This window comes from Agrobacterium sp. P15N1-A (genome assembly GCF_044626815.1).
Taxonomy (GTDB): Bacteria; Pseudomonadota; Alphaproteobacteria; order Rhizobiales; family Rhizobiaceae; genus Agrobacterium; species Agrobacterium leguminum.
The window spans coordinates 726503-781044 of record NZ_JBIUPF010000001.1 but is presented as its reverse complement, the minus strand read 5'-3'; the positions used below and the strand labels follow the sequence as shown (position 1 = coordinate 781044).

Sequence of the window (54542 nt, the reverse complement as noted above, 5' to 3'; positions counted from 1 at the left end):
GCAACGGCCATTTTTGCGGTTTTGCCGATCGTCAATTTCATGACGGCGAAGATTAGCCGACGCTTTCAAACGGTTGAAAGGGTTCTGTGAGCGGGATATCGCGGAAAGGCGGATATGGCGCCGTTTCCGGCGCGTCACGGGTCGCAGGGGGCGGCTGTAGGCAAAAATTTTTTCAGAAAAATGACAATAATCCCGAAAAAGTGAAAAGGCCCGCCGGTTCGGACGGGCCTTGCTGCATCTGGCCGGTGGCCGAAGATCAGTCTGCGGCGAGGAATTCCGCGCAATAGCTCGGGCCGTTGATGCCGGGGCGGTCGGAAACCGTGCGCACGGCGGTAATCTTGTAATCGCTGGAAACGACGAGCTGCACCGTGCAGGAGAGCGAGGCGGTGCGGGCGGGCGAGATCTGGCGACCCTTCTTGCCATCCTTGCCTTCTTCGAACCTGGCCGGAATGGTGGCCTTCCTGTAGCCGCCGCGCCAGTTATAGACGGTGGAGCTGCCGGTTTCCGTATCGCTCAGCGGCGGGCCGAATTTCGCGAAGAAAATGCCTGCGGACTGGCCGACCCAGCGGGTCTCAACGGGGCTCTTCTGGGTAAAAGAGGGAGTGGAGCCGCCCGTGGAAGTGGTGCAGGCCGAGAGCGCAATGGCAAACGCTGCAAGCGTTACGCTGCGAGATAGCATGGTGAAATGTCCTTTGTGCCGTGTCCGGCTTCCCGCCGGTCATTCCGTTCCCCTAGCAGATTTGGAGACGGCGGGCAGGGGAGGTGTGCGGCTCGATGAAAATTTCCTGCCACAATTGCTTTTTTGTAACGTTTTGAGGCCTTCCAGCCGGTGCCACAGGCTCCTGGCAGGGTTGTTTCAACAGATGGGAAAAACTTGTCACAAAAAATGCAATAAGCCGCTTGTCGAATGCCGGAGGCTGGTCTATAGAAGCGCCGCTGGTCACGGAGTGTAGCGCAGTCTGGTAGCGCACCACGTTCGGGACGTGGGGGTCGGAGGTTCGAATCCTCTCACTCCGACCAGCTTGAAGCCCAATAGATACAGCGGCTTGCAACTCATCCCGAAAATTCCAAGATCGAAATCTCGCACCAAAATCGGACGTGTGAAAACCCGTTTCGGCTGGACTGCATTCGCCGCTCGCATCTGAAAATCAGGGCGCAGGTGCGAATAACTGCGTTCAAATTGCCGTTCTTCAACCGGTATGCGCTTTGGGAGGGGGCTTTCCACATCCGCTCACGGATGCGAATCGTCGCCATCAACGCTTCGGCGGACTCTTCTTGTCGCCACCCGGCGTCCCAACAAAAGAGGCCCGTCGCTCCGCCAAGCGCCAGGCCTCAATGTCGCGGCCTGTTTCAGGGGACGCGCGACAGGAATCGTCTTAGAAGCCTCAATTCTTCTTCACAATCCAAGAAGTTATCCATCACCGTCATGGGCCCTGAATTTCAGGGGCATCGTCGCGATCAACTTATCGCGATCAAAAAAGAGGCCCGCTGCTTTTTCAAACAACGAGCCTCTATTGGGCCGCTTGGCGGAGCGACCGCATGCAAATTCGCCTTTCGTGCATGAACGTCGAATGAACAAACAGCTTTTTATGCCGCCGAGAAACAACCCGTAAAAATCAGGAGAGCGGCATGGATCGGAAAGCCATCTCAGCCGTTATCTAACCATACAACAATGGAGGATAGCATGCTGAAGGGTATCGCATTGTGGGCTATGGGCGTTCCGATCTTCGTGATCATTCTGCTTTATATGTTCGTGTTTTAAGCCATCCGCAGTCTCTGACACGGAAAAGGCTCTGAAACGAAAAAGGCGACCGCTTTAACGGTCGCCTTTTGTTTGTCTGAGTGGGTGCCTGTCAGCCCAGATCGCCGATCAGCCGCGCGGCCGTTGCGCCGTCCGTGCGGCGGATGTCGATCTCATCGCGGTGCTTGGCGAGGAGCTCGCTGGCCAGCAGCTTTTCCGCAAGATCGGCGGGCAGCGAGAGAATGACCCGGTCGCCCTTTTCTTCCGTCGCACCGACGCTGCGCTTGCCGGCGATCATGCCGCCCGCAACCGTGTTGTTGGTGTCGGGGTCGATCAGAATGAAGGAACCGGTCGAGCGGTTCTGTTCATAGGGATCGAAGATCGCCGTCTCGTCGAAGGAAAGCCGCACCTTGCCGATGGCGTTCATCGGCAGCGAGGTTTCATGCGCCTGCCATTCGCCTTCCTTCAGGTTCAGCTGGCTGACAGGCTGCACGCTGACGCGCTGGCGGCGGCTGCCGCTTTTCAGCCAGTAGCGTTTGCCTGCCTCGATGCCGCCCGGCTGCAGCGCCACGATCTGGGCGTCGAAGGCAAGGCCCGTCTGCGGCTGCGCCTCGATGGAGACGATCATGTCGCCGCGCGACACATCCACCTGACGGTCGAGGACGAGCGTGACCGCATCGCCCGCCACGGCGGCGTTGCGCACCAGATCGAAGGTGACGATCTGCTTGACATTCGCGACCATGCCGGAAGGCAGGACGACGACGCTGTCGCCCGGCTTTACCGAACCGCCGGCAACCGTGCCCTGATAACCGCGGAAGCTTTCACCGGGGCGCGAGACGCGCTGCACCGGCAGGCGGAAGCCGCCGGATTGCGCGGAGCGCACCGTGGCAAGCTCCAGCGTCTCCACCAGCGTCGGGCCTTCATACCAGGGCATGGAGGCCTTGCCGGAGAGAACGACGTTTTCACCCTTCAGCGCCGACATCGGAATGGCGGTGATCTGCTTGATGCCGAGATTGGACGCGAAATCGCGGAACTCATGGGCGATCAGTTCGAAACCGGCCTTGTCGTAATGCGTCAGGTCGATCTTGTTCACCGCCAGCACGAATTGCCGGATGCCCATCAGCGCTGCGATGGTGGCGTGGCGGCGGGTCTGTTCCAGAATGCCGGTGCGCGCATCGACGAGCAGCACGGCGAGATCGGCGGTGGAAGCGCCGGTCGCCATGTTGCGGGTATATTGCTCATGGCCGGGCGTGTCGGCCACGATGAAGGCGCGACGGTCGGTGGCGAAATAGCGATAGGCGACATCGATGGTGATGCCCTGTTCGCGCTCCGCCTGAAGACCGTCGAGCAGCAACGCGAAATCGGGCAAGCCGAGATCGTTCTGCTTGCCGCTGTCGCGGTGCAGTGTTGCGGCCTGGTCTTCCTTGACGGCCTTGGTGTCCCAGAGAAGACGGCCGATCAGGGTCGACTTGCCGTCATCGACGCTGCCGCAGGTGATGAGACGTAAGGGGCGCGTATCGCGCGCCGCCTTCGAATGCTCTGCGAAGGGCAGGATGGTTGCGGAAGAGGAGGGGGTGTTGGCGGCGGCAGTGCTCATCAGAAATACCCCTCGCGCTTCTTCTTCTCCATTGAGCCGGACTGGTCGCGGTCAATGGCACGGCCCTGCCGTTCGGAAACGGTGGCGATTTCGAGTTCCGCGATGACTTCCTGAAGCGTCGCCGCCTCGGAACGGATCGCCCCGGTCAGGGGGAAGCAGCCGAGTGTCCGGAAGCGGATCGAGCCGTGCTTGATCTCTTCGCCGGGCAGCAGTTCCAGCCGCTCGTCTTCGGCAAGGATCATCATGCCGTCGCGCTCCACATAGGGGCGCTCGGCGGCGTAATAGAGCGGCACCAGCGGAATGTTTTCCGCCTCGATGTAACGCCAGATATCCACTTCCGTCCAGTTGGAGAGCGGGAAGGCGCGCACGCTTTCGCCCTTGCGGACCATGCCGTTATAGATGTTCCACAGTTCCGGGCGCTGGTTGCGCGGGTCCCATTTATGGTCGGGCGTGCGGAAGGAATAGATGCGCTCCTTGGCGCGGCTCGCCTCCTCATCGCGGCGTGCGCCGCCGAAGGCCGCGTCGAACTGGCCGGCATCGAGCGCCTGGCGCAGCGCTTCGGTCTTCATGATGTCGGTGTAAAGCGCCGAACCGTGGGTGAAGGGCGTTACGTTTTCGCTCGCACCGCGCGGGTTGGTGTAGGAAATCAGGTCGAGATCGTATTCCTTGACGATATTGTCGCGGAATTCGATCATTTCCTTGAACTTCCAGCCGGTATTGACGTGCAGCAGCGGGAAGGGAATGCGGCCGGGGAAAAAGGCCTTACGCGCCAGATGCAGCAGCACGGACGAATCCTTGCCGATGGAATAGAGCATCACGGGCTTGTCGAATTCGGCGGCTACTTCGCGGAAGATGTGAATGGCTTCGTTTTCAAGCGCCTTCAGATGGGGATCGAGCGGCGGCTTGGATGCGACAGTATTCTTGCTGTCCGTCTCGTGGACTGCGTTGGACATTGTGAACTCCGGGAATGTACTGAATGATTATCGTTGCGGGATGGCGGAAACGGCGGATGTCTGCTCCGCACCGGCGACGTGAAGACCGCATTCGCGCTTCTCGTCGTTTTCCCACCACCATCGTCCGGCGCGCTCAGGCTCGCCGGGCTTGATGGCGCGCGTACACGGCTCACAGCCGATGGAGGGGTAACCGCGCTGATGCAACGGATTGACGGGAATGTTCTCCTCGGCGACATGCGCCCGGATGAGGTCGATATCCCAGTCAGCCAGGGGATTGATCTTGATGAGATTGCGCTCCGCATCAAATTCGGCGAAAGGCGTCGTGGCGCGATTGCCCGACTGGCCGCGTCTGAGGCCGGTGATCCAGAAGGCGGCGCCTTCCAGCGCCTTGCCGAGCGGGATCAGCTTTCTGACATGACAGCAGGCGTGACGGGCTTCGACGCTTTCGTAAAAACCGTTCAGGCCGTATTTTTCGGCATAGGCGTCGATATCGTCCTGTTCCGGCCGGAAGCGGCGGATGTCGATGCCGAAACGCTCTTCAGTTTCATCGATGAGATCGACGGTTTCCTTGAACAGCCGGCCGGTTTCGAGCGTCACGACGTCGATCGGCAGGCGATGCGTGCCGATGGCGGCCGTAATGACCTGATCCTCGATGCCGAGGCTGGTGGTGAAGACCGCCCGCCCGCCGAGGCCGGCGATAAACGAAAGCCGACCCGCCAGATCGAGCCCGGCAAGCGTGGCATCGAGGGAAGCGGCATCGGCAGAGGCATTTGCTGAATTGATCGTCATTGTCACGTCCGGGATTTCCATGGCCGATTATTGTTGAAATCCTTATCCGCGAACAGAAATGACAGTCTTTGTGCGCTGCACTTGAGAGCAAAAATGCCTCACGCGCGCAGGGTATGAGCAAAAGATACCCGTTCACCTTCTTCGCAGCTTGGATTTGAATTGTGACAACTTCTGCGCTAAGCCGGAATTGCCGGGTTTCCGGGCTTGTGGTCTACTGGTTTTACGATGATTTCGCAGAAGGCAAAATATGCGCTGAGGGCGCTCCTTTCGCTGGCCAAGGCCGACGGGGCCTGTCCTGTGCAGATTTCCGACATCGCCCGCGAACAGGCCATTCCGAAAAAGTTTCTGGAGCAGATCCTTCTCGAAATGAAGAAGGAACGTCTCGTCGAAAGCCGGCGTGGCAAGCAGGGCGGTTATCTTCTGGCGCGCCCGGCCGCAGACATCACCTTCGGCGAGGTGCTGCGCCTCATCGACGGGCCGCTTGCCCCCTTGCCCTGCCTGTCGCAGACCGCCTATCGCCGCTGCGAGGATTGCGACGGTGAAAAGCAGTGCGAAATCCGCCACGTCTTTGCCCGCGTGGCCGATGCGACGCGCAACATCCTTTTCAACACCACCATCGCCGATGCGGTGGCGGGTGTCGAAGTGCCCGAGCTTTTGACGGCCTGACACTCGTCTTTTTTCACGTTTCGCTGTCGAGAATTTGCAATGACGGATGAGGAGATTGTAATGATCCCCCTGCCTCGTTCCTTCCAAACGAAAAAATCGTCTAAAACCCCATAATATTTTTCGCCGTCAGCGCAAAAAATCGTCAAAAATGTGAAACGGTTTTGCATTCAGCAAAGTTTTACACGACGCTTGTTGCGCCTTTCGCTTATGCTGCGCTGTATTTGTTGCCCGGGAAAACGCTCTCGGGAAACACTTTTTCGATCGTATTCGGCCTCATTGACCAACTCTACTCAACCGGTAGAGTTAAGCCATCGCAATCAGGAGGGAATACCGATGTCCAAGCTTCTGTCCGGTTTGAGCGTTGTTGCGCTTAGCCTCTCACTGGCACTTGGCGGCGCTGGCTCGGCCGCCGCGCAGACCAAGCTGCTCAACGTGTCCTACGATCCGACCCGTGAACTCTACAAGGACTTCAACGAAGCCTTCGCCAAGAAGTGGAAGGCCGATACCGGTGAGGATGTCACCATCCAGCAGTCGCATGGCGGCTCCGGCAAGCAGGCGCGCTCGGTCATCGACGGTCTGGAAGCGGATGTGGTGACGCTGGCGCTGCAGAGCGATATCGACGCCATCGTTCAAAATTCCGGCAAGATCAACAAGGACTGGCGCACCCGCCTGCCGCATAATTCCTCGCCCTACACTTCCACCATCGTTTTCCTGGTCCGCAAGGGTAACCCCAAGGGCATCCATAACTGGGGCGATCTGGTGAAGGGCGACGTGCAGATCGTCACGCCGAACCCGAAGACCTCGGGCGGTGCGCGCTGGAACTATCTGGCGGCCTGGGCCTGGGCAAACGAAGAATTCAAGGGCGATCAGGACAAGATCAAGGCCTATGTGGGCGAGCTCTACAAGCGCGCCCCGGTTCTCGACACCGGCGCCCGCGGCTCCACGGTGACCTTCGCCCAGCGCCAGATCGGCGACGTGCTGCTCGCCTGGGAAAACGAAGCCTATCTCGCCGGCCAGGAATTCGGCGCTGACGCCTTCGATATCGTCGTGCCGCCGATCTCGATCCTTGCCGAACCGCCGGTCGCCGTTGTCGATGCCAATGTCGACGCCAAGGGCACCCGCAAGGCGGCGGAAGCCTATCTGCAGTATCTCTATTCCGACGAGGGCCAGAATATTGCGGCGAAGCACTTCTACCGTCCGTCCAACCCGGCTGTCGTCTCCAAGGATCTGCTCAAGCAGCTGCCCGACATCAAGCTCGTCACCATTGACGACCCGCAGTTTGGCGGTTGGGCAAAGGCGCAGCCTGAACATTTTGGTGACGGCGGCATCTTCGACCAGATTTACAAGCCCGCAAAGTAAGCGGATGATGGGCTGAAAAGAGATCGCCCGCGTCCGTACGGACAACAGAAAACAAAAACCCGATCGACCGGACACCGTGCCGGTCGATACTTTATAATAAACGCCGGGGAACACCGGCTCCCAGAGAGCATTTCCAGGAAAGCGGACCCCGGTTTCCTGTCCGGAAATGCGCCAAACTAAAGATTATCCGGAGCCTTGATGAGCAATAATACTTCCGGAAACAGGTGGAAATGGCGGCAGTCGAGCGTCATACCGGGCTTCGGCCTGACGCTTGGTTACACAGTGACCTATCTGTTTCTCATCATTCTTATTCCGCTTGGCGGCCTTGTCTGGTCCACGGCGAAACTGGGTTTTTCAGATTTCATTGCGATTGCCACGGATAGCCGCACGCTGAATGCGCTGCGTGTCAGTTTCGGAACGGCATTTCTTGCCGCGCTGGTCAACGCGGTCTTCGGCGTCATCGTTGCCTGGGTGCTGACGCGTTACCGTTTTCCCGGCCGCCGCTTCATCGATGCCATCGTCGATCTGCCTTTCGCCCTGCCGACGGCAGTGGCCGGTATCGCGCTTACCACGCTTTACGCCAATCGCGGCTGGGTCGGTTCGCTGTTCGAACCCTTCGGCATCAAGATCGCGTTCACGCCGACCGGCATTGTCATCGCGCTGATCTTCATCGGCCTGCCATTCGTGGTGCGCACCGTGCAGCCGGTCATGGAAGAAATCGACCGGCAGGTGGAGGAGGTGGCCGCCACGCTTGGCGCCAACCGTTTCCAGACCATCACCCGCGTTCTGCTGCCGAGCCTCACACCCGCGATCCTCACGGGTTTCGCGCTCGCCTTCGCACGCGGCGTCGGCGAATATGGCTCGGTCATCTTCATCGCCGGCAATATTCCCTACGTCTCGGAAATCGCGCCGCTCCTCATCGTCATCCGGCTGGAAGAATTCAATTATGCGGCCGCGACCGGCATCGCCACCATCATGCTGATCATCTCGTTTGCCATGCTGTTCCTCATCAATCTCATTCAGGCCTGGAGCCGCAAGAGGTACGGTTATGTCTGAGACCGCTTCCCGCACGTCCCCCCGGCCGTTCCGCGACCCCGCCAGCGAGAGCTTTCCCGCCCGGCTGGCGTTGATCGCGATTGCCTTCGTCTTCCTCGCCGCCTTTCTGGTTCTGCCGTTGGTCTCGGTCTTCTTCGAAGCCTTCCGCAAGGGTGCGGAAAGCTTCTGGGAGGCGATTGTCGAGCCGGATGCACTCTCCGCCATTCGCCTGACGCTGCTTGTCGCCGCCATTTCCGTGCCGCTCAACCTGGTCTTCGGGGTGATGGCCGCCTGGGCGATTGCGAAATTCGAGTTCAAGGGCAAGGCATTCCTGATCACGCTGATAGACCTGCCGTTCTCGATCTCGCCGGTCATTTCCGGCCTCGTCTATGTCATCCTGTTCTCATCCCACAGCGTGCTGGGGCCATGGCTGAAGAGCTACGGCATCGAGATCCTCTTCGCCGTGCCGGGCATCGTGCTCGCCACCATCTTCGTCACCTTTCCCTTCGTCGCGCGCGAACTCATCCCGCTGATGCAGGATCAGGGCAATGGCGACGAGGAGGCGGCGATTTCGCTCGGCGCTTCCGGCTGGCAGACCTTCTGGTATGTCACGTTGCCGAATATCAAATGGGGCCTGCTTTACGGGGTGCTGCTCTGCAACGCCCGCGCCATGGGCGAGTTCGGCGCCGTCTCGGTGGTCTCGGGCCATATTCGTGGCGAAACCAACACCATGCCGCTGCATGTCGAGATACTCTATAATGAGTACAATATGGGCGCGGCCTTTGCGGTGGCGACGCTGCTCGCCGGTCTGGCGCTCGTGACGCTCATTCTCAAAACCATTCTCGAAATACGCTTTGGCGCGGGCAACGCAGCCGGCAAGCATTGAAAGGCATCTTCATGGAAGTGAAAGTTTCCGGCATCACCAAGCAGTTCGACCGCTTTCCGGCGCTGAACGACGTGTCGCTCGACATTCGTTCCGGCGAGCTGATCGCGCTGCTCGGTCCTTCCGGTTCCGGCAAGACGACGCTGCTGCGTCTCATCGCCGGTCTCGAGCAGCCGACGACCGGCCAGATTTTCTTCGGCAACGAGGATGCCTCGCATCGCACGGTGCAGGAGCGCAATGTCGGTTTCGTGTTCCAGCATTACGCCCTGTTCCGCCATATGACGGTGGCCGACAATATCGCCTTCGGCCTCAAGGTCCGGCCCTCCGCCAAGCGTCCGCCGAAGGCCGAAATCCGCAGGCGGGTCTCCGAACTTCTCGACATGGTGCACCTCTCCGGTCTTGAGAAGCGTTACCCCTCGCAGCTTTCCGGCGGCCAGCGCCAGCGCGTGGCGCTTGCCCGCGCTGTCGCCATCGAGCCGAAGGTCCTGCTCCTCGATGAACCCTTCGGCGCGCTCGACGCCAAGGTGCGCAAGGAGCTGCGCCGCTGGCTGCGCGAATTCCATGACCGCACCGGCCACACCACCGTCTTCGTGACCCACGATCAGGAAGAGGCGCTGGAACTGGCAGACCGCGTCGTCGTCATGAGCCAGGGCAAGATCGAACAGGTCGGCACGGCGGACGATGTCTACGACACGCCCAACTCCCCGTTCGTTTTCTCCTTCATCGGCGAATCCTCCAGCCTGCCGGTGACGATCCGCGACGGCCACGTGTTGTTTCAGGGCGAAAGCATCGGCATCGACGAGAGCGGCTCTGGCGAGGGCGAGCTTTTCTTCCGCCCGGAAGATGTGGTGCTGACGCAAGAGAAGGACGCGCTTTACGGCAAGGTCACCACCTGTCGCCGCCTCGCGGGCACCCGCATCGCCGAAATCGACATCGCCAATAACGGCCATGAACCCTATCACCTCGAAATCGAAGTGCCGCTCAACGCCGCCGTGGCCGTGGGCGCGGAACTGCGCTTCCGGCCGACGCGGTGGAAGGTGTTCGGGAAGAAATAAAGAAGAGGTGACCGCAGTCGACGGTCAATGATTTGTCGCTTTCTAACGCGCGTCACATTTAATCTGATTCCACAGTACACCACAGTTGAAATCATCGACGGTGCTGGGTGTCGTTACCCCCCTCTGTCCTGCCGGACATCTCCCCCTCAAGGGGGGAGATCGTTCTGTGGCGACGTCTCGCACCTCTCGATGGTCGAGAATGAAGTGGCGAGAATGCCTCTTGTCAATCTCCCCCCTTGAGGGGGAGATGTCCGGCAGGACAGAGGGGGGTAACGACACCCGCCACACTCGATGGTGTACTGTGATCTGATTCCTGCGACGCGCTTTAGATCTTTGTTTTTAAGCATGTCTTTGTCCCAAAACCGCTGCACCGTTTTGGGAGGCATGCTTTAGTTCTCCGTCACACCGGCCTCGAGCCGGTATCCAGCCAGCCCACGTCCTTGGGCTGAAAGGAGTTCTTCTCGTCGCGGGAGAGCCGCACCGGCATTCAAGGCACAGATTTCCCCAATCGTCGAAGCAATACGCAAAAACGGAAAAGGGCCGCCAAAGCGACCCTTCCATGAGTTTGGTCCTGTACAGACCCGGGACTGTTTCTCAACGTTCCGAAGGCAGGAGATTTACAACGAGGGCTGCCCCGTCGAAAACACACCCTTTCCATTGCCTGCACCAGAGACCGAAATCTCACTAGACATTGGATCACCTCCTTCCGATACGTTGAACATAACTAGAAGGTAGTACGATTCGTCAGTAATGCAAGAGGGATTACTTCTGGGGGACGCCCGGCACCTATGCCGCATCTGCGGCCTTTACGTCGAATTCGAAGTGGATGCTGTCATAGGGAAACTCGATGCCAGCCTCGTTCCGGTCGATAACGCCCGCATGGAGGAGCGACGTCACGTCGCGATGAACGGCCTGTACGTCCCGTCCGACCCGGCGGGCAACCTCCCGGATAGAAAGCGGTCCCTGTCCGGCCAGAGCCTTGACGATGGCAAGGCGAAGCGGCGCGAGAATGCGGTGCAGGTCCTCATAGCTTGAAAATTCGACGGATGGTTTCGCCTCCACCGGCTTTCCGGACATGGCCAGATTACCGGCGGCAACAAAGCGGCTCTTGATATCCTTGATCGTGCTGAGACGGATGGTGAGTGCGGTCATGACAAAAATCCTTTCCATATCCGCCTGAAAAGCATCGAACAGGGCTTCGAGCGTCGTGAAGGCGATGGTGTCTTCACGCCCGTCCATATGACGATGATCGCCTTTGCCGCGCTCATTGTCATAACGCAGAACACATTCTCCTTTTGATCACCAGCGCCAGCCGATATTTGAACGGGTGGAGACTGCCGGGAACAGGCTCAGGCAGATGCCACAGGACAACCTCGAAGAAGGCCGTCTCGTCGATCACTTTGCGCGTCTTTTCGAGCAGAATGGCCTTCATGTTGTTATTTGTGACAACACTTTCGTGTGTTGTCAATGAAAACAACGATGCCGCTCAGAGCGTCACGACACCCGCATCACGATCTTGCCGATATGATTGCTGCTTTCCATCAGCCGGTGCGCTTCCACGACCTCGTCCAGCGTAAAGACCCGGTTGATGACAGGTGCCAGCTGACCGCTTTCGATGAGCGGCCAGACCTCTGCGACGAGGTCGTCGCGGATGGCGCGTTTTTCGTCGGCCGTGCGGGGGCGCATGGTGGAGCCGGTGACGGTGAGGCGCTTGACCATGATGGGGGTAAGGTTGACCTTCTCGGCGACCGCGCCGCCCAGAAAGGCGATGATGGACAGGCAGCCGTCCTTGGCGAGTGCGGCAAGGTTCTTTTCGAAATAGGCCGCACCGATCATATCGAGAACCACATCGACGCCCTTGCCGCCGGTTTCGGATTTAACGACTTCGGCGAAATCCTCCTCGCGATAATTGATCGCCCGTCTGACGCCGAGCTTCACGCAGGCTTCGCATTTTTCCGCCGAGCCTGCCGTGGCATAGACTTCCGCGCCAAAGGCTTTGGCAAGCTGGATGGCCGTCGTGCCGATGCCGCTGGTACCGCCGTGGATGAGGACGCTTTCCCCTTCGGTGAGGCCGGCCATCTGGAAGAGATTGGCCCAGACGGTGAAGAAGGTTTCCGGCAAAGCGGCCGCTTTGACCGCATCGTAACCCTTTGGGAAGGGAAGGGCTTGCCCGGCCGGCACGGTGCAATATTGCGCATAACCGCCGCCATTGGCGAGCGCGCAGACCTTGTCACCCAGCTTGAATTCGGTAACGCCTTCACCCAGCGCAACCACCTCGCCGGCGATTTCAAGGCCGAGGATCGGGCTCGCATCCTTCGGCGGCGGATAGATGCCCTGCCGCTGCGCCACATCCGGCCGGTTGACGCCCGCCGCCTCGACCTTCACGAGAACCTCGCCTTTCGCGGGCTTCGGCAAAGGCGCTTGCGAAAGCCGCATCACCTCCGGGCCGCCATGGGAGGGAAGGTCGATGAAGCGCATTGTTTCGGGCAGGATCTTGGTGTCGGGCATGGCCAGGGGCAACTCCTCACGTGTCGGCGTCGCCTGAAGATGTAGGTCAGATGCACCGCTTAGGGAAGGAGGCCGTTTGTCACGAGTGTCAATTTGTCTCGCCGAAGACCCGGACGACGAGACCGCCTTCGTTTTCCTTCGCAGCCGCCTTCACACCCGCAATCTCGCTGCCGATCCGCTCCGGATTGGCGATGATAAGACCTTTCGGCAAAGTGAGGACGCCGATGGAGCAGCGCAGCAGCGCGAAGTCCCGCTCATTGCCGTGGCGGTCCTGGCCTTTCATGCAGCCGGCGGCGCGGTCCTCGTCCGAATAGAGTTCGGCGACATCGTCGTGAAAATCGCTGAGCAGCCGCTCGAGGATTTCCGTCAGCTCCTCCACCGTCCAGTCACGCACGCCGATGAAGAAATCGTCGCCGCCGATATGGCCGAGGAAACAATCGCCGGCGAAGAAGTAACGGCGCATCAGCGCCGAAAACAGGGTGATGGCGTGATCGCCGGCGTTGAAGCCGTATTTGTCGTTGAAGGGTTTGAAATTGTCGAAGTCGCAATAGCAGAAGAAGCGCGCCTCGTCGCCGTCGCTGCAACGGTCGGCAATGAAGCCGCCAATCGCGCGGTTGCCGGGCAGCGCCGTCAGCGGGTTCTGGTCCTGCGCCATCTTCAGCTGTTTTTCGTTGATGACCTTGATGAGCGAAGCGGCGGAAACGATGCCGGCATAACGCATGTTTTCGGTGAGAATGATGCAGGCGCTGCCGCCCATGCTGGCGAACATGTTCATCAATTGGTCGGCATCCGCATCGAGACCGACAATCGGCGCGGGATCGACGAAATGGGAAATGGTACGCTCGTAGATCTTGTTCTTGAGCAGGTCGCGGCCGAAGGGCCGGTAGATATATTCCTTGAGGTGATATTCGTTGATGACGCCGCGCGGTTCGCCATTGGCGTTGAGAACCGGGAAAAACGCCTGCTGCGGATTTCTGCGGAACAGTTCGAAGACGCTGTCGACGCTGTCATGCTCGAAGACGGTGGGAAGGCGCTCTATTTCGCGGCGGATGAGAATCTCATCCAGCGTCTGGCTGCTGCGCCGCGCCACGCCGATGCGGTTGATGTGGGGAAAGCTCTCCGGCAGCTCGCTGGTGAAGACCGTGGGCCTCGCGATCAGCCAGCCCTGCACCAGATCGACGCCGAATTCGCGGCAGGTCAGAAACTCCGCTTCCGTTTCGATGCCTTCCGCAATGACCCGCACACCGAGAACATGGGCGATGTTGACGATGTTGCGCACGAGGTGCTGCTTGCGCGGCAATTGGTCGACGCCGGTGATGAAATGCCGGTCGATCTTCAGGTAATCCAGCGGGAAATCACACAGCAGCTTCATCTCGCCATGGCCGGCGCCGAAATCGTCTATTGCCAGCTTGAAGCCTTCCTTGCGCATGCGGGCGATCAGCGCCGTGAATTCGGGTACGCTGGTATTGTCGAAACGTTCGGAAAGCTCAAAGCAGATGGAGGAGGCGGGAATGCCCGCCCGCGCCAGATGACCGACAAGCTTGTCGAGAATGGCGTCGCCATGCGGGATCAGCCGCACATCGAGATTGAGGAACAGGGTGGCGGAGGAAAAATCTGGCAGGGTGGAAAATTTCGCCAGCGCCCGGCTTGCCAGCATCTGCTCGAAGGCCTTCAACTCACCATCCGCGGCAGCCTGGTCGAGAAGCGCCAGCGGATTGGAAAAACCAAGCCGGTCATGGCCGCGCATCAGCGATTCATAACCGAATATCGTGCCTGTCGTCGCCTCGACAATCGGCTGAAATGCCGTTTCGAGCACCAGTTTCGCCATGGGAAACATGTGCCCGGAGGCAAAACGCCTTATGACATCGTTCTCCAGCGTGACGGCCTGCATTTCTATTCTCCGCTATTGCCGGTCCCCTTGGTGGCGCGCCGTGTGGAATGCGCCATCGGGAACCCGTCTCTTTTGCGGCGAACAATCGCAGATTACAGGTCAACAAAAGCTTTCACGACTGTGAAGCTTTGATGAACGTTTTGTTACAACCCTTTCCATATGGAAGGTTGTTACGCCGGGCCTTATGCCCGGCGGATGTGCCCGGTGTGCGCGGCATAAAGTTCCGCAACGTTCATGCGTTCCCGGTCCGCTTCGACAGGCTGCGTGGACTTTGCGCCGACGCCATGTTCGGCGGAGGCCGCCCATAGTCTCAGCGCTGCCCTGACGACCTCGCTGCCGGATGCGTAAGCGCCGCAATTCACGGCCTCGCGCATTCTTGCTGCCTGTTCCGGGGAAATCGATACTGTCACCATTGGCATGATATCACTCCCTTCTTTAAACGCTGCGAGCGGTTCTTCGATGTCCGGTTTGCGGATCGGATGCCGTCGTGGTCTATGGCGGGCGTTTTTATCGTCTTTCGTCTGGCGCCGCTTCCAGCGAAATTTGTATCATCTGCGATATTAGCACGAAACGCGTTCCATTCCCAATTCGCAGTAAATCACGGTTTAGTTTTTCCGGCGTGAGCCGAACGGCGGCATGGGGTTCGCCACACTGGCCGATGAGCGGGAAACTACCACGCGCCGGCGGTGGAAAATATGATCCATCGCAAATCAGCGACATAAAATGGCGCGTTTTTTATTGATTGATCGATCAATCAAGAATAATTTGCCATCCGTCAAGGAGACCCCCATGCCCAAGATTGGAATGGAGCCTTTGCGTCGCAAGGCGCTGGTGGATGCGGCGCTTCGCACCATAGGCCACCATGGTTCGCTGAATGTAACGATGTCGGATATCGCTCGGGAAGCGGGTGTGTCGGCGGCGCTCGCGCATCATTATTTCGGCAGCAAGCAACAGCTTCTGCTGGAAACCATTCGCAGCCTGCTGCGCGATCTCAGGCGCGATGCCGTGGCGGCGCTGACCCGCGCTTCCGGTCCGCGCGAAAGGCTGAGCGCCATCGTGCATGTCTCCTTCCAGAGCGACCAGTTCACGCCCGAAACGGTGGCGGCATGGCTCGCCTTTTATGTCGAAGCGCAGCGCTCAGAAGAAACCCGCCGCCTGCTGGTGCTTTATTCCCGTCGTCTCAGGTCCAACCTCATGGCGAGCCTCAACCGGCTCTGCCCGCCGGACGATGCCGCGCGCATCGCGGAAGGGGCGGCGGCGCTCATCGACGGGCTTTATATTCGCCACAGCCTGCGCTCGGCGCCGCTCGGCATTGCCTCCGCACCGGCGCTTGTCGAGGATTATTTCGACATGCAGCTCAAATCATTTCCCGATGGACAGCGCCAAAAGCCGTCCATCCGCGTTCTTTAAGGAGACTTCGACATGACCATCGCGACGCCGCTCAGGGCGCAGCCGAAAGCCTCGCATTTCATCGACGGCGACTATGTCGAAGACACGGCCGGCACGCAGTTCGAGAGTATCTTTCCGGCCACCGGCGAGGTGATCGCGAGGCTGCATGCGGCAACGCCTGCCATCGTTGAGCGCGCCATCGCATCGGCCAAACGGGCGCAGAAGGAATGGGCGGCGATGAGCCCGATGGCCCGCGGCCGCATCCTCAAACGCGCCGCCGATATCATGCGCGAGCACAACGATGCGCTGTCCACGCTGGAGACGCTGGATACCGGCAAGCCCATTCAGGAAACCATCGTCGCAGACCCGACGTCCGGCGCGGATGCCTTCGAATTTTTCGGCGGTATCGCCCCTTCGGCGCTGAACGGCGATTACATCCCCCTCGGCGGCGATTTCGCTTATACCAAGCGCGTGCCGCTCGGCGTCTGCGTCGGCATCGGCGCGTGGAACTATCCGCAGCAGATCGCCTGCTGGAAAGCGGCGCCCGCGCTGGTCGCCGGCAACGCCATGGTTTTCAAGCCCTCGGAAAACACCCCGCTCGGCGCCTTGAAGATCGCCGAAATCCTCATTGAAGCCGGCCTGCCAAAGGGCCTGTTCAACGTCATTCAGGGTGATCGCGATACCGGCCCGCTGCTCGTCAATCACCCGCACGTGGCGAAGGTGTCGCTTACCGGCTCCGTCCCGACCGGCCGCAAGGTGGCTGCCGCCGCTGCCGGACATCTGAAGCATGTGACGATGGAACTGGGCGGCAAGTCGCCGCTGATCGTCTTCGACGACGCCGATATCGAAAGCGCTGTCGGTGGGGCCATGCTCGGCAACTTCTATTCCTCCGGCCAGGTCTGCTCCAACGGCACCCGCGTCTTCGTGCAGAAAAAGGCGAAGGAGCGTTTCCTCGACAATCTGAAGCGCCGCACCGAGGCGATGATCCTCGGCGATCCGCTCGATTACGCCACCCATCTCGGCCCGCTGGTCTCCAGGGCCCAGCAGGAGAAAGTCCTTTCCTATATCGAAAAGGGCAAGGCAGAGGGCGCGACGCTCATCACCGGCGGCGGCATTCCCAACAATGTCTCGGGCGAGGGCGCTTATGTGCAGCCGACCGTCTTCGCCGATGTGACCGACGACATGACCATCGCCCGCGAGGAAATCTTCGGGCCCGTCATGTGCGTGCTGGATTTCGATGATGAGGACGAGGTTCTCGCCCGCGCCAACGCCACCGAATTCGGTCTCGCCGGCGGCGTTTTCACCGCCGATCTCGCCCGCGCCCATCGCGTGGTCGATCAGCTGGAGGCGGGCACGTTGTGGATCAACACCTATAATCTCTGCCCGGTCGAAATCCCCTTCGGCGGCTCCAAGCAATCCGGCTTCGGGCGCGAGAATTCGGCGGCGGCGCTGGAGCATTATAGTGAGCTGAAGACGGTTTATGTGAGCACGGGGAAGGTGGACGCGCCTTATTGATGGGCGGTGCGTGGGGCTTACCCCCCTCTGCCCTGCCGGGCATCTCCCCCTCAAAGGGGGGAGATCGGCAAGCGGCGCCACCGCCACTTCATTCGCTGACGTCGAGATGGGCGCGACCTCGCCGCAGATCGATCTCCCCCTTGAGGGGGAGATGCCCGGCAGGGCAGCGGGGGGTAAGCCCCACCCGCCAGCAATCAATCGGAACCAACGCTCACCGGAGAGAGCAAATCATGCAAGCAGACTACGTCATCGTCGGTTCGGGTTCCGCAGGCTCCGCCATCGCCTATCGCCTGTCGGAAGACGGTCGTTATTCGGTGATCGTCATCGAGGCAGGCGGTTCGGATTTCGGCCCCTTCATCCAGATGCCGGCCGCACTTGCCTGGCCGATGAGCATGAAGCGCTATAATTGGGGTTATCTCTCCGAACCCGAGCCGAACCTCGACAACCGCAGGATTACGGCGCCGCGCGGAAAAGTCATCGGCGGCTCTTCCTCCATCAACGGCCTCGTTTACGTGCGCGGCCATGCCGAGGATTTCAACCGCTGGGAAGAGCTTGGCGCGCACGGCTGGGCCTATGCGGATGTGCTGCCTTACTTCAAGCGCATGGAACACAGCCATGGCGGCGAGGAGGGCTGGCGCGGCACGGATGGGCCGCTGCATGTGCAGCGCGGTCCGGTCAACAATCCGCTGTTCCACGCGTTCATTCAGGCCGGCGCGCAGGCCGGTTTCGAACTGACCGACGATTACAACGGCTCCAAGCAGGAGGGTTTCGGCCTGATGGAGCAGACCATCCATAATGGTCGCCGCTGGTCCGCCGCCAATGCCTATCTGAAACCGGCGCTGAAGCGCGGCAATGTCAGGCTGGTCAACGGTTTCGCCCGCAAGGTCGTCATCGAGAATGGCCGCGCGGTTGGCGTCGAGATCGAGCGCAAGGGCGTCGTGGAAACCATTACGGCCAATCGCGAGGTCATCGTCTCGGCATCCTCCTTCAATTCACCGAAGCTGCTGATGCTCTCAGGTATCGGCCCCGCAGCCCATCTGAAAGACATGGGCATCGAGGTGAAGGCGGATCGTCCGGGCGTGGGCGCAAATCTTCAGGACCATATGGAGTTTTATTTCCAGCAGGTCTCCACCAAGCCGGTCTCGCTCTATTCCTGGCTGCCATGGTTCTGGCAGGGCGTGGCAGGTGCGCAGTGGCTGCTATCGAAAGGCGGGCTTGGCGCTTCCAACCAGTTCGAGGCCTGCGCCTTCCTGCGCTCCGCTCCCGGTCTGAAGCAGCCGGATATCCAGTATCATTTCCTGCCGGTCGCCATTTCCTATGACGGCAAGGCGGCGGCGAAAAGCCACGGCTTTCAGGTGCATGTCGGCTACAACCTGTCGAAATCGCGCGGCAATGTCACATTGCGCTCGGCCGATCCGAAGGACGATCCGGTCATCCGCTTCAACTATATGAGCCACCCGGAAGACTGGGAAAAATTCCGCCATTGCGTGCGCCTGACGCGCGACATCTTCAGCCAGAAAGCCTTTGACGATTTTCGCGGACCGGAAATCCAGCCCGGCGAAAATGTGGAGACGGATGAGGAGATCGATGCCTTTTTGCGGGAGCATCTGGAAAGCGCCTATCACCCCTGCGGCACCTGCCGGATGGGTGACAGGGACGACCCGATGGCCGTCGTCGATCCCGAATGCCGGGTCATCGGCGTGGAGGGTTTGCGGGTGGCGGACAGCTCGATCTTCCCGCATGTGACCTATGGCAATCTCAACGGCCCGTCGATCATGACCGGCGAAAAGGCGGCGGATCATATTCTCGGCAAAACCTCGCTGCCGCGTTCCAATCAGGAACCGTGGGTAAACCCGCGCGCGGCCGTCAGCGACCGGTAAGGATCAATGGTAATCGTCCTCGCGCTGGTGGCGGACGGCGGCAATGGTGACGGTTTGCGGGCCATCAATGCGGAACAGCACGATATAGCCTGATGAGCCGAACGGTATGAGGAGTTCGCGTATCAGGCCGTTTTCCGGGGATGCCTTGCGGCAACTGAAGGGAAAATCGCCGAGAATCTCCAGTCCTGCTCTTATGGCGCGGATTGCTTTCTCAGCCACGTCGATGTCGTGGGCGATCAGAAAATCATAGATGCGATCAAAATCGGCCAAGGCTTCTTCGGTATAGCGAAGCTCATACGTCATTTCCGCTTCGCTGCTTTCGCAGCATCAAGTTTCTTTTGCATCATCGAAAGAACATCGTCGGTGCTATAATAAACGCCGGTGCGCTCCGCTTCTTCGAGTGACGCCAGCCCGCGCGCAATGAACTCTGCCTGTGATTTACGGATCTCCACCTGCCTGCGCACGGACTCTTCAACGAAGGAAGAAAGCGTCTCGCCTTCCTTCAGCACGCTTTCAGCAGCCTCGCGAAAATCCGCCGTTACCCGCAGCGAAGGGATCGTTGCCGTTTTCATGTTGGGTCTCCGTGCGTTGCAATTGCGATGCAGAATGCGCCGATACGATCCACCTGTCAAATGCAAAACCTTGCAATCCCCGCCCGAGAGGCGGATAAACGGGCTTCCCGCCTGATGACGAACATCAAAATCACCGATCTGGACCGCCATGCCCGTCGACTACAAAAAGCTGAAGATGCTCCGCCGTTCCCGTGTCGTTTGGGGTTCGTGGCGGGTGTGGAGGCCGAGGGCGGTTTTCTGGATTGGCGCGATTGCGGTCGGCCTTATCAGCGTCGGGTTTGCATGGCTTTCGGATCGAGCCCAGCACCTTTTCTTTGCGGTAACCTCATCGGGTGAATGGGCGTTTCTGCTGCCGCTCATCATCACGCCGCTCGGGTTTACGCTCTGCGCATGGCTCGCGATCACGGTTTTCCCCAATGCCGGCGGCAGCGGCATCCCGCAGGCGATCGCCGCGCGGCACCTGCGGGAAGATGCGGACCGTTCGCGGCTTTTGTCGCTGAAACTCGCTTTCGGAAAGGTGGTGTTGACCGTCGCCGGCCTGCTCTCCGGCGCCTCCATCGGCCGTGAAGGCCCGACCGTTCAGGTTGGTGCCTCGATCATGCTGCAGGCCGCCCGCTGGGGCGGCATGGCGCAGGCGAAGGGACTTATTCTCGCTGGCTCGGCGGCGGGCATCGCGGCGGCTTTCAACACGCCGCTGGCCGGTATCGTCTTCGCCATCGAGGAGATGAGCAAGACCTATGAATCCCGCGCCAATGGCCTCGTTCTCACCGCCGTCATCCTGTCGGGCCTCGCTTCGCTGGCGCTGGTCGGCAGCTATACCTATTTCGGCACCAGTTCGGTGATGGCGAAAACGGCCATGGACTGGCTGCTGGTTCTGGTCTGCGGCGTTGGCGGCGGCGCGTTCGGCGCGCTGTTCAGCGCCGGTGCCCTGAGGCTCTCGGCACGTATCCGCCGTTTTGCCCAGACCATGCCGCTGAAGCGGATGCTGGCGGTCGCAGCCGCCTGCGGCCTTGCCTCCGCCATCATCGGCATTGCGACTGGCGGCGCGACCTTCGGCACCGGTTACGAACAGGCACGCGCGGCAATCGAGGGCGAGGCCGCGCCGACATTCTTTTTCATCGAAAAACTGGCGGCGACGTTCTTGGCCATGATGTCGGGCATTCCGGGCGGCATTTTCGCGCCGTCGCTGTCGGTGGGCGCGGGTTTCGGCAGCACCATGGCAAGCCTGCTCGGCACCAGCATCGGCCTTGGCGCCATCGTAGGCATGGCGGGTTATTTTGCGGGCGTGGTGCAGGCGCCGATGACGGCCTTTGTCATCATCCTTGAAATGACCGGCAATCATGAAGGCGTCATGCCCATCATGGCCGCATCAATGCTCGGATATCTGACATCGCGGCTTTTCTCCCGCGAGCCGCTATATCATGGCCTGTCGCGGGTCTTCATCGCCCAGAGCATCCGCGCCCGGCGCGCCGCTCAGGCCAGCGAAACGTAACCGCTTATGCGCGGATGCCCGCCACGCCGAAATACCCAAGCCCCGGTATCTTCACGCCGGGCCGGCTGAAATCGATGCCGGCGACAAGACCGAGAAAATTGATCTCGAAACCGCTGCGCGCACCGGCCGAAATGCCGAACAGGCCGCCGAGCGAAACGCTTGCATCCTTCCAGTCATCGGCGATGTGGTAAAACGCGCCGTCCGGCAGATAATCGCGACCCACGGCATCCGGCGGGAGCACGACGCCGAGTTCCGGCACGCTGCGCAGCACATGGGCGACGAAGGTGTTGGAGTTTGGACCGGGATAAATGCGATAGCCGCCCGGCCGGCCATAGGGGTAATCGGCAATCGCCTTTTCGATCTTCGGGATGAGCTTTTCCGCTTCCGCGCCGTGAATGGCCACCACCTGGCGCGGCATGTTGGAATACCAGTAGGCATCCGCCGCATAACCATTGTGGCGGATCGGCGTGCCCCAGCCCACCTTGTCATAACGGTCATAGGTCGCAGCACCCGGCTTTTTCAGCACGACCCAGGCGTGGCTGGCGACGGAGCCCTTGAAACCGCCGGTCATGGCGGAAAAGACGTAAACGGCGGCTTCGCTGTTGCTGGACGCCGCCGGCAGCATGCCGGAGGACGACCATCTTGCGGCGTTCCAGCCGCGCGGATGGTCTTTCATGGCCCACAGCCCGGCCGATGCCAGCGCGGGAAGCAGATAGATAACGGCAATCGCCAGCAGCAGACGTTTTGCAAATTTCACGAACAGCCCCGTGCATCGAAAAATCAATTGCGGTATCAACCATATGAAATCAGAATTTTTTGAGGCTGCGAAAATGAACAATTCCGTTACCGTCGAAGTCACCCGCGGCAACCTCGTGGAAAGCCGCCATCAGGGCCTTGCCGTGGTGGTGGATGGCGATGGCGGCGTGCTGTTTTCGGCTGGCGATATCGAGCGCGGCATCTTCCCGCGTTCCGCCTGCAAGGCCATGCAGGCGCTGCCGCTGGTGGAAAGCGGTGCTGCGGATGCCTATCAGTTCGGCAACCGCGAACTGGCGCTTGCATGCTCCTCCCATTCCGGCGAGGACGCGCATGTGGAGCTCGCCGCTTCGATGCTGGCGAAAGCGGGCAGGGATGTGGATACGCTGGAATGCGGCGCGCACTGGTCTTCCGACCAGAAAACCATCATCCATCAGGCCCGCACGCTGGAAAAGCCGACGGCGCTTCACAATAATTGCTCCGGCAAACATTCCGGTTTCATCTGCGCCTGCTGCCACACCGGCACTGATCCTGAGGGCTATGTCGGTTACGATCATCCGCTGCAGCAGGAAATCCGCGCCACGATGGCAAGCCTGACGGGTGCTGCTCTCGGCCAGGACAATTGTGGCGTGGATGGCTGCTCCATCCCCACCTATGCCGTTCCGCTCAAAGGGCTGGCGCACGGTTTCGCAAAGATGGCGACGGGCAGAGGGGTGGAAGCAGGCCGTGCGAAAGCCTCGCGCCGTCTCGTCGAGGCCTGCATGGCAGAGCCCTTTTACGTGGCGGGCACCGGCCGCGCCTGCACGAAACTGATGCAGATCGCACCGGGACAAATCTTCGCAAAGACCGGCGCTGAAGGCGTCTTCGTCGCCGCCCTGCCGGAAAAGGGCGTTGCCATGGCGGTGAAATGCGAAGACGGCACGACGCGGGCGGCGGAAGCCATGGTCTCGGCACTGCTTGCGCGTTATTTCGATGAAGGCAGCGCCGAGCAGCAGGCTTTGAGCGGCATGGCGAACCGGCAGATGCGCAACTGGAACGGCATCCATGTCGGCGATATCCGCGTCGTCGGGCTTTAAATAACCTTTGACGCGGCCGGTTGCGGGCACGATGATGACGTGCCCTGCGTGTGACGGCCATCCCATGGCCGCCGAGGGGCGGCGTCCGCATGAGGAAGAAACGGGCGCTTCATTGCTTTGGAGGTCGCATATCCATGTTCACACTGTTTTTCTCCCCCGGTTCCTGCTCCCGCGCCAGCCATATCGTGCTTGAGGAATCCGGCCTGCCTTACAAGGCCCACCGCGTCAACTTCGCGGAGGGCGAGCAACGCTCCGAGGCATTTTTAAAGATCAATCCGAAGGGCCGCGTGCCCGCACTGGCCACGGCAAGCGGCGTGCTGACGGAGACGCCCGCCATCCTCGCCTTCATTGCCCAGATGGCGCCGGAAAAGAAGCTCGCGCCGCTCGACGATCCCTTCGAATTCGCGCTGATGCAGTCCTTCAACGCCTTCATTTCCTCCACCGTGCATGTCGCCCACGCGCATGGCCGGCGCGGCAGCCGCTGGGCGAATGAGAATAGTTCGCTTGCGGACATGAAAGCGAAAGTGCCGCAGACCATGGGCGAGTGCTTCGAACTGATCGAGCACGGCATGCTGCACGGCCCATGGGTTCTTGGCACCGCCTATTCCGTTGCCGATCCCTATCTTTTCGTCATGTCCGGCTGGCTGGAAAGCGATGGGGTGGATATTGCCCGCTTCCCGAAAGTGCACGACCACTTCCGCCGCATGAACGACCGCCCGGCAGTGCAGCGGGCGCTGGAGGGAGAGAGGGGCTGAGAGGCTCAGTATTTCCGTCATTCCGGCCCTGAGCCGGAATCCAGCCGACGCGCGTCTGCGCGGCGGGAAGACTCCTCTCAGCCCAAGGACTTGGGCTGGCTGGATGCCGGATCAGGTCCGGCATGACGGAGGGAAAAGCGGCTTAACCGCTCAGGCCGCCTCGGCGGCCCTGCTGTCCCACATGGTTTTGAACGCTGTGCGGGCCTGGCAACGATCCAGCCAGGCTTTCAGCGCCGGATGGGCGTCGAACAGCGGCTTGTGGCCCTGCGCATAACGAACGATTTCCGCCGCGTTGAGATCGGCCACGGTGAAACGGTCGCCGACAAGATAGTCATGGCTGGAAAGATGCTGCTCCAGCACCCGGAAGGGGCGCTTCAGCAGCCGGGCGGCGACATCGATCACGGCCTTGCCGCTATCGCTTTCCGACAGGCCTTCGGCGATGGCGGAGGAAATCTTCAGCGAATTGGTCTCGATTTCGGTGGCGGCGAAGAAGGACCATTGCAGCATCGCCGCATCTTCCTTCAGATCGACGGGGGCGAGCGGCCCGCCATATTTGCGGGCAAGGTAGAGATTGATGGCCATGGATTCGTAGAGCACCATGCCGTCATCCTCGATGCAGGGAATGGTCCCCATCGGGTTGACGGCCAGGAAGGCCGGAGACAGCGTGTTGAGCGGCGCATCCGCAGCCAGCGGATCGGCAAGGCGGCGGGCCTGTATCACGGGCACATGCTTGAATTCTATGCCCAGTTCACCCGCAAGCCACAGCGTGCGCGTGGCACGGGAACGGTAGACACCGTAAATCGTCAACATCGAAGTTACCCCTTGGCCAGTTAGATGCGCGGCACGTTACGGTCTCACCCTCTTAAAGTGAAGTTGCAGATCGCCGGGGCAACTATGATTTTTTCTGATCCGTGAAGAAGTCCGTATCCGGCGACAGGCGATATTCGAAACGGTCGATAAAGCGTTCGAACAGGCGTGCGAATGTCTCCACATCCTCCGCGGGCCATCCATCCATCACATCCTCGATGACGCTCATCTTCGTCCGGCGCATCTCCTGCAAAAGACTGGTGCCGAGCGGCGTGATTTCGACGATGCTCCGGCGGCCGTCTTCCTGGGAAACGCCGCGTTTCAGCAGGCCGCGTCCCACCATATCCGCCACCACCCGGCTGCCGCGTGAGGGGTCGATGCGCATGCCCTCGGCAATCGCACCCACGGTCACATCGCCTTCCGCCCGGCGCAGAATATCGAGAACATCGATATGGGAAAGTTCGAGACCCGGAGCGAGCTTGGCAAGCGCCATGCGGCCGATGATGCGGCGGCCGATCATGATGCGCATGCGCGTCATCGTATTGCCGATCCGCTTGATGTCCTCGGGCAGATCCTCGTTCCAGTTTTCCTCAGTCGCCACGCTTCATCGTCCCTTTCGATGCTGTTTTCCGATCACATTTAGCGGCATTAGCACAGATGTCAAAAACTTGCCATTGACATATATATGCTGATAGCACACAAATTGTCGCAGCAAAACCGCCGGAAGCCAACGAGATTTTTCATGGATATGTCCACCGCCCCCGTGGCGCCGCTTGTGTCGGATCATCGGCGCAGGCTCATCGTCTTTCTGTTTCTGATGCTGGCCATGTTCATGGCGACCCTCGATAACCAGATCGTATCGACAGCACTGCCCACCATCGTCGGCGAGTTCGGCGCGCTGGAGCGCTTCGGCTGGATCGGCTCGGCCTACCTTCTGGCCACCAGCGCGGTCATGCCTGTTTATGGCAAGCTCGGCGATCTGTTCGGCCGCAAATATGTGATGATCGCGGCGGTCGTCATCTTCACGCTCGGTTCGCTCGCCTGTGGGCTGGCATGGTCGATGGATTCGCTGATTGCCGCCCGCGTTCTGCAGGGCCTTGGCGGCGGCGGCATCATGGTGTCGATCTTCTCCGTCAATGCGGATCTGTTCGAACCGCGCGAGCGCGCCCGCTACCAGAGCTACTCCAGCCTCACCATCATGGCGTCAGGCAGCGTCGGCCCGATCCTCGGCGGCACGATGAGCGACCTGTTCGGCTGGCGGTCGATCTTCCTCATCAACCTGCCGCTCGGCATTATCGTCATTGCGGGTCTGGCGTTGATGCTGCCCTACCGTCGTCCGGCGCGCCAGCCGAAGATCGATTATCTCGGCGCGGTCCTCTTGGCGGCCACCATTGCCAGCGTGGTCTTCTGGGCTGACAGCAGCGAATTGTTCGGCTCGCTGATCGCTGGTCCCAGCCTCGGCATCATCGCTTTCGCCGTCATCGCCGCTTTCCTGTGGGTGCAGGTGGAACGCCGCGCACCGGAACCCGTGGTGCCGCTGCGTCTCTTCAAGGACAGCACCTTTCCGCTGTTGATGATCGTCTCGCTGACGAGCGGCGGCATCGGTATCGGCATGGTCAATTATTATGCCCTGTTCCTGCAGACCACGACCGGGCTTTCGCCCTCCCATGCCGGCCTGTTCTTCATCGCCGTCACCGGCGGCATCGTCATGGGCTCGCTTTCGGCGGGGCGGCTGATCTCGATTACCGGCGTCTACAAGCCCTTCTCGGTGGCGGGTCTTTCCATCAACCTCGTCGCCATGCTGCTGTTCACGCAGATGCATGCCGGAACGCCGCTTTGGATGATCGCGGTCCTTATGTTGGCACAAGGCTTTGCTGTCGGCCTCGGCCAGCAGGCACCGATCATCGGCGTGCAGAATTCCGCGCCCAAGGCGGATATCGGTGCAGCCAGCGGCGCGGTGACGCTGACCCGCATGGGTGGTGCGGCCATTGCCATTTCGGTCTATGGCGCCATCGTATCGTCGAGCCTCAAGGGCGTGGCGGTGGATATTCCCGGCGTCGGCAAGATCGAAGAACTGACGCCGAAAATGCTCTCCGAACTCCCCGCCGCCTCACAGGCCGCCGTCGCCTCGCTCTATTCGGATGCGTTTACGCCGCTCTTCTTCGCTGCGGCCGCAACCGCCGCCATCGGCCTTGCGGCGGCGCTGATGCTGAAACCGGTGCGGTTGCCGGCGGCAGTGCAGGCGAAGCCGGCCGAAGGGGCGGGGGAGTAAGAGCTGTCACCTAAGACGGTGCGATGGGATTGACGCACCTTGTTCACGTTGCTCACCATACCCCCATCCCTGTGCTTGTCACAGGGATCCAGCCAGCCCAAGTCCTTGGGCTGAAAAGACTCTTCCCACCGCGCGGACGCGCGTTGGCTGGATTCCTGTGACGAGCACAGGAATGAGGGAAAGGAGGGGCCGTGCAATGCGTCTCACCACCATGGGTCCCGTAAAACAAAAACACCGACACTGGAAATTTAACGCCCGTTCCGCGTTATGCTCGCAGCACTTTACATTCGCGCGGGCGGCCCTATCTCAATGAATATGAAGCCGGAACAGCTCCTGAATTCCACGCCCAAGGGCCTCTATTGCCCGGCGGGCGATTTTTATATCGATCCCGTGCGCCCGGTGGCACGGGCGCTCATCACCCATGGCCATTCCGATCACGCCCGCGCCGGCCATGGCGCGGTACTGGCCACGCGCCAGACGCTGGATATCATGCGCATCCGTTACGGCGAGGATTTCTGCGGCAGCGAACAGGCGGTCGCTTTAGGCGAGAGGGTGGAGGTGAACGGCGTCACCGCCGGTTTCCATCCCGCAGGCCATGTGCTGGGTTCGGCGCAAATCTCGGTGGAAATGAACGGCCTGCGCATCGTCGCGTCCGGCGATTACAAGCGCGGCGTCGATCCCACCTGCGCGCCCTTCGAGACCGTTCCCTGCGATGTCTTCATTACCGAGGCCACCTTCGGCCTGCCGGTGTTTCACCATCCGCTGCCGCGCATGGAAATCGGCAAGCTGCTTACTTCGATCCGGCAATTTCCCGAACGGACCCATCTCGTCGGGGCCTATTCGCTCGGCAAGGCGCAGCGCGTCATCAGGCTTTTGCGGGACAATGGTTATTCCGATCCCATCTATATTCACGGCGCACTGGCGCGGCTTTGCGATTATTACGTCTCGCAGGGTATCGATCTCGGTGATCTGCGCCCGGCAACGCTCGAAAAAAGCGATCCTTCCGCCTTCAAGGGCGCCATCGTCGTCGGCCCGCCCTCGGCTTTTCAGGAGCGCTGGGCGCGGCGCTTCAACGAACCGCTCATCGCTTTCGCCTCCGGCTGGATGATGGTGCGGCAGCGGGCCAAACAAGGCGGTGTGGAGCTGCCGCTGGTGATATCAGACCATTGCGACTGGCCGGAACTTCTGGAGACGATCAGGGAAATTTCCCCGCAGGCCGTCTGGGTCACCCATGGCCGTGAGGAGGCGCTGGTGCGCTGGTGCCAATTGCAGGGCATTGCCGCCAAGCTGCTGCATCTTGTCGGCTACGAGGATGAGGGGGATTGAGATGAAAGCCTTCGCCACGCTGCTCGACCGCCTCGTTCTCAACCCCTCGCGCAACGGCAAGCTGAAGCTGCTGACCGATTATTTTCGCGATACGCCCGATCCCGACCGGGGCTACGGGCTGGCGGCGATTGCCGGCACGCTGGATCTCAAAAGCGTCAAGCCTGCACTGCTGCGCGAGCTGGTGCTGGAGCGGATGGACGAGGTGCTGTTCCGTTATTCCTATGATTATGTCGGCGATCTGGCCGAGACCATTTCGCTGGTCTGGGGCAATATCGGCGGCGCGGATGACGCCGAGGCGCAGGACCCGCGCCTCGGCGATGTCGTCACGCTGATGAATTCGCTCGGCCGCACGGAGGTTCGCGGCGCGGTGCGCGATCTGCTCGACCGGCTGGATACGTCCTCGCGTTTCGCCTTTCTCAAACTCGCCACCGGCAGTCTGCGCATAGGCGTTTCGGCGCGGCTGGCACGGCAGGCGCTGGCGGATTTCGCCGGGAAAGACATCACTGAAATCGAAACCCTCTGGCACGGGCTGACACCGCCCTATACGCCGCTTTTCGCATGGCTGGAGGGCAGGGCGGATCGGCCGGTGCTGGCCACGCCCGCCATCTTCCATTCGGTGATGCTGGCGACACCGGTTTCCGATGGCGATCTCGATGCGCTGGACCCGACCGATTACGCCGCCGAATGGAAATGGGACGGCATCCGCGTGCAATTGTCCCGCGCAGGCGCCACGCGAAAACTCTATTCCCGTTCCGGCGACGATATTTCCGGCGCCTTTCCCGATGTTCTGGAGGCGATCGATTTCGAAGGTGTGATGGATGGCGAATTGCTGATCGGTGGCACAGCGCGCTCCAACAATCTCACCCGCACCTTTTCCGACCTGCAGCAGCGGCTGAATCGCAAGACGGTGACAGCGAAGATGCTGGATGACTATCCCGCCTTCATCCGCGCCTATGATCTGCTGTTCGAGGGCGAGAGCGATATTCGCGCGCAGACTTATCTGGAGCGCCGCGGCCGCCTGTCGGACATTATCGAGCACGCCCCGCATGACCGTTTCGACCTCTCGCCGCTGATCGGCTTTTCCAGCTGGCAGGAACTCGACACGCTGCGCGCCGCCCCTCCCGATCCGGTGATCGAGGGCGTGATGATCAAGCGCCGCGACAGCGCCTATCAGGCCGGCCGCGCCAAGGGCCCATGGTTCAAGTGGAAACGCGATCCCTATAACATCGACGCCGTGATGATGTATGCGCAGCGCGGCCACGGCAAGCGCTCTAGCTATTATTCCGATTTCACCTTCGGCGTCTGGGCGGAAGGCGAGGATGGCGAACAGCTGGTGCCTGTCGGAAAGGCCTATTTCGGCTTCACCGATGCGGAGCTGGAGGTGCTGGACAAGTTCGTGCGCGACAACACGGTCGAGCGTTTCGGCCCAGTACGGGCGGTGCGCGCCACGCCGGATTTCGGTTTCGTGCTGGAGGTGGCCTTCGAGGGCATCAACCGTTCCACCCGCCACAAATCCGGCGTCGCCATGCGCTTCCCGCGCATTGCGCGGCTGCGTGCCGACAAGCTGCCGGCAGAGGCGGACAGGCTCTCTACACTGGTGGCGATGATCGATGCTGTAGAGGTGTAGGGTGCCCTGGCTGCTCCCTCATCCTTCGTGACAGGCACGGGAACGGGAAAGACACTGTCCAGAAATTGCCATGATGGCTGCGAATACATTGTTGTCATTCGCGAATCCGTGATTGGACAGCCTCCCGCCGCAGTGTTGAACTGTTGTTACAACCATCCCTTCAGGTGACATATGGCAGACAAACGCTTTCTTTCCTCAGCCTTCGGACAGGAAGAGAGCGGCGCCATCTTGCCGAGCCTGACGCGGCGAAGCCTGCTGGCCGGCGCCATGGGGCTGTCAGCGGCTGCATTTTTACCGCTCCGTGCGAAAGCGGGCGTCGCCGCGCCCGAGGTGTTGCCGCTGGAGCGGCAGGATTATGCGGAGGCGCGCAAACGGTTCCACACCCATCTACTGCGAAAAATGGCTGCGCCGGAAAAATCCCCGGCGCTCGGCACGCCGCCCGGGGCGGAACGTGTCACCTATCCCGGCGGGCCGGATGGTTCCATCGAACTTGTCGCCTGGCTCTCCCATTACCAGCCGTCAAAAACGTTGAAACCCGCCGTACTTTTCCTCCATGGCGGCAACGCCACCGGAGACGGCCATTGGGCGCTGATGAAGCCCTATTGGGAAGCGGGCTATGTCGTGCTTCTGCCGTCCTTCCGTGGTGAAAACGGCCAGAGCGGCAATTATTCCGGTTTCTACGACGAAACGGCGGATGCGCTGGCGGCGGCCACCTATCTGGAAAACCTTCCCGGCATCGACAGAAGCCGCTTCTTCATCGCCGGCCATTCCAATGGCGGCACGCTGACGCTTCTGGCCGCCATGAGCCGCATGTTCCGCGCCGCAGCACCCATCTCCGCCGGCGTCAATTCCTGGCGTTACTTCAACCGCTATAGCGACGAGATCTGTTTCGACGAGACCGACGAGCGCGAATTCATCATGCGCTCCTCCGTCTGTTTCGGACCCAGCCTCAAATGTCCGGCGCTGCTTCTGCGCGGCACGGAGGAGCGGCCTTTCGATGCCGATCACCAGCTTTTCGTGGATCGCGCCCTTACATCCGGCTTCAAGGTCGACAAGAAGCTGTTGCCTGGCACCCATAACGGCGTGGTGCCGCATGCGGTGGAGGAAAGCATCCGCCTTTTCAACGCCTTCGTCTGAAATGCGAACTGTGCCGCTGTTTCAGGGACGCGTGAGGTTCAGGAGCACGTCCGGTAAAACCGCTTCGTGCTTTTACTGGAAATGCCCTAGTTCTTGACGATGGACGTCTTGGCCTGCTCCGCCCACCACGCGCCGTCTTTTTTGTCGGCATATTGGGCGCGCTTGTTGGTGAACTGCCCCTGGGTGCACATTTCGCGGTAATTGCGGACCGGCAGCCCCAGTTCCTTGACGACGGCATGCACCACCGTCGGGCCGGTCATGTCGTAGACGCTGGCGAGCGTTCCGTCTTCGATATTCTGGGAAATACGGTCGGCCATCAGCCTGAGCGCCGGGTGGCCGGGCCTGGAGGCCATGAAGTAATTCGTGATCTCGCCGCTTTTCATGGCGATGAAAACGGCCTCTTCCTGCGGGCCGATCACATCTTCGGGGCGGGCCGCAAAATTGGAATCGATATCGAGATAGATGCCGCCTTCCTGCAGCAGCACCAGAATACGCCAGAAATCCGCCTTGGCGGCGCCCACCTGCAGGCGACGAAAGGCATCGGCGTAACGTCCGGGAAAATGCCGGTCGATATAGGCCTGGCACGCCTCGTCATCATGGTAGCGATATTCGAATTCCGGCGTCAGCCAACGGTTGAACAGGAAATTCGCATAGATCGGCGTCGTTACCCGGTTGGAGTAATTCGTCTGCCAGATGATGCGGGGAATGGCCTTTTCCGATTTCGGGCTGCGTCTGGCAGGCTGATACTGCGGAAGCATCTTTCTTCTGCCGGGCCGGATGAACAAATCGATGGAAAAAATGACCTTGGCGATGTTTCCACCGATCTTGATCGCGCGGTACGCGATACGGTTATAGCCATGCTTTGCCAAGTTCAGCGCTCCTGCGCGTGGAATCGATTGTCACGCGCGTGGAAACGGCGGTACGCGGTATTTATTGGACGCAATTAGTTTGTCAATATGCCGTAAATGAGACGGCCGGGCCTCGATTGACGAGACCCGGCCGTCTTTCACGCAAATGGAATATCAACCCTTGTTGCGGTTGAAATAGCCGAGCAGCCGCATGGCATTGGCGGTGACCAGAACCGTCGCGCCGGTATCGGCGAAAACGGCGAGCCACAGGCCCGAAACGCCGGTCACGGTCGTCACCAGAAACACCGCCTTCAGGCCGAGCGCGATGGTCACGTTCTGGCGGATATTCAGCATGGTGGCGCGCGACAGGCCGATCAGGCGGGCGGCATCGCCGACATTGTTGCGCATCAGCGCCGCATCCGCCGCTTCCATCGCCACATCGGTGCCGGAACCGATGGCGACGCCGACGCTGGCCGCCGCAAGGGCCGGCGCATCGTTGATGCCGTCGCCCACCATCACCACGGTCTTCTTTTCGGCAAGCTTGCGGATTTCTTCGACCTTGTTCTGCGGCAGCAGCTCGCCGCGCGCCTCAAGGCCCAGCTTGTTGCCGATGGCACGCGCCGTGCGGGCATTGTCGCCCGACAGCATCAGCGAGGAAATGCCCATTTCCTTCAGGGCCTTCACCCCTTCCGCCGCATCCTTGCGCGGCTCATCGCGCATGGCGAAGAGGCCGCTTGCCACCCCGCCGACTATCACGACAGCCACCGTCTTGCCTTCGCTTTCCAGTGCGGAAATGCGATCGGAAAGGTCTTTCGAGAGGGTGCCGACTTCCGTTGCAAAGCGCGGTGCGCCGATGAACAGGTCTTTCCCGCCGACATTGCCCTGCATGCCGCGACCGGAAATCGCCTTGATGTTGGAGCCGGGCAGGGGCTTCACGCCCGGCTTTTCGGCATGATTGACGATGGCGCGGGCGAGCGGATGGCTCGATTCGTGCTCGATGGTTGCGGCTTGCGCAATCAGCTCGGCCTCATTGCCGTCAAGCGCCACCACGTCGGTCACGACAGGTTCGCCGAGCGTCAGCGTGCCGGTCTTGTCGAAGGCGACGGTTTCGGTGCGCGCCAGCATTTCGATGACCGCGCCGCCCTTCACCAGTATGCCATGGCGTGCCGCTGCCGAAAGGCTGGAGGCGATGGCCGCGGGAACCGAGATGACCAGCGCGCAGGGGCAACCGATCAGCAGCAGGGCGAGACCGCGATAAATCCAGGTATCCCAGTCGCCGAGGCCGACAAGCGGCGGCACGATGATGGTCAGCACCGAGATCGCCACGATCAACGGCATGTAATAACGCGAGAAGCTCTGGATGAAGCGTTCCGTCGGGGCGCGGGCATCCTGTGCTTCCTCGACGAGCGTGATGATGCGGGCAATGGTGTTGTCTTCCGGTGCGCGGTCGACGCGGATGCGCAGCGAGCCGTCATGGTTGATCGAGCCGGCAAAGACGCGCGCACCCTTTTCCTTGGCGACGGGAATGCTTTCGCCGGTCATCGGCGATTCATCGACGCTCGACTGGCCTTCCATGACGACGCCATCGGCGGCGATACGGTCGCCGGGACGCGCCACGACCACCTGGCCGATGCGCACCTGATCGGCGGCAACCTGCCGCAGCGCGCCGTTTTCCTCCACCAGTGCCGTTTTCGGCAGGAGCGAACCGAGCGCCTTGATGCCCGAGCGGGCGCGGGCGGCGGCGAAACCTTCCAGCAATTCGCCGACGGAGAACAGCAGCACGACGATGGCCGCCTCTTCCGCCTCGCCGATGATGATCGCGCCGATGGCGGCAATCGTCATCAGCATTTCGATGGTGAAGATCGCGCCGAAACGGGCGGCGTTGAAAGCGTTCTTCGCGATGGGGAAGAGCGTGACCAGCGTGGCGATGATGAAGGCGTAACCGCCCCATGCCGGGAAGCTCAGTTCCGCCGCATAGGCGATGGCGACCAGAACGGTGCCGGTGAAGGTGTTGCGCGCCTTTGCGGTGCGCCACCACGCGCCTTTTTCATCCGCGCCATGGGCATGTCCCACTTCCGCGCTCTGGTCTGCAGCCGCCGGAGCGGAACCATGCGAATGGCCCGCATGGTCGTGGCTGGAATGATCGTGACCAGAATGGTCATGCTTGGAGTGGTCATGATCATGCCCGCCGCAGGACGCGTGATCGTGCGCGGAATGGTCATGATCTGAATGATCGTGGTCGTGGTGATGGCCACTGCACGACCCATGGTCATGGTCGTGATCCGCGACTTTTTCGCGCGCGGTCTTTTCCTGCGGCAGCAGGGCTGGTTTGAAACCGAGCTTGCGCAGCGTGTCCTCGATTTTTTCGACCGGGGTTTTGCTCTCGGCCAGCGAAAGGTTCAGCCTTTCGCGTGCAACGGAAACCTTGACGTCGGCAACGCCGGGCAGGCGGGAGAGCGCGGTCTCGATCTTGGCCGCGCAGCTGCCGCAATCCATGCCGCCGACCGAAAAGGTCAGCGCATTGCTGTTGTCGGCGCTCGTTCCGGTATCGGCATGGTGGCCGCCGCAGGACGAATGATCGTGGTCATCATGGTCGTGGCCGTGATGATCCGCCTCGACTTTTGCGCGGGAGACTTTTTCCTGCGGCAGCAAAGCGGGTTTGAATCCGAGCTTGCGCAGCGTGTCTTCGATTTTTTCGACCGAGGTTTTGCTTTCGGCGAGCGAAAGGTTCAGCCTTTCGCGCGCAACGGAAACCTTGACGTCGGCAACGCCCGGCAGGCGGGAAAGCGCGGTTTCGATTTTCGCCGCGCAGCTGCCGCAATCCATGCCGCCAACGGAGAAGGTCAGTTGCTCGCCGTCTTTGCCCTTGATGTTTATGCCTGTCGAAATATTCATGGTTTCCGCTCCTGAATTCCAGTCGACAGCCAATCTGGCACCTCTAGCAACTAGAGCTTCAAGAGGAAAAATGCGGTTTTTCGATTTTTTTTGAAAAACCGACGCCAGCTTCGCGCCAGCCGCACGGTTCATCATGCCGGCAGATTGGATTCCATGAAGCGGTTCAGATGATAGCACTCCTTTTGAAAAACGGTCGCCGGGCGGCCTCTCTGGTCGGGCTTGCCCTGCTGCCTCTCATGAGCGGCTGCCTTTTCGTGACGGATACGACCCGGATGGACCCGGATGTCTTCGTCAGGGAAACGGCGCCGGTGTTCAATTTCAACTCCGTCAGCTCCAATCGCCAGCCGGAACTGCCGCCGCAGCCGGGCCAGCTTTCGACGCGCCCGCCGGATCTGTTCAGAACCCGCTTCCATCAGGAATACGGTCCGCCGGTGCGCGGGCAGGGTCTGCAAGCCCCGCAGGTGCAGGGTTCTAACGCGCCGCAGCCGCAGGGCCAGACGATGGCCTATGGCCTGCCGGTCTCCAATCCGCTGCACAGGGTCATGTATGGCCCGATCCGCGATGAGGACCGTTCGTTGCCGGCCATTCCCTATGGTCGCATCGATCCGCGCTATCTTCGGCAGGAAGTGAGCTACCAGACGGCGGAAGCCCCCGGCACCATTATCGTCGATACCAGACAGCATTTTCTCTATCTCGTGCAGTCCGGCGGCAAGGCGATCCGTTACGGCGTTGGGCTGGGGCGCGACGGTTATGCCTGGTCGGGCCGCGGCAAGATCCAGTGGAAGGCGAAATGGCCGCGCTGGACGCCGCCCGATGAAATGGTCAAGCGCCAGCCGGAACTCGCCTCCATCTCCGCCGCCAATGGCGGCATGACGCCCGGTCTCAACAACCCGCTCGGCGCGCGTGCGCTTTATATCTTCAAGGATGGCAAGGACACGCTTTACCGCGTGCATGGCACGCCGGACTGGCAATCCGTCGGCAAGGCGACGTCCTCCGGCTGCGTGCGCATGCTCAATCAGGATGTGATCGATCTCTACGAGCGTGTGCCGCAAGGGGCGCAGATTGTGGTTATCTGAACACGTTCTAAAAGAAAGAGATATTGGACCCATTCCGCCAGCGCCTTGTGACTGGCTTTTAGCGGTCGGTTAACTATTTTCGCAATACGCATGACACGGAACAAATGACGTACAACGGCGATATAGCCGTTCGAAATGTGGGACAAACCGGCCTTATGACAAGCACCGACACAGATCTTTCCAGACGCACCTTCCTTTCCCTTCTCGGCATCTCCTCCGCTTCGCTTCTCGCAGGCTGCGCCTCGTCGGGCACGGGAGACGCCATTCGCCAGCAGGCAAGCGCCATCGGCAGCGATTTCCGGCAGATGTTCTCGCCGGGCGTCAGCGATGCGGAACTGGCCGTCATGTACGGCTCGGTTGAGGATGGCGGTTACGTCATTCCCGCCGTCCCCTATCAGAAAATCGACCGCCGTTATTATCGCCAGCGGGTTGTCGACCCGACCGGCGAACGCCCTGGCACCGTGGTTGTCGATACGCGCTCGCGCTTCCTTTATGTCGTGGAGCAGGGCGGCAGCGCCATGCGTTACGGCGTCGGCATTGGCCGCGAAGGTTTCGCCTGGTCGGGTGAGGGCGTCATCCAGTGGCGTCAGAAGTGGCCGAAATGGACCCCGCCGGACGAAATGGTCGCCCGCCAGCCGGAACTGGTCAAATATTCCTCCAAGAACGGCGGCATGCCGCCGGGCCTGAAGAACCCGCTCGGCGCGCGCGCCCTTTATATCTTCCAGAACGGCAAGGACACGCTTTACCGTCTGCACGGCTCGCCGGAATGGAACTCCATCGGCAAGGCCGTCTCCTCCGGCTGCGTGCGTCTGATGAACCAGGACGTCATCGATCTTTACGACCGCGTGCCTCAGAAGGCGCGTGTGGTGGTCTGGCAATAAGCCGAAAACGCTTCGAATAAAAAGGCGGCCCTGTGCCGCCTTTGTCTTTTTGGGGTTACGGACGGCTGAGACTGTCCTTCAGCGCATTCACCCGGTCACGAATCTGCACCAGCTCCTCCAGCCCGCAGCCGGTGGCGCTGCCGATTGCCGCCATGATCTTCACGCCCTCTTTTTTGAGGTTCGCGCCCTTCGGCGTCAGGGCCACCAGCACCTGCCGCTCATCCACCGTGCCGCGCTTGCGGGTAATCAGCCCCGCATGTTCGAGCCTTTTCAGCAGCGGCGACAGCGTGCCCGAATCGAGGCCCAGCATTTCGCCGAGCGCCTTGACGGTGGATGTCTCCTTTTCCCATAGCGCCATCATCACCAGATATTGCGGATAGGTCAGCCCGATCGGGTCGAGCAGCGGCTTATAGGCGCGTGTGAAGGCGTGTGCCGCGCCATAAAGGGCAAAACATATCTGCTGGTCCAGCCTCAACAGGCTTTCCATCTTCTTCTCGTCGCCCTCTGCGTCCATTTTCCTGCTCCAAAATCAACCGGGAAGGGAACAATCAGCCCCCGCTTTCGGTTCCTGCCGCATGGATGCGCGGCGAAATTTCGTGAAAATTATCGCAAAAAACAAAATTTCATTCAATGTGCAAAACTATATTGCGCACAACTTAATTGTGCGTTATAAGATGCCCAACACCAACCCGAAGGAGTAAATGTCATGCCCATTCTCTACACGACCAAAGCATCCGCCACCGGTGGCCGCGCCGGCAACGCCAAGTCGGAAGACGGCGTTCTCGACGTGACGCTGACCGTTCCGAAGGAGCTGGGCGGCGATGGCGCCCGTGGCACCAATCCGGAGCAGCTTTTCGCAGCCGGTTATTCCGCCTGCTTCCTGGGCGCGCTGAAATTTGTCGCCGGCAAGGAAAAGGTAAAGATTCCTGAAGACACGACTGTGACGGCAACCGTCGGCATCGGCCCGCGCGAAGATGGCGGCGGCTTCGGCATCGAAGTGTCGCTGAAGGCCAATATTCCGGGCGTCGAGCGCGAAGTCGCCGAAGAGCTGGTTGCCGCCGCTCACATCGTCTGCCCGTACAGCCACGCCATGCGCACCTCCACGGAAGTGCCGGTCTCGGTGGCCTGATCCAATTCGCGGGAGAAAATCCATGTGAGCAATGAGGCCGGGTTCATCCCGGCCTTCTTGTTTTCAGAAAGAAAAATGCTATATTCTTTCCAAGGAAAGGATATGCGCCATGAATATTCACGCCAAAAGCGCCATGGATCCCGCCTCGCAGGGCAGGGTCGTCACAAAGGCCGTTATCGCCGCCGCCGAGCGGCTGGGCCTGAATGCCGCACGCACGGCCGATATTCTCGGCGTTTCGGCCCCCACCGTGTCGCGCATGAAACGGCTCGATTTCCTGCTGGAGCCGGGCGCCAAATCCTTCGAGCTTGCGGTGCTGCTGATCCGGGTTTTCCGCTCGCTGGACGCGATTGCCGGCGGCGATGAGGCCGTGGCGAAAAACTGGCTGCGCAATCACAATGTTGCGCTGAACGCCGTGCCTGCCGACAAACTGACCACCATTACCGGATTGATCGATGTCCTCTCCTATCTGGACGCCCGACGCGCTCCTGTCTGAAAAACGCGCCGTATCGGGAAAATACTGGCGGCTGGTGGAAGCGCAGCATCAGGTCTCCACCATGAAACTGGTGGATACGGTGGAGGAGCAATCGCTGCTGGAAGATATTCTGGAGACGAGCAAGCGGCCGTTTCCGCCGGAATGCGCCGGTTTCGACTATCTTCTCGCCACACCCTTCCGGTATGGAGCCGCCTATCCGCATGGTTCGCGCTTCCGCCGCGCGGGCTATACCGAAGGCGTTTATTACGCCGCCCAGAAGGTGGAGACGGCGCTCGCCGAAATGGCCTTTTACCGGCTGCTGTTTTATGCCGAATCGCCCGGCACGCCGCTGCCCGCCAATCCCGCCGACTATTCCGCCTTCGCCGCCCGTATCGCCACCGCTGCGGCGCTCAACCTGACGAAACCGGAACTGAGCCGGGATGCTCGCCTGTGGACCGATCTGCAGAATTACGAGCCATGCCAGGCGCTGGCCGATCAGGCGCGTCTGGCGAAGATCGAGGCTATCCTCTATCGCTCGGTACGCGACCCCGCCGGTGGCCTCAACATCGCGGTTCTGTCGCCGAAGGCTTTTGCCGCGAAGACACCGGTGGAACGGATGAGCTGGCGTATCCACCTGTCGAAAACGGGGGTGCAGGCGCTCTGCGAATTTCCGATGCGCAGAACGGGTTTTGCGGTTTTGGATTTCGCCGGCGATCCACGCCTCGCCAGCCTTTTGGGCTGACGGGCGTTTGCTTCTCAAAACCATCAGGCCGAGGCAAAAAACCCTTCCGGATCGTCGACTTCCACCAGCCTGCGCTTGTCGATCAGCCAGAAGCGGGTTCCGACAGCCCGCACGAAACTCCTGTCATGCGAGACGAACACGCAGCTGGCTTCGCGGCTGATGATTTCCGCCTCCAGCGCTTCCTGCCCCTCAATATCCAGATGGTTGGTGGGCTCGTCCAGCAGGTAGAAATTCGGCTCCGCCAGCCGCAGCGCCAGCATGGCGAGCCGGGCCTTCTGCCCACCGGAAAGGGCGGCGATGCGGCGTTTCTGCATTTCCATGTCGATCCCGGCCCCCGCGAGCAGGCCATGGATGCGCTGGTCGCCAATGTCGAAGCGGCGGGACAGCAGTGAAACGGGCGTGCTGTCATCATCGATCTCGGCGAGCGACTGGTCGACATATCCGGCCACCAGCGAGGGCGTGGCCTTGATGCCGTCCTGTATCTGGCCCGCGCCCGATACGGCCGCCTGCAGAAGCGACATCAGCCGTGTCTTGCCGACGCCGTTGCGGCCGAGAATGACGATGCGGTCCCCCTGACGGACAAATTGCCGGCCGGTGCGAAACAGCACCGTTCCGTCCGGCGTCGAGACGGGCGCATCTTCCAGAGTGACCAGAACCCTGGCATGGGTGCCGCGATTGGCGAGCTGAATCTTGCCGGCGGATCGCTCGATATGGGCCGGCCGCGCCTTCTCCTCGATCTTTTCCGCACGCTCGCGCAATTGCTTGGTCTTGACGGTCAGAAGATCGCTGCCGGAATTGATGCCGATATTGTTGAGCTTGGCGGCCTGCCGGCGCAATTGCTGGGCGGTTTTCATGTCGCGCTGGAAACGCCGCTCATCGGCGGCATCCTCTTCTTCCAGCACCACCCGTGCGTGGCCATAGGGCAACCGGAACAGCGCCGAATTTTCCGGCCGCAGGAACAGCGTGCTCCTGGTGACATTGTCGAGAAAGGCGCGGTCATGGCTGACGATGATGACAGCCGTATCGCGCGGCAATTCACCGAGCCAGTTTTCCAGCACATTGATCTTTTCGAGGTCGAGATGGTTCGTCGGCTCGTCGAGCAGCAGCACATCCGGCTCGGTAATCCATGCCCGCGCCAGCATGGCAAGCCTCTGCCAGCCGCCGCTCAGCTCTTCCAGGCGGCGCTCGCGGAATGGCTCCGGCACCAGCATGGCGTCGAAAATAATGTCGGCACGCCAGCTCTCGCTGTCGATCGTGTCCGCCGGCAGGGCAGAAAGCACGGCGTCCCGCATCGTCCGTTCCATCAGCGGGGCGGGCAGATGCTGGTGGACGATGGACTGCGTCAGCCCGCGCAGCCGGGTGATATCGCCGCTGGTGGGCTCCATGTCCCCGGAAAGGCAATGGAGCAGGGTGGATTTGCCGCAGCCATTGGCGGCGACGATGCCGATGCGGTCTCCCGCATTCACCGTGAGGCTGAGATTGGAAAAAAGCGGCTTGCCCAGAATGATTCCGAGGTTTCGAAGCGTGATGATGGTCATGAAGTCGTCTCTGGCAGGACGGACCCGTGACGAACCGTGGTCTGCCACAGGCAGTACGGGGTTTCGGTTCGAGGTGATCCGTCGTGAAAACATGCGCAACGGCAGACAAGCTGCATTCTGCGCGGCCTTTTGGGCAAACCAGAGTGTTGGTTGTTCCGGTCAGCCCTGCAAACGTGTCTGCAGGGCAAAAAGGTGGCAGAGCTGACGATTGCGCCAGAAGCAGGAAATATCCATGCGAAGCCTCCTTTCTTGAAACGGGTTGAACCGCTTCACCATTAACAGCGGCGATTGTTCGAGGCAACGGCTTTTGCAACGGTAGGCGGTGGGGGAGAATGCGGCAAGCCCGCACCCTCCCATTTTAATCCGGCGCTCGCCTGAGCGGCCTTTATTGCTTCGCGACACGGGCGCGCAGTTCTTCCACATGCGCGGCGATTTCCGGCGTTACGGCGTCGCCGAAGTCTTCCATTTCGAACATCGGGCGGATTTCGATTTCGCTGCGCTCCAGCATCGGGTTCGGGCAGCGTTTCACCCAGGCCACGGCCTCGTCCATGTCCTTCACAGTCCAGATCCAGAAGCCGGCGACCAACTCATTGGTGTGCGGGAAGGGGCCGTCGATCACCGTGCGGCTGTCGCCGTCGAACACAACCCTCTTGCCCTTGGAGGAGGGGTGCAGGCCGTCGCCGGATTGCATGATGCCGGCATTGACCAGCTCTTCATTGTATTTCCCCATCGCCTCGATCAGCTCGGTCGTGGGCATGACGCCGTCTTCGCTGCTTTTGGTGGCTTTTACAAAAACGATTGCACGCATGATCATTCCTCCTTGATTGCGCTTTCTTCGTAGTTTCGCTCCCCGGCACGACGGCCGGATGACATTGTCGCCGACAAAAGTGGCGTCATGCCGTCAATCCCCTCAGCCGAGGTCGATAAGGTCACGGCGCAGCCGGTCGGGGTCGCCGCTGCCGATGCGGGCTTCGATTTCGGCATGGGTCTGTTCCCAGATGGGGAAGGCGGCGGCGAGCAAGGCCATGCCGTCCGCCGTCAGCCGCAGCCGCTTGCCGCGCTTGTCCTTCGGGTCCTGCTCGATGCTGACCAGCCCGCGCCGCTCCAGCGGCTTCAGCGCCGCCGTCAGCGTCGTGCGGTCCATGGCCAGAAGATTGGCGACCGGTCCCATCGGCGGCGGCTCGGGCCGGTTGAGCGACATCAGCAGCGAAAATTGTCCATTGGTGATGCCGACCGGCTTCAGCGCATTGTCGAACAGCCGCGCCAAAGCCCGTGCGGCGCGTTGCGCATGCAGGCACAGACAGGCATCCCGCACGAAAAGAGTTGTCGAAAAAGGAATCACGCTGGCGTTTGACATGGGATAAATATGTTGATATCAACCTAATTAGTCAAGCGGAACTTGATGCTCCGCAGACTGTTTATTGACTTTCAGCACAGAAATAGCCGGTGCCCACCGCTAAAAGCGGGGCGGTGCCGTGGTGAAAGACGGATCCAAGGAGGAAAGATCATGTCTCATCCCGTCGTTTCGAAAGAGGAGTGGCTTGCGGCCCGCCGCGATCTGCTGGTGAAGGAAAAGGAAATGACCCGCGCCCGCGACAGGCTGAACGAGGCCCGGCGTGCGCTGCCCTGGGAAGAGGTGACGAAGGATTATATCTTCGATGCCCCTTCCGGCCCCAAATCGCTGAAGGAACTGTTCGGTACCTGCAGCCAGCTCATCGTCTATCACTTCATGCTGGCGCCGGACTGGGAGGAGGGCTGCGTCGGTTGCTCCTTCTTCGCCGATCATGTCGATGGCGCGCTGATCCACCTCAAGCATGGCGATGCGGGTTTCGTTGCGGTGTCGCGCGCGCCGCTTGAGAAGATCGAAAACTACAGGAACCGCATGGGCTGGAAATTCCCGTGGGTTTCGGCCGAAAGCAGCGATTTCAACTACGATTATCAGGCCTCATTCCGCGACGAGGACATGGCCAAAGGTGAAATCACCTATAATTACCGTGACATGGCGCCCTATGGCGACCTGAAGGACCTGCACGGCATCAGCGTTTTCGCCAAGGGCGATGACGGCAAGATTTACCACACCTATTCCACTTACGCCCGCGGCGCGGAACAGACGCTCGGCACGCTGATGCTGCTCGATCTGGTGCCAAAAGGCCGTAACGAGGAAGAGGTAATGGATTGGGTGCGCCGCCACGACCAGTATGAGGATGCGCCGAAGGCGGCAGCCTGCTGCCACTGAAACTGACGGATGAGGAGGAAACAACAATGGAAATGGAAATCGCCAAGCCGCAGAAGGAACATGAGTTCCTGAAGAGGATCGTCGGAGACTGGGTCATGACCTCCAGTTCCGGCCATGAGGACTACAATGCCGACGACCCGTCGCAGCAATTCACCGAGACCGTCCGCTCCGTCGGCGGTTTGTGGATCATCGGCAACGGCACCGGCAAGATGCCTGACGGCACGGATATGACAGCCGTGATCACGGTCGGTTTCGATCCGGCCAAGGGCAATTTCGTCGGCACCTGGGTGGGGTCGATGATGACCAATCTCTGGGTCTACAAGGGCTGGCTGGAAGAGGACGGCAAGACCCTGACGCTGGAAGCGGAAGGCCCGGCCTTCGACGGTTCCGGCGGCACCGCTACCTATCACGACGTGCTGGTGCTGCATGACGACAATCACCGCAGCTTTTCCGGCAGCGTCAGGCAGCCGGACGGCACATTCAAAACCTTCATGACATCGGAATTTCGCCGTAAGGCCTGAGGTCCTGCGAAAATTTCACCCGAAAACCACCGGCGCCGCCGCATTCTGGGCGGGCGCTTGTCGAAACACACCCGCCAAACCCTCCATAGGAGACGACAATGTCCGATACACATGGAAAATTCATCTGGGTCGAGCTGATGACGCCCGACATGGAAGCGGCAGCCCGCTTTTATGGTCATGTCGTCGGCTGGCAGACCAAGGATTTCGGCTCGCCGGAAATGCCCTATCTGGTGCTGGAGGCCGATGGCAAGGGCATGGGCGGCGTCATGGAGCTGACCGACGAGCACAAGGGCCAGGGCATTCCCCCGAACTGGACCGCCTATGTCGATGTCGACGATGTGGACGCCACGGCGAAACAATTCGCTGAAAAGGGCGGTGCGGTCAGACGTCCACCGCAGGATATTCCCGAAATCGGCCGCTTCGCCGTGGTCGCCGATCCCTTCGGTGCGGTGCTCTGCATCATGACGCCGCAGCCGATGGAAACAGGCGGCTTTCCGGAGGATATGCAGGAAAAGCAGGGCCATGTCGGCTGGCACGAGCTCTTCACCGATAATGTCGACGAGGCCATGGCCTTTTACGGCGATGTTTTCGGCTGGACCAAGGACCATGATTTCGACATGGGTGAGATGGGCCCGTACCGCATCTTCGCCTACAGCGGCAAGGCCGTCGGCGGCATGATGAAACGCATGCCGCAGGTCCCCGTCTGTCACTGGGGTTATTACTTCAATGTGGACGGTATCGATGACGCCATCACCCGCGTCAGCACCGGTGGCGGCAAGGTCGTCAACGGCCCGATGGAGGTTCCCGGCGGAAGCTGGATCGTCAATTGCGTCGATCCGCAGGGCGCTTATTTCTCGCTGGTTTCGCAGAAGAAATAATCCCGTTTTCTAACTGTCTGCCGGGGCTGGCTCCGGCAGACTACCGCTCTCTCGACAGGCGGACGTGATCGATGAAGGTGCGCAGCTTCGGCGCAAGATTGCGACGGTTGGGATAATAGAGATAAAATCCCGCGAAGGTCGGGGAGTGGTCTTCCAGCATCGAAACGAGCTGCCCGCTTTCCAGATAGGGGCGGAACGTTTCTTCCATGCCGAATGTGATGCCCGCACCGGCGCAGGCCAGCTTGATCATCAGCTGCATGTCGTTGGTGGTGAAGGCCGGCTCCACCGCCACCGCGAATTCGCGGCCGTTTTCCGCAAATTCCCACCTGTATGGCGCCACACCCGGCCGAGGTCGCCAGCCGATACACCTGTGCCCCATCAATTCGCGGGGCTGCGCCGGCAGGCCGAAGCGGTCCCGATAATGCGGCGAGCAGACGGCGAGCTGCCGCTGCGGAGCGGACACCGGCACCGCAATCATGTCCTGCGCGATCAGCTCTCCAAGACGCACGCCGGCATCGTAGTGCTCGGCGACGATATCGAATTCCTCGTCCGTCACGACGATATCGAGCTGCACTTGGGGATGTATTTCCGCAAAGCGCGCAAGCAGTGGCCCGGATAAAAAGCGCTCGGCTATCGAGGACACCGCAAGCCGCAACTGCCCGCGCACGGCGCCGCTCAGGGACGACGCGGCATTGGCAGCCTCAACGAGATTGCCGATGGATGGCGACACATCCGCATAAAGCTGCTGTCCCGCTTCCGTCAGGCTGACGCTGCGCGTCGTGCGTTGCACCAGCGCTATTCCCATCGTTTCTTCAAGCTTGCGGATGGTCTGGCTGACGGCGGAGCGGGTTACGCCGAGCCTGTCCGCAACGGCCCGGAAATTGCGTTCCTCGGCAACCATGCAGAATGTCGAAAGCGCGTTGAGATCGATGTTCATTGGTTAGAAATTCTACCCATTGAGGTTATGATTGAGGCGGTTATCACGACAATGCCCAAGCTTTATCTTCTCCGCAATGGCCGCATCTAGAAAAGCCGGCCGTAACACCAAGGAGAAAGCCATGACATTAAACAAAGTCGTTCTCATCACAGGTGCATCGAGCGGGATCGGTGAGGGTATCGCAAGGGAACTGGCCGCCGCCGGGGCGAAGCTGGTGCTGGGTGCGCGCCGCATGGACCGCTTGCAGGCGCTTGCCGAAGAATTGCGCGGGAAGGGCGCCGAGGTCGTCATCCAGCCGCTGAACGTGACCGACAGACAGAGCGTCGAGGCCTTTGCGGAGGCAGGGCGCAAGGCGTTCGGGCAGGTCGACGTCATCGTCAACAATGCCGGCATCATGCCGCTGTCATTGATGTCGTCCCTGAAGGTCGATGAATGGGACCGCATGATCGACGTCAATATCAAGGGCGTGCTTTATGGCGTCGCCGCCGTTCTGCCCGAGATGACGGCCCGTTCTTCCGGCCATATCATCAACATCGCCTCCATCGGTGCGCTCGCCGTTTCGCCCACTGCTGCCGTTTATTGCGCGACGAAATTTGCGGTACGCGCCATTTCGGACGGGCTGCGGCAGGAAAACCGCGACCTGCGGGTCACCTGCATTCATCCCGGCGTGGTGGAAAGCGAACTTGCCCACACCATCACCGATCCCGCCGCCGCGGAACTGATGCAGACCTACCGCGCCATCGCCCTGAAGCCCGACGCCATCGGCCGCGCGGTGCGTTACGCCATCGAGCAGCCCGACGATGTGGACGTCAATGAAATCGTCGTCCGTCCGACCGCGGTTTAAGGAGGATTGGCAATGAATATTGTTTCGACATCCGTTGCGCTTCTGCTCGCAGCGGCTTCCGCCGATACGGGTTCCCGCAAAGCGAGCAATGCCAGGGACGTGAATATGACCGAAACGGCTCAAACCCGGAACCACCCCTATATCGGCATGTGGGTCACCGGCGATGGCCACATTCGTCAGGAACTTCTGCCGAATGGCCGGTATGACGAGGCGCGGGGCAACCGCAAAAGCGCCTATCAGGGACGGTATGAGGTGAGGGGAAACCATATCGACTATTGGGACGATACCGGCTTCACCGCCGACGGCGAATTCGTCGACGATGTGCTTTATCACGGCGGCATGATCTTCTATCGCCAGAAGTGACGTCCCGCCAATCACGCGCCGCCCGCCCCATCGAGGGTGGGCGGCGTATCTGTTTTATCGCTTCAAACTTCCCAGGATCCCGCGCACGATGGCGCGGCCGACCGAGGTGGCGACCGAGCGGGCAGCGCTTTTCATCGCCGCCTCGATTACCGTTTCGCGCTGGTATCCGGTCTTGCGTGCGCCGCCATTACGCGAGCCGGTGGACGCCGGTGCGGGTTCTTCATCGCCGAAGCCGGGCAGGCGCCAGCGGCCGGAAGCGCTCTCGGACTGGCTGGCGGCGTTTTCTTCTTCCGCACGTCTGGCGGCTTCTGCATCGGCAGCCTTCTGGGCGCGGGCGGTGAGGATTTCGAAGGCCGATTCCCGGTCCATATCCTGGTCATATTGCCCGGCGACGGGGCTCACATCGATCAGGGACTTGCGTTCCGCATCGGTGAGTGGCCCGACACGGCCGGATGGCGGACGTACCAGCGTGCGCTCGACGATGGAGGGAGCGCCCTTGTCGTGCAGGGTGGAAATCAGCGCCTCACCGGTGCCGAGCGTGGTGATGGTGTCGGCGGTGTTGAAGGCCGGGTTCTGGCGGAAGGTGTCGGCCGCGGTGCGCACCGCCTTCTGCTCGCGCGGCGTATAGGCGCGAAGCGCGTGCTGCACGCGGTTGCCGAGCTGGGCGAGAACGGTTTCCGGCACGTCGAGCGGGTTCTGCGTCACGAAATAAACGCCCACGCCCTTGGAGCGGATGAGCCGCACCACCTGTTCCACGCGTTCCACCAGCACCCGCGGCGCATCGTTGAAGAGCAGATGCGCCTCGTCGAAGAAGAACACCAGACGCGGCTTTTCCGGATCGCCCACTTCCGGCAGCTCCTCGAACAGTTCCGAAAGCATCCAGAGCAGGAAGGTGGCGTAAAGGCGCGGGTTCATCATCAGCCGGTCGGCGGCGAGAACCGAAATCGTGCCAACCCCATCCGTGCCCACACGCATGATGTCGGCGATCTTCAGCGCCGGTTCGCCGAAGAAATTCGCCGCGCCCTGCTGTTCCAGAACCAGCAGCCCGCGCTGCAGCGAACCGACCGAAGCCTTGGAAATCAGGCCGAACTGGTTGGAGAGCTCGGTTGCGTTTTCGCCCATATAGTTCAGGAGCGATTGCAGGTCTTTCAGATCGAGCAGCGGCAGCCCGCCCTGATCGGCGATCTTGAAGGCGATGTTGAGCACGCCTTCCTGCGCTTCCGAGGCATCCATCAGCCGGGCAAGCAGCAGCGGCCCCATCTCGGCGATGGTGGCGCGGACGCGATGGCCTTTTTCACCGTAGAGATCCCAGAAGATGACAGGCGATTTGCCATAGGCAAAATCGGTGAAGCCGATCTGTTCGGCGCGTTTCTGCACCCAGTCCTTGGCTTCGCCCTGCGCGGCGATGCCGGAAAGATCGCCCTTGATATCGGCGCAGAAAACCGGCACGCCGGCCTTGGAAAAACCTTCGGCCAGAACCTGCAACGTCACGGTCTTGCCCGTTCCCGTCGCGCCGGTGATGAGGCCGTGGCGGTTGCCGAATTTCAGTTCCAGATATTCGCCCTTGTTCAGGCTGTCGTCCGGATTGCGGCTGGTGCCGATATAGAGCTGTCCGTCCTGCAACATCGACCATTTTCTCCTGCGGCTGGTGCATGACCCTTAAAATCGCGGTGGATTTTGCAAAAGCCATGTCCGAATTTAAAGCGTCACTACCATGTTGTGGCCACTTCTGACGATAGCGGCCTTTTCATAGTTTGGTTGTGATGATCTTATAAGGACAGTTTCAAGGCGCAACAACTGCTTGATGGCGATGAAGAAAAACCGCTTGATGAAAGTTGCCGCACCTGACCGTCGCCGCTTGAATGCGGCATGATATTGTTTTACGTTGACGTTAACGTCAGTTATTCGATGTTGGCGTCGTTTTTCAACAGGAGGCAAGAATGAACGAAGTCGTGAGCCAGATCGCCGAGAAGGCGGGAATCAGCCCGGATCTGGCCGAAAAGGCCATTGGCATGATTCTCGGTTTTCTTCAGCGTGAGGCGGAAGACGGCCCGATCGCCCGCATGATCGAAGCCATTCCCGGCGCCAGCGAACTGGTGGCGCAGTATAATGGCGAAGGTGCCGGCGGCGGCGGTCTGCTTGGCGGCCTGATGAGCGCGATCGGCGGCGGCGGCATCATGGGGCTGGGCCAGCAGCTGATGAGCCAGGGCCTTGGCATGAGCGAGATTTCCACGCTCGCCAAGGAAACCATCTCCGTTGCCCGCCAGCATGCGGGTGATGAGGTTGTCGATCAGGTGATCGCTTCGGTTCCGGGCCTCAGCCAGTTCGCCTGAGGCGAAACTACTCCATAGCGGTGCGCGGCGGCTGTTCATTGAACAGACGCCGCGCCTCTTCTATTTCGGCATGGTGCGTTTCCGCCCATATCCACACGCCGCAAAAGGCGCTGCCCAGCGTGCGGCCGAGGTTCGTCAGGCCGTAATCCACATGCGGCGGAATGACGGGATGCACGGTGCGGCGCACCAGCCCGTCGCTTTCCATCTGCCGCAGCGTTTTCGTCAGCATCTTCTGGCTGATATTGCCGACCAGCCTGCCGATCTGGGTGAAGCGCAGCGTGCCATGCTCTTCCAGCACTTCCAGAATGAGCATCGTCCATTTGTCGGCCACCTTGGCAATGATGTCCTGAACCAGCGCCTCTATTGCCGGATCGGTATCCGTGGGAGGCGGAACCTTGCGCCGGCTCTCGAGAGCCGGGTCGGCCGCGTGCCGTTTCATCTTACACTCTCCTTTGGGTAAGTATAAATCTTTTGGGTGCCTACTTTCGATTGGAGAGTATCATAGCTAACTTCCTTTCAGCCAACAAGCAAAGGATGTTCCAATGAAAATCGCTGATAACACCATTCTCATCACCGGCGGCGGTTCCGGCATCGGCCGGGCGCTGGCGGAGGCGTTTCACAAGGCCGGCAACCGGGTGATCATTTCCGGCCGTCGCAAGGCCGTGCTCGACGAGGTGACGGCCGCCAATCCCGGCATGGCCTCGATGGTGATGGACGCGACGGACGCCGCAGGCATCCGCGCGTTTGCCGAAGCTCTGGTGAAGGCCCATCCGACCCTCAACGCCGTCATCAACAATGCCGGCATCATGCGGCCGGAAGACATCGCCGCAGCACCGGATTATCTCGACACGGCGGAAGAAACCATCGCCACCAATCTTCTCGCGCCCATTCGCCTGACGGCGGCGCTTTTGCCGCATTTCCTGAAACAGCCTGCCGCCACGGTTCTGACGGTTTCCTCCGGCCTCGCCTTCGTGCCCATGGTGCTGACCCCCACCTACAGCGCCACCAAATCGGCCATCCATGCCTATTCGGTCGCGCTGCGCGAGCAGCTGAAGGAAATGCCGGTGGAGGTCATCGAAATCGTGCCGCCCTATGTGCAGACGACGTTGATGGGCGAGGGGCAGGCGAGCGACGAAAGGGCCATGCCGCTCGACGCCTTCATTTCCGAGGTGATGGATATTCTTGAAAATCGCCCGGATGCGAAGGAAGTGGTGGTGGAACGCTGCAAGCCGCTGCGTTTCGCCGCGCAGAACGGCAATTTCGATCAGGTCTTCGCCATGATCAACCATATGCATCCCTAAACGGCCGCATCTGTCGCGACTGGGCATCCTGTGATAGCGTCGCGCTCTTATCTGCGGAGCGCGCGCTTTCATGGCCCAAGGCCGGTTCCTGATGCCGAAAACCATTCTGCCCGGCGTCGTCGCCGTGGCGGCGGATAGCGACCATTCCTTTCCGCGCCACATGCACGATCAGTTCGGCATCGGCCTCATCGAACGCGGCGCGCAGAAATCGCTCTCCGGCCGTGGCATGGTGGAAGCGGGCGCCGGTCATCTCATCACCGTCAATCCGGGCGAGGTGCATGACGGTATTCCGCTCGGGGAGGGCGGCCGCGCCTGGCGGATGCTCTATCTCGACATCGATATCGTCCGCGACGCCGTTGCCGATATCGGCGAGACGGATGGCGGCGCGTTCGAATTCGCCTATCCCGTCGATATCAGGCCCCTGGCAAAGCCATTCAACGCTGTCTTTGCAGCCATGACGGCAAGGGAACGGCCGGGCGAAACCCTTCGTGGCGACGAGACCCTGCTGACGCTTCTGGCGGGGGCGATGGAGACGGCGGCGAAGCCGGGCGAAATCGCCGCACCCGAGAATATAAAGCGGGCGAAAAGCCGCATCGACGACGAGCCATCCCGGCCATTCCGCCTTGCCGATCTCGCCGCGGAAGCCGGCATGAGCCAGTTCCGCTTCCTGCGCGCTTTCGCCAGAGCGACCGGGCTCACGCCGCACAGCTATCTTCTCCAACGGCGTGTCCATGTGGCACGCCATGCACTGGCCAGAGGCACGCGGCCCGCCGAGGCGGCCTTTGCCGCCGGTTTTGCCGACCAGAGCCATCTGAACCGGTTCTTCGTGCGGCAATTCGGGGTTACGCCGGCGGTTTACCGGGCGGCGCTTTCGTAGCTGCTTTCTCCGCCCTTATTCCTGTGCTTGTCACAGGAATCCAGCCAGCCCAAGTCCTTGGGCTGAAAAGACTCCTCCCGCCGCGCAGACGCGCGTCGACTGGATTCCTGTGACAAGCACAGGAATGAGGACGGAGTGGGCTGGCCGATACCGTAACCTGCCACTTCGGTGCGCGCCGACGAGCGTCTGTGCTGCAATTTCATCCAAGACACCCACCCCACGCACCATCATGCTCCTGTCCTCCACCCCAAGAGGACACACCCGCATCATGACACCCGAATTCCTCATCACATCCTTCATCGTCGCCGCTTCTCCCGGAACCGGCGTAGTCTACACGCTGGCCGCCGGTCTTTCGCAGGGGGCGAGGGCGAGCGTCATCGCGGCCTTCGGCTGCACGCTTGGCATCGTGCCGCATCTGCTCGCCGCCATCACCGGGCTTGCCGCCATCCTGCACACCAGCGCACTCGCCTTCGGCATCGTCAAATATCTGGGGGTCGCCTATCTCCTCTACATGGCGTGGAACACGCTGCGGGAGGACGGTGCGCTGAAGATCGACGATACGAGGGAGCCCCGGAAGGCCGCCCGCGTCATCGGCGAGGCGATCCTCATCAATCTGCTGAACCCGAAACTGTCGATCTTCTTTTTTGCCTTCCTGCCGCAGTTCATCGGGCCGGATGAGGCTTTGCCGACATGGCGCATGGTCGATCTCGGGCTGATCTTCATGGCCATGACGTTTCTGGTCTTTGCGCTTTATGGCTGCTTTGCCGCCTCGGTCCGGCGTCAGGTGGTGTCGCGCCCGGCGGTCCTCGCCTGGCTGCGGCGCAGCTTCGCGGCCGCTTTCGTGGCACTGGGTGCGAAGCTGGCCCTGACCGAGCGATAAGACCAGAGCGGAGGGAAGGCCGCCTCAGTCGTCCCAGTCGGGCGCGAGGTGGCCGGGATTGACGATGCGGCCATTCGGCTTTGCAAGCGCGTGGATCGCCCGCATTTCCTCTTCCGACAGCGCGAAATCGAAAATATCGAAATTCTCCTTGAGGCGGCTTTCGGTCGCCGTCTTGGAAAGCGCTACGATATCCGGCTGCTGCACCGCCCAGCGCAGGGTCACCTGCGCGGCGGTCTTGCCGTGTTTTGCGCCGATATCCTTCAGCACGGGATCGTTCGGCACCTTGCCATCGGCCATCAGATAATAGGCCGTCACCGACATCCCATGCTTGCGCGCCGCCGAAATCACCTTCGTCTGGTCTAGATAGGGGTGATATTCGATCTGGTTGGTGGCAAGCGGCGTATCGGACAGTTTCACCGCCTCGTCAGTCAGCGCCACATTGAAGTTGGAAATACCGATATTGCGCGCCTTGCCGGCCTTGCGCACCGCGTTCAGCGCGCCCATGCGCTCGGCAAGCGGCACGTCGCTCTTCGGCCAGTGCAGCAGCAGCAGATCGACATAGTCGGTCTTCAGTTTCGCAAGGCTTTCATCGACGGAAGCGAGAAAATCGTCGTGGCGGAAGCGGTCCACCCAGACCTTGGTGGTGAGAAATATATCGTGGCGGGAAATGCCTGACTGAGCGATGACCTCGCCGACGGCCCCTTCGTTCTTGTAGATCTGCGCGGTATCGACATGGCGGAAACCGAATTTCAGCGCCTCCGGCAGAATGCGCCTGATATCGTCTTCCGGAATGCGGAAGGTGCCGAAACCGAGGGCGGGAATATTCGCGCCATTCGCGCTGACGTCATACATGGGATGTCTCTCCTGTTCGCTGAAAACATGGCCGGCGCGGGATGCCGGGCGGGGAAGCCGTCTTTCATTAACTGGTGTCCGCGCGATCGGTTTCAACCCGGCAGGACGATATCACATCAGCACGTAATCCACCGGGCGCGGGTCGACCGGCAGATCGGTCTCGCCCCTCGCCTCGCGCAGATTGATCTCGATTGTGGTGGCGAGCGAATTGATCGGCAGCGCATTGAGGCCGGTGCCGAAGGGGTCCTCCAGCTCGTCGGACAGCGCATCGAGACCGAAGAACGTATAGGCGATGAGCGTGCTGGTAAACGGCGTGGCCCAGCCGAGCAGATCGGTGAAACCGAACGGCAGTAGCAGGCAGAACAGATGCGCGGTGCGGTGAAGCAGCAGCGAATAACCGAAGGGAACCGGCGTCTGGCGGATGCGCTCGCACGAAGCCTGCGCCGCCCCCATCTGCTGCACGGTGGCGTCCAGCATCTGTAGCTGGATATCGCTGATCTGCCCCTTGCCATGGGCGGACACGACGGCGTCGGATATTTCGCGCAGCAGCATGTCCGGCCGGTTGCGGCTGCGGTCGTAAATATCCCTGAGATCATCCGGAACGAGGCTGGCCGCAGTGGCGGTCGCATCCCCGGGGCGCAGATGCGAGACCAGCGCGTGGCAGAAGGCGATGGCGAGATCGGTGATCCGCCGGCGGGTGACGGGATCGGCGACATCCTGCCGGCTATCGAGCATGAGGCTCTGGCGTGAAAGCGCGCGGGCGACGGTAATCAGCGCACCCCATTGCTTGCGGGCTTCCCACCAGCGGTCGTAACAGGCATTGGCGCGAAAACCGAGAAACACCGAAAGCGCGATGCCGAGCAGCGAAAAGGGCGCGCCGTTCAGCGCCTGCACCAGATCCGGCCTGTCCTTGTGCGCCCAGACAACCAGCGTCGACAGCAGGAAAACCGCAAGCACCTGCGGAAAGATGCGGACGATGATGGAGCCGCGCACGATGAGGAAAAGCTGCAGCAGGTTCGGTTTTGGACGAACGATCATGGCGGAAACTCGAAATGCCTGTGGCGGATGGGAGGGGCGTGAAAGAGCATCACCCTATCTACATGCTGGCGAGGCGGCCTTGTCCACCCTTTTTTGCATGGTTGCACCCGACGGCTGGCGGCGCTACGCGTCTATCGCCGGGATCGTCAACCGTACGATCCGACTATGCGGTGGAAGGAAATATCGCGTGTCACGCTCACAACGGCTTCTCGATCTGTTGCAGATCCTGCGCTCCCACCGCATGCCGGTTAGCGGCGCGGCCCTTGCCGCGCAAACCGGCGTCAGCCTGCGCACGCTTTACCGCGATATAGCGACGCTTCAGGCGCAGGGCGCGGATATCGAAGGGGAAGCGGGCGTGGGTTATGTGCTGCGCCCCGGTTTCCTGTTGCCGCCGCTGATGTTTTCGCAGCAGGAAATCGAGGCGCTGGTGCTCGGCTCGCGCTGGGTGGCGGGCCGCGCCGATGCGGGATTGGCGGAGGCCGCCCGCGCCGCGCTCGTCAAGATCGGCGCCGTGCTTCCCGATGCCCTGCGCGAGGAACTCGATCATTCCACCCTGCTGGTCGGTCCGGGGCAGGGTCTTGCCGCCATCCATGTCGATCTGGCGGCCATTCGTGATACGATCCGTAAGGAAAGCCGGGTCGTCATCACCTATCGCGATGAAAAGGGAGAGGTGACGGAACGGGTGATCTGGCCCTTCGCGCTCGCCTTTTTCGATCTGGTGCGGGTGGTGCTGGGCTGGTGCGAGACACGGCAGGACTACCGCAGTTTCCGGGCCGACCGCATCGAAGATTTCCGTCCCCTCGACAGCCGTTATCCGCGCCGC

At 60.9% G+C, this 54542-nt stretch carries 55 protein-coding genes and 1 tRNA gene (1 of these 56 cut by a window edge); 31 read left to right on the top strand and 25 right to left on the bottom strand.

Annotated elements, in window-relative coordinates; all coding sequences use genetic code 11:
* Positions 1-256: 256 nt before the first annotated feature.
* Positions 257-679 (bottom strand): hypothetical protein, encoded by a 423-nt coding sequence (locus ACIK7D_RS03870; protein WP_003520473.1) that lies wholly within the window; start codon positions 677-679, stop codon positions 257-259.
* 264 nt (positions 680-943) lie between these two features.
* On the opposite strand from ACIK7D_RS03870, the gene ACIK7D_RS03865 reads away from it, so the two are divergent.
* A tRNA-Pro gene (locus ACIK7D_RS03865) sits at positions 944-1020 on the top strand.
* A gap of 833 nt (positions 1021-1853) precedes the next feature.
* Here the strand turns inward: ACIK7D_RS03865 and cysN are convergent.
* Genes cysN through ACIK7D_RS03850 form a run of 3 tightly spaced genes read right to left on the bottom strand, consistent with a single transcriptional unit; the run spans position 1854 to position 5101 of the window.
* Positions 1854-3338, bottom strand: a complete 1485-nt coding sequence (gene cysN, locus ACIK7D_RS03860; RefSeq protein WP_080856054.1) for a sulfate adenylyltransferase subunit CysN — start codon at positions 3336-3338, stop codon at positions 1854-1856.
* On the bottom strand, positions 3338-4291 hold the full coding sequence (gene cysD, locus ACIK7D_RS03855) for a sulfate adenylyltransferase subunit CysD (RefSeq protein ID WP_003520470.1): 954 nt from the start codon (positions 4289-4291) through the stop codon (positions 3338-3340). The genes cysN and cysD overlap by 1 nt, the downstream gene beginning before the upstream one ends.
* 27 nt (positions 4292-4318) lie before the next feature.
* Entirely contained in the window at positions 4319-5101 is a 783-nt protein-coding gene (locus ACIK7D_RS03850) for a phosphoadenylyl-sulfate reductase (RefSeq protein WP_162936711.1), read from the bottom strand.
* Between the two features lie 204 nt (positions 5102-5305).
* On the opposite strand from ACIK7D_RS03850, the gene ACIK7D_RS03845 reads away from it, so the two are divergent.
* From ACIK7D_RS03845 to ACIK7D_RS03825, 5 genes are all read left to right on the top strand, one after another.
* Positions 5306-5746, top strand: a complete 441-nt coding sequence (locus tag ACIK7D_RS03845; RefSeq protein WP_003520468.1) for an Rrf2 family transcriptional regulator — start codon at positions 5306-5308, stop codon at positions 5744-5746.
* A 333-nt stretch (positions 5747-6079) separates the two neighbouring features.
* Entirely contained in the window at positions 6080-7105 is a 1026-nt protein-coding gene (locus tag ACIK7D_RS03840) for a sulfate ABC transporter substrate-binding protein (RefSeq protein ID WP_035262358.1), read from the top strand.
* Between the two features lie 198 nt (positions 7106-7303).
* Complete coding sequence (cysT, locus tag ACIK7D_RS03835) at positions 7304-8161, top strand: sulfate ABC transporter permease subunit CysT (protein ID WP_400155671.1); 858 nt, start codon at positions 7304-7306, stop codon at positions 8159-8161.
* Positions 8154-9026: a sulfate ABC transporter permease subunit CysW gene (gene cysW / locus ACIK7D_RS03830; RefSeq protein ID WP_020812516.1), complete on the top strand. Its 873-nt coding sequence runs from the start codon at positions 8154-8156 to the stop codon at positions 9024-9026. Before cysT ends, cysW begins: the two co-directional genes overlap by 8 nt.
* A gap of 11 nt (positions 9027-9037) precedes the next feature.
* Positions 9038-10078 (top strand): sulfate/molybdate ABC transporter ATP-binding protein, encoded by a 1041-nt coding sequence (locus ACIK7D_RS03825; RefSeq protein ID WP_003520463.1) that lies wholly within the window; start codon positions 9038-9040, stop codon positions 10076-10078.
* Between the two features lie 786 nt (positions 10079-10864).
* Here ACIK7D_RS03825 and ACIK7D_RS03820 read toward each other — a convergent pair.
* The 5 genes from ACIK7D_RS03820 to ACIK7D_RS03800 form a co-directional block, all read right to left on the bottom strand.
* Positions 10865-11317 carry a helix-turn-helix domain-containing protein gene (locus ACIK7D_RS03820; protein WP_400155670.1) on the bottom strand — a complete coding sequence of 151 codons (453 nt, stop codon included), beginning with the start codon at positions 11315-11317 and terminating at the stop codon, positions 10865-10867.
* A gap of 31 nt (positions 11318-11348) precedes the next feature.
* Entirely contained in the window at positions 11349-11510 is a 162-nt protein-coding gene (locus ACIK7D_RS03815; protein ID WP_400155669.1) for a hypothetical protein, read from the bottom strand.
* A gap of 62 nt (positions 11511-11572) precedes the next feature.
* Entirely contained in the window at positions 11573-12586 is a 1014-nt protein-coding gene (locus tag ACIK7D_RS03810; RefSeq protein ID WP_400155668.1) for an NAD(P)H-quinone oxidoreductase, read from the bottom strand.
* Between the two features lie 88 nt (positions 12587-12674).
* On the bottom strand, positions 12675-14477 hold the full coding sequence (locus ACIK7D_RS03805; protein ID WP_020812512.1) for a GGDEF domain-containing protein: 1803 nt from the start codon (positions 14475-14477) through the stop codon (positions 12675-12677).
* Between the two features lie 182 nt (positions 14478-14659).
* Complete coding sequence (locus ACIK7D_RS03800; RefSeq protein WP_035236784.1) at positions 14660-14896, bottom strand: type II toxin-antitoxin system ParD family antitoxin; 237 nt, start codon at positions 14894-14896, stop codon at positions 14660-14662.
* A gap of 370 nt (positions 14897-15266) precedes the next feature.
* Here ACIK7D_RS03800 and betI point away from each other — a divergent pair, with 370 nt between their 5' ends.
* From betI to betA, 3 genes are all read left to right on the top strand, one after another.
* On the top strand, positions 15267-15887 hold the full coding sequence (gene betI, locus ACIK7D_RS03795) for a transcriptional regulator BetI (protein ID WP_065115089.1): 621 nt from the start codon (positions 15267-15269) through the stop codon (positions 15885-15887).
* A gap of 12 nt (positions 15888-15899) precedes the next feature.
* Positions 15900-17381 carry a betaine-aldehyde dehydrogenase gene (gene betB / locus ACIK7D_RS03790; RefSeq protein WP_400155667.1) on the top strand — a complete coding sequence of 494 codons (1482 nt, stop codon included), beginning with the start codon at positions 15900-15902 and terminating at the stop codon, positions 17379-17381.
* A gap of 230 nt (positions 17382-17611) precedes the next feature.
* Positions 17612-19261: a choline dehydrogenase gene (gene betA / locus ACIK7D_RS03785; RefSeq protein WP_400155666.1), complete on the top strand. Its 1650-nt coding sequence runs from the start codon at positions 17612-17614 to the stop codon at positions 19259-19261.
* A 3-nt stretch (positions 19262-19264) separates the two neighbouring features.
* Here betA and ACIK7D_RS03780 read toward each other — a convergent pair whose 3' ends face one another.
* Positions 19265-19564: a type II toxin-antitoxin system RelE/ParE family toxin gene (locus tag ACIK7D_RS03780; protein WP_400155665.1), complete on the bottom strand. Its 300-nt coding sequence runs from the start codon at positions 19562-19564 to the stop codon at positions 19265-19267.
* Entirely contained in the window at positions 19561-19833 is a 273-nt protein-coding gene (locus tag ACIK7D_RS03775; RefSeq protein ID WP_065654276.1) for a YlcI/YnfO family protein, read from the bottom strand. The genes ACIK7D_RS03780 and ACIK7D_RS03775 overlap by 4 nt, the downstream gene beginning before the upstream one ends.
* Before the next feature lie 148 nt (positions 19834-19981).
* On the opposite strand from ACIK7D_RS03775, the gene ACIK7D_RS03770 reads away from it, so the two are divergent.
* Positions 19982-21325, top strand: a complete 1344-nt coding sequence (locus tag ACIK7D_RS03770; protein WP_400155664.1) for a chloride channel protein — start codon at positions 19982-19984, stop codon at positions 21323-21325.
* A 4-nt stretch (positions 21326-21329) separates the two neighbouring features.
* On the opposite strand, the gene ACIK7D_RS03765 is transcribed toward ACIK7D_RS03770, so the two are convergent.
* Positions 21330-22082, bottom strand: coding sequence for a DUF3750 domain-containing protein (locus ACIK7D_RS03765; RefSeq protein WP_400155663.1), 753 nt, complete (start codon positions 22080-22082; stop codon positions 21330-21332).
* A 73-nt stretch (positions 22083-22155) separates the two neighbouring features.
* Here ACIK7D_RS03765 and ACIK7D_RS03760 point away from each other — a divergent pair, with 73 nt between their 5' ends.
* A complete protein-coding gene (locus tag ACIK7D_RS03760) occupies positions 22156-23154 on the top strand; it encodes an asparaginase (RefSeq protein WP_400155662.1) in 999 nt (332 codons plus the stop codon).
* 134 nt (positions 23155-23288) lie between these two features.
* Positions 23289-23909 (top strand): glutathione S-transferase family protein, encoded by a 621-nt coding sequence (locus ACIK7D_RS03755; protein ID WP_080817456.1) that lies wholly within the window; start codon positions 23289-23291, stop codon positions 23907-23909.
* 150 nt (positions 23910-24059) lie between these two features.
* Here the strand turns inward: ACIK7D_RS03755 and ACIK7D_RS03750 are convergent, their stop codons facing one another.
* Positions 24060-24719: a glutathione S-transferase family protein gene (locus ACIK7D_RS03750; RefSeq protein ID WP_003522220.1), complete on the bottom strand. Its 660-nt coding sequence runs from the start codon at positions 24717-24719 to the stop codon at positions 24060-24062.
* Between the two features lie 82 nt (positions 24720-24801).
* Positions 24802-25317, bottom strand: coding sequence for a MarR family winged helix-turn-helix transcriptional regulator (locus ACIK7D_RS03745; RefSeq protein ID WP_003522221.1), 516 nt, complete (start codon positions 25315-25317; stop codon positions 24802-24804).
* A 141-nt stretch (positions 25318-25458) separates the two neighbouring features.
* On the opposite strand from ACIK7D_RS03745, the gene ACIK7D_RS03740 reads away from it, so the two are divergent.
* The 4 genes from ACIK7D_RS03740 to ACIK7D_RS03725 all read left to right on the top strand — a co-directional run bounded on the left by ACIK7D_RS03740 (position 25459) and on the right by ACIK7D_RS03725 (position 31078).
* Positions 25459-26988, top strand: coding sequence for an MDR family MFS transporter (locus ACIK7D_RS03740; protein ID WP_162936707.1), 1530 nt, complete (start codon positions 25459-25461; stop codon positions 26986-26988).
* A gap of 315 nt (positions 26989-27303) precedes the next feature.
* Complete coding sequence (locus tag ACIK7D_RS03735; RefSeq protein WP_400156008.1) at positions 27304-28314, top strand: ligase-associated DNA damage response exonuclease; 1011 nt, start codon at positions 27304-27306, stop codon at positions 28312-28314.
* Position 28315: 1 nt separating this feature from the next.
* Positions 28316-29941, top strand: a complete 1626-nt coding sequence (locus ACIK7D_RS03730) for a cisplatin damage response ATP-dependent DNA ligase (protein WP_400155661.1) — start codon at positions 28316-28318, stop codon at positions 29939-29941.
* 171 nt (positions 29942-30112) lie between these two features.
* Complete coding sequence (locus ACIK7D_RS03725; protein ID WP_400155660.1) at positions 30113-31078, top strand: alpha/beta hydrolase family protein; 966 nt, start codon at positions 30113-30115, stop codon at positions 31076-31078.
* Positions 31079-31164: 86 nt separating this feature from the next.
* On the opposite strand, the gene ACIK7D_RS03720 is transcribed toward ACIK7D_RS03725, so the two are convergent.
* Both ACIK7D_RS03720 and ACIK7D_RS03715 read right to left on the bottom strand, forming a co-directional pair.
* Positions 31165-31947 (bottom strand): glycosyltransferase family 32 protein, encoded by a 783-nt coding sequence (locus ACIK7D_RS03720; protein WP_400155659.1) that lies wholly within the window; start codon positions 31945-31947, stop codon positions 31165-31167.
* 153 nt (positions 31948-32100) lie between these two features.
* Positions 32101-34821, bottom strand: coding sequence for a heavy metal translocating P-type ATPase (locus ACIK7D_RS03715; protein WP_400155658.1), 2721 nt, complete (start codon positions 34819-34821; stop codon positions 32101-32103).
* Between the two features lie 167 nt (positions 34822-34988).
* On the opposite strand from ACIK7D_RS03715, the gene ACIK7D_RS03710 reads away from it, so the two are divergent.
* Positions 34989-35897: a L,D-transpeptidase gene (locus ACIK7D_RS03710; RefSeq protein WP_080817450.1), complete on the top strand. Its 909-nt coding sequence runs from the start codon at positions 34989-34991 to the stop codon at positions 35895-35897.
* Positions 35898-36052: 155 nt separating this feature from the next.
* Positions 36053-36778, top strand: a complete 726-nt coding sequence (locus tag ACIK7D_RS03705; RefSeq protein WP_065654265.1) for a L,D-transpeptidase — start codon at positions 36053-36055, stop codon at positions 36776-36778.
* 55 nt (positions 36779-36833) lie between these two features.
* Here ACIK7D_RS03705 and ACIK7D_RS03700 read toward each other — a convergent pair whose 3' ends face one another.
* A complete protein-coding gene (locus ACIK7D_RS03700) occupies positions 36834-37292 on the bottom strand; it encodes a MarR family winged helix-turn-helix transcriptional regulator (RefSeq protein ID WP_020009598.1) in 459 nt (152 codons plus the stop codon).
* Between the two features lie 192 nt (positions 37293-37484).
* On the opposite strand from ACIK7D_RS03700, the gene ACIK7D_RS03695 reads away from it, so the two are divergent.
* From ACIK7D_RS03695 to ACIK7D_RS03685, 3 genes are all read left to right on the top strand, one after another.
* A complete protein-coding gene (locus ACIK7D_RS03695; protein WP_400155657.1) occupies positions 37485-37907 on the top strand; it encodes an organic hydroperoxide resistance protein in 423 nt (140 codons plus the stop codon).
* Positions 37908-38016: 109 nt separating this feature from the next.
* Complete coding sequence (locus ACIK7D_RS03690) at positions 38017-38400, top strand: MbcA/ParS/Xre antitoxin family protein (RefSeq protein ID WP_020813119.1); 384 nt, start codon at positions 38017-38019, stop codon at positions 38398-38400.
* On the top strand, positions 38360-39121 hold the full coding sequence (locus ACIK7D_RS03685; protein WP_400155656.1) for an RES family NAD+ phosphorylase: 762 nt from the start codon (positions 38360-38362) through the stop codon (positions 39119-39121). The genes ACIK7D_RS03690 and ACIK7D_RS03685 overlap by 41 nt, the downstream gene beginning before the upstream one ends.
* Before the next feature lie 23 nt (positions 39122-39144).
* Here the strand turns inward: ACIK7D_RS03685 and ACIK7D_RS03680 are convergent, their stop codons facing one another.
* The 3 genes from ACIK7D_RS03680 to ACIK7D_RS03670 all read right to left on the bottom strand — a co-directional run bounded on the left by ACIK7D_RS03680 (position 39145) and on the right by ACIK7D_RS03670 (position 42016).
* A complete protein-coding gene (locus tag ACIK7D_RS03680) occupies positions 39145-40659 on the bottom strand; it encodes an ABC-F family ATP-binding cassette domain-containing protein (RefSeq protein ID WP_400155655.1) in 1515 nt (504 codons plus the stop codon).
* 385 nt (positions 40660-41044) lie between these two features.
* On the bottom strand, positions 41045-41467 hold the full coding sequence (locus tag ACIK7D_RS03675) for a YciI family protein (RefSeq protein ID WP_080827426.1): 423 nt from the start codon (positions 41465-41467) through the stop codon (positions 41045-41047).
* A 102-nt stretch (positions 41468-41569) separates the two neighbouring features.
* Positions 41570-42016 carry a MarR family winged helix-turn-helix transcriptional regulator gene (locus ACIK7D_RS03670; RefSeq protein WP_400155654.1) on the bottom strand — a complete coding sequence of 149 codons (447 nt, stop codon included), beginning with the start codon at positions 42014-42016 and terminating at the stop codon, positions 41570-41572.
* 150 nt (positions 42017-42166) lie between these two features.
* Here ACIK7D_RS03670 and ACIK7D_RS03665 point away from each other — a divergent pair, with 150 nt between their 5' ends.
* The 3 genes from ACIK7D_RS03665 to ACIK7D_RS03655 all read left to right on the top strand — a co-directional run bounded on the left by ACIK7D_RS03665 (position 42167) and on the right by ACIK7D_RS03655 (position 44294).
* Positions 42167-42895: a thioredoxin family protein gene (locus ACIK7D_RS03665; protein WP_262534933.1), complete on the top strand. Its 729-nt coding sequence runs from the start codon at positions 42167-42169 to the stop codon at positions 42893-42895.
* Between the two features lie 26 nt (positions 42896-42921).
* Entirely contained in the window at positions 42922-43416 is a 495-nt protein-coding gene (locus ACIK7D_RS03660) for a DUF1579 domain-containing protein (RefSeq protein WP_080817446.1), read from the top strand.
* 98 nt (positions 43417-43514) lie between these two features.
* On the top strand, positions 43515-44294 hold the full coding sequence (locus ACIK7D_RS03655) for a VOC family protein (protein ID WP_400155653.1): 780 nt from the start codon (positions 43515-43517) through the stop codon (positions 44292-44294).
* Positions 44295-44334: 40 nt separating this feature from the next.
* On the opposite strand, the gene ACIK7D_RS03650 is transcribed toward ACIK7D_RS03655, so the two are convergent.
* Entirely contained in the window at positions 44335-45231 is an 897-nt protein-coding gene (locus tag ACIK7D_RS03650; protein ID WP_400155652.1) for a LysR family transcriptional regulator, read from the bottom strand.
* Positions 45232-45352: 121 nt separating this feature from the next.
* Between ACIK7D_RS03650 and ACIK7D_RS03645 the strand changes: the two genes are divergently transcribed.
* On the top strand, positions 45353-46075 hold the full coding sequence (locus ACIK7D_RS03645; RefSeq protein ID WP_400155651.1) for an SDR family oxidoreductase: 723 nt from the start codon (positions 45353-45355) through the stop codon (positions 46073-46075).
* Positions 46076-46087: 12 nt separating this feature from the next.
* Positions 46088-46438, top strand: a complete 351-nt coding sequence (locus ACIK7D_RS03640) for an Atu4866 domain-containing protein (protein ID WP_400155650.1) — start codon at positions 46088-46090, stop codon at positions 46436-46438.
* A 54-nt stretch (positions 46439-46492) separates the two neighbouring features.
* Here the strand turns inward: ACIK7D_RS03640 and ACIK7D_RS03635 are convergent, their stop codons facing one another.
* On the bottom strand, positions 46493-48064 hold the full coding sequence (locus ACIK7D_RS03635; RefSeq protein ID WP_400155649.1) for a helicase HerA-like C-terminal domain-containing protein: 1572 nt from the start codon (positions 48062-48064) through the stop codon (positions 46493-46495).
* 314 nt (positions 48065-48378) lie between these two features.
* Here ACIK7D_RS03635 and ACIK7D_RS03630 point away from each other — a divergent pair, with 314 nt between their 5' ends.
* Complete coding sequence (locus ACIK7D_RS03630) at positions 48379-48771, top strand: DUF937 domain-containing protein (protein ID WP_080817440.1); 393 nt, start codon at positions 48379-48381, stop codon at positions 48769-48771.
* Positions 48772-48778: 7 nt separating this feature from the next.
* On the opposite strand, the gene ACIK7D_RS03625 is transcribed toward ACIK7D_RS03630, so the two are convergent.
* A complete protein-coding gene (locus ACIK7D_RS03625) occupies positions 48779-49210 on the bottom strand; it encodes a winged helix-turn-helix transcriptional regulator (protein WP_400155648.1) in 432 nt (143 codons plus the stop codon).
* A 103-nt stretch (positions 49211-49313) separates the two neighbouring features.
* On the opposite strand from ACIK7D_RS03625, the gene ACIK7D_RS03620 reads away from it, so the two are divergent.
* The 3 genes from ACIK7D_RS03620 (at position 49314) to ACIK7D_RS03610 (ending at position 51829) form a co-directional block, all read left to right on the top strand.
* The gene (locus tag ACIK7D_RS03620) at positions 49314-50072 is read left to right on the top strand and encodes an SDR family oxidoreductase (protein ID WP_400155647.1); all 759 of its coding nucleotides are present in this window, start codon (positions 49314-49316) and stop codon (positions 50070-50072) included.
* A gap of 70 nt (positions 50073-50142) precedes the next feature.
* Positions 50143-50949, top strand: a complete 807-nt coding sequence (locus tag ACIK7D_RS03615) for an AraC family transcriptional regulator (protein ID WP_400155646.1) — start codon at positions 50143-50145, stop codon at positions 50947-50949.
* 268 nt (positions 50950-51217) lie between these two features.
* Positions 51218-51829, top strand: a complete 612-nt coding sequence (locus ACIK7D_RS03610; RefSeq protein ID WP_400155645.1) for a LysE family translocator — start codon at positions 51218-51220, stop codon at positions 51827-51829.
* Between the two features lie 24 nt (positions 51830-51853).
* Here the strand turns inward: ACIK7D_RS03610 and ACIK7D_RS03605 are convergent, their stop codons facing one another.
* The gene (locus ACIK7D_RS03605; RefSeq protein ID WP_400155644.1) at positions 51854-52681 is read right to left on the bottom strand and encodes an aldo/keto reductase; all 828 of its coding nucleotides are present in this window, start codon (positions 52679-52681) and stop codon (positions 51854-51856) included.
* A gap of 111 nt (positions 52682-52792) precedes the next feature.
* Complete coding sequence (locus ACIK7D_RS03600) at positions 52793-53719, bottom strand: bestrophin family protein (protein ID WP_400155643.1); 927 nt, start codon at positions 53717-53719, stop codon at positions 52793-52795.
* Between the two features lie 187 nt (positions 53720-53906).
* Between ACIK7D_RS03600 and ACIK7D_RS03595 the strand changes: the two genes are divergently transcribed.
* A protein-coding gene (locus tag ACIK7D_RS03595) for a YafY family protein (protein WP_059753971.1) crosses the window boundary here: on the top strand, positions 53907-54542 show its 5' portion. 72 nt of this gene lie beyond the right edge of the window; 636 of the gene's 708 nt are visible here — the first part of the coding sequence; the start codon lies at positions 53907-53909; the stop codon falls past the right edge of the window.

Bases quoted from the DNA above. Each gene is read 5' to 3' on its own strand.
- ACIK7D_RS03870 (WP_003520473.1), bottom strand. From the start codon at position 679: ATGCTATCTCGCAGCGTAACGCTTGCAGCGTTTGCCATTGCGCTCTCG.
- cysN (WP_080856054.1), bottom strand. From the start codon at position 3,338: ATGAGCACTGCCGCCGCCAACACCCCCTCCTCTTCCGCAACCATCCTG.
- cysD (WP_003520470.1), bottom strand. From the start codon at position 4,291: ATGTCCAACGCAGTCCACGAGACGGACAGCAAGAATACTGTCGCATCC.
- ACIK7D_RS03850 (WP_162936711.1), bottom strand. From the start codon at position 5,101: ATGGAAATCCCGGACGTGACAATGACGATCAATTCAGCAAATGCCTCT.
- ACIK7D_RS03845 (WP_003520468.1), top strand. From the start codon at position 5,306: ATGATTTCGCAGAAGGCAAAATATGCGCTGAGGGCGCTCCTTTCGCTG.
- ACIK7D_RS03840 (WP_035262358.1), top strand. From the start codon at position 6,080: ATGTCCAAGCTTCTGTCCGGTTTGAGCGTTGTTGCGCTTAGCCTCTCA.
- cysT (WP_400155671.1), top strand. From the start codon at position 7,304: ATGAGCAATAATACTTCCGGAAACAGGTGGAAATGGCGGCAGTCGAGC.
- cysW (WP_020812516.1), top strand. From the start codon at position 8,154: ATGTCTGAGACCGCTTCCCGCACGTCCCCCCGGCCGTTCCGCGACCCC.
- ACIK7D_RS03825 (WP_003520463.1), top strand. From the start codon at position 9,038: ATGGAAGTGAAAGTTTCCGGCATCACCAAGCAGTTCGACCGCTTTCCG.
- ACIK7D_RS03820 (WP_400155670.1), bottom strand. From the start codon at position 11,317: ATGGACGGGCGTGAAGACACCATCGCCTTCACGACGCTCGAAGCCCTG.
- ACIK7D_RS03815 (WP_400155669.1), bottom strand. From the start codon at position 11,510: ATGAAGGCCATTCTGCTCGAAAAGACGCGCAAAGTGATCGACGAGACG.
- ACIK7D_RS03810 (WP_400155668.1), bottom strand. From the start codon at position 12,586: ATGCCCGACACCAAGATCCTGCCCGAAACAATGCGCTTCATCGACCTT.
- ACIK7D_RS03805 (WP_020812512.1), bottom strand. From the start codon at position 14,477: ATGCAGGCCGTCACGCTGGAGAACGATGTCATAAGGCGTTTTGCCTCC.
- ACIK7D_RS03800 (WP_035236784.1), bottom strand. From the start codon at position 14,896: ATGCCAATGGTGACAGTATCGATTTCCCCGGAACAGGCAGCAAGAATG.
- betI (WP_065115089.1), top strand. From the start codon at position 15,267: ATGCCCAAGATTGGAATGGAGCCTTTGCGTCGCAAGGCGCTGGTGGAT.
- betB (WP_400155667.1), top strand. From the start codon at position 15,900: ATGACCATCGCGACGCCGCTCAGGGCGCAGCCGAAAGCCTCGCATTTC.
- betA (WP_400155666.1), top strand. From the start codon at position 17,612: ATGCAAGCAGACTACGTCATCGTCGGTTCGGGTTCCGCAGGCTCCGCC.
- ACIK7D_RS03780 (WP_400155665.1), bottom strand. From the start codon at position 19,564: ATGACGTATGAGCTTCGCTATACCGAAGAAGCCTTGGCCGATTTTGAT.
- ACIK7D_RS03775 (WP_065654276.1), bottom strand. From the start codon at position 19,833: ATGAAAACGGCAACGATCCCTTCGCTGCGGGTAACGGCGGATTTTCGC.
- ACIK7D_RS03770 (WP_400155664.1), top strand. From the start codon at position 19,982: ATGCCCGTCGACTACAAAAAGCTGAAGATGCTCCGCCGTTCCCGTGTC.
- ACIK7D_RS03760 (WP_400155662.1), top strand. From the start codon at position 22,156: ATGAACAATTCCGTTACCGTCGAAGTCACCCGCGGCAACCTCGTGGAA.
- ACIK7D_RS03755 (WP_080817456.1), top strand. From the start codon at position 23,289: ATGTTCACACTGTTTTTCTCCCCCGGTTCCTGCTCCCGCGCCAGCCAT.
- ACIK7D_RS03750 (WP_003522220.1), bottom strand. From the start codon at position 24,719: ATGTTGACGATTTACGGTGTCTACCGTTCCCGTGCCACGCGCACGCTG.
- ACIK7D_RS03740 (WP_162936707.1), top strand. From the start codon at position 25,459: ATGGATATGTCCACCGCCCCCGTGGCGCCGCTTGTGTCGGATCATCGG.
- ACIK7D_RS03735 (WP_400156008.1), top strand. From the start codon at position 27,304: ATGAAGCCGGAACAGCTCCTGAATTCCACGCCCAAGGGCCTCTATTGC.
- ACIK7D_RS03730 (WP_400155661.1), top strand. From the start codon at position 28,316: ATGAAAGCCTTCGCCACGCTGCTCGACCGCCTCGTTCTCAACCCCTCG.
- ACIK7D_RS03725 (WP_400155660.1), top strand. From the start codon at position 30,113: ATGGCAGACAAACGCTTTCTTTCCTCAGCCTTCGGACAGGAAGAGAGC.
- ACIK7D_RS03715 (WP_400155658.1), bottom strand. From the start codon at position 34,821: ATGAATATTTCGACAGGCATAAACATCAAGGGCAAAGACGGCGAGCAA.
- ACIK7D_RS03710 (WP_080817450.1), top strand. From the start codon at position 34,989: ATGATAGCACTCCTTTTGAAAAACGGTCGCCGGGCGGCCTCTCTGGTC.
- ACIK7D_RS03705 (WP_065654265.1), top strand. From the start codon at position 36,053: ATGACAAGCACCGACACAGATCTTTCCAGACGCACCTTCCTTTCCCTT.
- ACIK7D_RS03700 (WP_020009598.1), bottom strand. From the start codon at position 37,292: ATGGACGCAGAGGGCGACGAGAAGAAGATGGAAAGCCTGTTGAGGCTG.
- ACIK7D_RS03695 (WP_400155657.1), top strand. From the start codon at position 37,485: ATGCCCATTCTCTACACGACCAAAGCATCCGCCACCGGTGGCCGCGCC.
- ACIK7D_RS03690 (WP_020813119.1), top strand. From the start codon at position 38,017: ATGAATATTCACGCCAAAAGCGCCATGGATCCCGCCTCGCAGGGCAGG.
- ACIK7D_RS03685 (WP_400155656.1), top strand. From the start codon at position 38,360: ATGTCCTCTCCTATCTGGACGCCCGACGCGCTCCTGTCTGAAAAACGC.
- ACIK7D_RS03680 (WP_400155655.1), bottom strand. From the start codon at position 40,659: ATGACCATCATCACGCTTCGAAACCTCGGAATCATTCTGGGCAAGCCG.
- ACIK7D_RS03675 (WP_080827426.1), bottom strand. From the start codon at position 41,467: ATGCGTGCAATCGTTTTTGTAAAAGCCACCAAAAGCAGCGAAGACGGC.
- ACIK7D_RS03670 (WP_400155654.1), bottom strand. From the start codon at position 42,016: ATGTCAAACGCCAGCGTGATTCCTTTTTCGACAACTCTTTTCGTGCGG.
- ACIK7D_RS03665 (WP_262534933.1), top strand. From the start codon at position 42,167: ATGTCTCATCCCGTCGTTTCGAAAGAGGAGTGGCTTGCGGCCCGCCGC.
- ACIK7D_RS03660 (WP_080817446.1), top strand. From the start codon at position 42,922: ATGGAAATGGAAATCGCCAAGCCGCAGAAGGAACATGAGTTCCTGAAG.
- ACIK7D_RS03655 (WP_400155653.1), top strand. From the start codon at position 43,515: ATGTCCGATACACATGGAAAATTCATCTGGGTCGAGCTGATGACGCCC.
- ACIK7D_RS03650 (WP_400155652.1), bottom strand. From the start codon at position 45,231: ATGAACATCGATCTCAACGCGCTTTCGACATTCTGCATGGTTGCCGAG.
- ACIK7D_RS03645 (WP_400155651.1), top strand. From the start codon at position 45,353: ATGACATTAAACAAAGTCGTTCTCATCACAGGTGCATCGAGCGGGATC.
- ACIK7D_RS03640 (WP_400155650.1), top strand. From the start codon at position 46,088: ATGAATATTGTTTCGACATCCGTTGCGCTTCTGCTCGCAGCGGCTTCC.
- ACIK7D_RS03635 (WP_400155649.1), bottom strand. From the start codon at position 48,064: ATGTTGCAGGACGGACAGCTCTATATCGGCACCAGCCGCAATCCGGAC.
- ACIK7D_RS03630 (WP_080817440.1), top strand. From the start codon at position 48,379: ATGAACGAAGTCGTGAGCCAGATCGCCGAGAAGGCGGGAATCAGCCCG.
- ACIK7D_RS03625 (WP_400155648.1), bottom strand. From the start codon at position 49,210: ATGAAACGGCACGCGGCCGACCCGGCTCTCGAGAGCCGGCGCAAGGTT.
- ACIK7D_RS03620 (WP_400155647.1), top strand. From the start codon at position 49,314: ATGAAAATCGCTGATAACACCATTCTCATCACCGGCGGCGGTTCCGGC.
- ACIK7D_RS03615 (WP_400155646.1), top strand. From the start codon at position 50,143: ATGGCCCAAGGCCGGTTCCTGATGCCGAAAACCATTCTGCCCGGCGTC.
- ACIK7D_RS03610 (WP_400155645.1), top strand. From the start codon at position 51,218: ATGACACCCGAATTCCTCATCACATCCTTCATCGTCGCCGCTTCTCCC.
- ACIK7D_RS03605 (WP_400155644.1), bottom strand. From the start codon at position 52,681: ATGTATGACGTCAGCGCGAATGGCGCGAATATTCCCGCCCTCGGTTTC.
- ACIK7D_RS03600 (WP_400155643.1), bottom strand. From the start codon at position 53,719: ATGATCGTTCGTCCAAAACCGAACCTGCTGCAGCTTTTCCTCATCGTG.